Origin of the sequence: Parolsenella sp. LCP21S3_E11, from assembly GCF_052118165.1 — a bacterium.
Classification (GTDB): Bacteria; Actinomycetota; Coriobacteriia; order Coriobacteriales; family Atopobiaceae; genus Parolsenella.
In genome coordinates this window covers 743,160-785,634 of sequence record NZ_JBQKHS010000001.1, presented here as the reverse complement: position 1 = coordinate 785,634, position 42,475 = coordinate 743,160, and the positions used below count along the sequence as shown (strand labels likewise).

The window sequence follows — 42,475 nt, the reverse complement described above, 5'->3', positions numbered from 1 at the left end:
GATGCTCGTCTCGTGGGCTCGGAGATGTGTATAAGAGACAGCGAGGCTGCTGCTGGCCCCGCTCGCGCTGGCCGCCGAGACGGGCGTGCCGGCCCGCACCTGCGCCAGGATCGTGGCCCGCAGGGGCCTGCCGCGCCTGGACGACGTCGACCGCGTCACCGGCGAGCTGCGTTCCCGCGGCCCCGTCACGCGCGTGCGCTACGAGCGCGAGCGCCCCGGGGAGCTGCTCCACGTCGACGTAAAGAAGGTGCCGCGCATACCCGAGGGAGGCGGGCACAGGGCCCTCGGGCGCGGCTGCGGGTCGAGGAGGGGCGCCGGGACGTCGTGCCTGCACGTGGCCGTCGACGACAACAGCCGGGTCGCCTACGCCGAGCAGCTGCCCGACGAGAGGAAGGAGACGGCCTGCGCCTTCATGGGGCGGGCGATCGCGTTCTACGAGGGCCTCGGGGTCGCCGTGGAGCGCGTGATGACCGACAACGGGTCGGCCTACCGGTCGGGCGAGTTCAACGCGCTGCTCGAGGCCCGCGGCATAGGGCACAAGTACACGAGGCCCTTCAGCCCCTGGCAGAACGGCAAGGTCGAGCGCATGAACAGGACGCTCGCGCGAGAGTGGCAGTACGCCCGCGCCTGGGAGAGCGAGGAGGCCAGGGCATCCGCCCTGGCCTCCTTCATCGAGCGCTACAATTGGGACCGTCCGCACAGCGCGTGCGGGGGCCTGCCTCCGATGTCACGCATAGTCGGTGTAAACAATGTCTTGGCACATAACATCTAGGGCAAAATGTCAGACACTGATGTTCCGGCTACGCCCGGGTAAGGAGAGACATGAGCGAGTTTGAAACGGTAACGGTTGTTGGTGCTGGCCTTGCGGGCTGTGAGTGTGCTTTGCAGCTTGCCAAAAGGGGCGTGAGAGTTCGCCTTTGCGAGCAGAGGCCCCTATCTACGACGGCCGCTCATCATACCGATGGTATGGCTGAGCTCGTTTGCTCAAACTCGCTCAAGGCGACTCGCGTGGACTCGGCTGCCGGGCTCCTCAAGGCGGAGCTTGGTGAGATGGGCTGCGAGCTTCTTGATTGCGCTCATCAGGCTGCCGTCCCTGCCGGTGGTGCTCTGGCTGTCGACAGGGATTTGTTTTCGAGGCTCGTGGGCGAACGCATAGGGTCCTCAGACTTTATTGAGGTGGTTCGTGGCGAGGTGACTTCGATTCCGGAGGGTCCCTGCGTTATTGCTGCCGGTCCGCTCTGCTCAGATGCGCTCGCAAGTAGCGTATCTGAGCTGGTGGGCGGCGGCTCACTTTCCTTCTTCGATGCCGCCGCTCCCATCGTTGACGCTGAGACTATTGATCGATCTATCGCCTTCTCTCAGTCGCGATACGAGGAGGCAGGCGAGGGAGATTACCTTAACTGCCCCATGGACAAGGCCGAGTACGAGGCGTTCATTGACGCCCTGCTTGCTGCCGAGAGGGTGGTTGCGAGGGACTTCGAACAGCGTGACCTGTTCTGCGCTTGCCAGCCCGTGGAAGAAGTTGCTCGCACGGGCGTTGATGCCGCTCGTTATGGCGCGATGAAGCCGGTCGGTCTTACTGACCCTCGGACCGGCCGCCGCCCGTGGGCCGTTGTGCAACTTCGTCCGGAAAACGCCGACCATACAGCCTATAACCTCGTCGGCTTCCAGACGAACCTCACCTGGCCCGAGCAGAAGCGCGTGTTCCGCATGATCCCGGGTCTCGAATCTGCGGAGTTCTTCCGCTACGGAGTCATGCACAGGAATTCGTTCATCGACTCCCCGCGCGCCCTCGATAACACGTTTGCCGCTCCTGGCACACGAGTCAGGTTTGCCGGTCAGATTTGCGGGACCGAGGGATATACGGAGGCAATCGCCTCGGGGCTTCTTGCCGCGCTTAACACCTATGCGGATCTCAAAGGAGCCGAAAGGGTTGAGCTTCCGCGTACCGGTGCCTTCGGATCTCTGGTGGCATATGCCACCGATCCCTCAACTTCTCCCTACCAGCCCATGCACGTCAATTTTGGAATCGTGCCGCCCATCGAAGGCCCGCGCATGAAGAAGCGGGAGCGTTACGCTCGATATTCTGAGCGCGCCCTTTCCGATCTTCGTGCGTATCTCCTTGAAAGGCCTGATCTATTTGCCTGAGTACGCTACGGCAACGGATAGGGAGCAATCTCAAAATGAGTTCGAGTCTCGAGCGAGGGAGTTCTGCTCATACCTGCGTGAGGTAAGGAACCTTTCGCCAAACACAGTTCGGGCTTACGAGATTGACCTTGGGGCCTATTTGGACTGGGCGCGTCGTGAAGGCATAGACCCCATGCATGTCACTCACCGCGAGGTTCGTGCCTGGATAGCCGAGCTATCTGCCGCGGGCTATGCAACCACCACGCAGAACCGTCATCTCTCTTCGGTGCGCACGTTATATCGGTGGCTTGTAAGCCGTGGATACACGGACGAAGATGCGCCTGCAACGGTTTCGAGTCCCAAGATTGCAAAGCGGCTCCCGAAGACGATGAGGGACGGTGATGTCCTCAGGCTGCTTGAAGCCTGCGGCTCGGATGCGGTGGGGATTCGAGACAGGGCACTGATCGAGCTCCTCTATGCCACAGGAGCTCGAATCTCCGAGGCTAGTGGGCTTGACGTACACGATATCGACTTAGCTCAACGGCAAGTGCGCCTATTTGGTAAGGGGTCAAAAGAAAGGGTCGTTCCCATCTATGCGAAGAGCGCCGAGGCAATCGAACGGTATCTTCTGACGTCTCGCGCGAAACTTGCCGCGTCGGGTAAGGTCAGGACCAACGCCTTGTTTCTTACCAAACAAGGCAAACGAATGAGCGCCGCCGCCCTTAGGAAACGCTTCGAGAACCTAGTCGAGATAGCCGGTCTCGATCCGAGTCTCACGCCCCATGCGATGCGCCATACATTCGCCACTGAGCTTCTCGACGGTGGGGCCGATCTTAGAAGTGTCCAGGAGCTGCTTGGTCACGAGAGCCTGTCAACGACCCAGATCTATACCCACCTGTCAATTGAGCGGCTGAAGGAAGCGGCGCTCCAGGCCCACCCAAGGTCGGAATCTAATTAGGCCTTGCGTTAATGCTTGTTCACTGGTACACTGTCCAATCGCTGTGCAGAAGCCAGCGTCAAATCACACGCGTCGCGACCAAAAGGCCACGGTGCCCGTGAAACACGGGTGGCTAGACGGGATGACCGGCGCGGAGGCGAAACCAAAGAAAGGTAGTACCATGGCAGTCAAGATTAATCTTAACACCCTGCTCGAGGCCGGTTGCCACTACGGTCACCAGACCCGTCGTTGGAACCCCAAGATGAAGCCGTACATCTTCGGTGAGCGCAACGGCATTTACATCCTTGACCTCAAGCAGACCATCATGGATGCCGATAAGGCCTACACGTTCCTTAAGGAGACCGCTGCCAAGGGCGGCAAGGTCCTCTTCGTCGGCACCAAGAAGCAGGCTCAGGAGCCCGTCGCCACGCAGGCTGCTCGCTGCGACATGCCCTACATCAACCAGCGTTGGCTCGGCGGCGTGCTGACCAACTTCGTGACCATGCGCTCCCGCATCGATCGTATGGAGGAGCTCGAGGCCATGGTCGAGGACGGCCGCATGGCTGCTCGTGGCAAGAAGGAGCAGAGCGTTCTCACCAAGGAGCTCGAGAAGCTTCAGCGCAACCTCGGTGGCGTCCGTGATATGAAGCAGCTTCCTGCCGCTCTCTTCGTCATCGATTCCAAGCGCGAGGAGCTCGCTATCCGCGAGGCCAACCGTCTTCACATCCCGGTCGTTGCTCTCCTCGACACCAACTCTGACCCGGACGTCGTCGACTTCGGCATCCCCGCGAACGACGATGCCATTCGTTCTGTCGCCCTCATGACCGAGCTCGTCGCTGACGCCATCCTTGCTGGCACCGGCAAGGAGCAGATCACCGCTGAGGAGATGGCCGCTGGTGCCACCACCCCGGCCGTCGAGGCGCCCGCTGCCGAGTAGGGATATCCCTTTCGCGTAGCACAATAGGATTTGGGGGCGCCGTCCACTTGTTGGGCGGCGCCCGTACGTAAAGTCAGACATCCTGCATGTGCAGGTAGATAGAGAGAGGCTAAACATGGCTCAGATCACCGCCGCGCTCGTCAAGCAGCTCCGCGAGATGACCGATTCCCCGATGATGGAGTGCAAGAAGGCCCTCGTCGAGGCCGATGGCGACATCGAGAAGGCTGTCGACGTCCTCCGCAAGATGGGTATGGCCAAGGCCGTCAAGAAGGCCGGTCGTGAGACCAACGAGGGTACCGTCGCTGCCTATGTCTCCGAGGACGGCAAGGTTGCCGCTCTCGTCGAGGTCACCTGCGAGACTGACTTCGTCGGTGGCAACCCCAAGTTCACCGGCTTCGCCAAGAACGTCGCCGCTGTTGTCGCCAAGGTCAACCCGGCTGACGACGAGGCTCTGAAGGCCGCCGAGTTCTCCACTAACGAGACCGTCGACGCTGCTCTCACCGAGATGATTCACACCATGGGCGAGAACATGAAGATTGCTCGCTTCACCCGTCGCGAGGTTGAGGCCGGCACCTTCGGCTCTTATGTCCACGCCAACGGCAAGCTTGCCACCATCGTCGAGTTCTCCTTCTCTAAGCCGGAGACCGCCGAGGCCGCTTCCTTCAAGACCTTCGCTCACGACGTCGCGATGCAGGCCGCCGCTGCCGGTGCCATCTCTGCTCGCCGCGAGGACGTTCCCGCCGAGATCGTCGAGCACGAGATGAGCATCTATAAGGCTCAGGCTGCCGAGTCCGGCAAGCCCGAGGCCATTCAGGTCAAGATCGCCGAGGGCCGTCTCAACAAGTTCTACGGTGAGTCCGTCCTCTCCGAGCAGGCCTTCATCAAGGATGGCGACATCACCATCCGTCAGTACGCTGAGAAGGTTGGCAAGGAGCTCGGCGACTCCATCGAGGTCGTTGCCTTCGATCGCTTCACCTTCGGCGAGTAGCTTTTAGCTTAGCTTTGATTTTCGGGCCCGGCACCAAATGGTGTCGGGCCCGTTTGCATGTCTAGTGCTCCTGTAATTGGTGGGGAGCGCGCATTTTCCCTCTGCTAGAATCAATAAGAGTGCAAGCAATCCTAAAACCGCAGGTAAAACGCCTGCATAATTTGAAAATGTCCCAATTTGTCCCAAATGGCTATGGTTTTGCAGCACGGAAGTCGTTCCAGGCGCGGCTCACGACGTCCGCGAAATACTCCGACTTCGGCCTGTCATAGTGGATTTCGCCAACGCCTTTGCCCGCGTGGCCCATCATCTTCTCGAGTAGGTCTTCGGGGATTCCGAGTTCCCATCGGCCAATCGTGCGCCACGAGTTGCGCAGGTTACGCAGTGGGATGGACGGGACCCCGGCAGCCTTGAGGGCGCGTCGCCAAATCGTGTTGAACGTGAACTGCGAGAGCGGCCCGCCCACGCCGTCCGGCGTGAGCCAACCGCCAAGCTGGTTCGCGCGCGCCGCCTTCAGAACGTCGAGCGACCATGGCTCTGGTATCGCGACCACGCGGGCGCTTCCGGACGTCTTGAGCGTGCCGCTCACGTCGCCCGCCCTATCGACCTGACGCGAGATGGGCACGACGGCCACGATCGTCCCGTTGGCCTCCACCTCTTCGACCTCGTCGCAGCGCACGCCGAGCGCCTCGCCGACGCGGCACGAGCCAAGGCCGCAGAGTATGGCCGGGATGTATGCGGCGGTCCCCTTTACGGAAGATAGCGCCTCCTCCATCTCTTCGGCGGTGTAGGTGGTCTTGTCGCGCTCCGTGGCCTTAGGCCTCGTGGCCGTGGGTATCACGCCGCGCGCCGGGTTCGACTCGATGCACTCGTAGAGGACGCACAAGTCGAGGATTTGGCGCAGCATCACGACGGCCTGGTTTGACACCCCGGCGCTCATGCCTTGCAGCCATTCGCGCAGCACGAGCGGGCGAACGTCGCTAACGGGCAAGTCGCCGAGCGCGGGGCATACGTGCGCGTTCCAGCGGCTCTGGTAGTTGGTCAGCGTCTGTCGCGAGATTCGCCCTGACTCCACCTTGGCGAGCGCATCTGGCAACCACCACGTCTCATAGGCCTGCTTGACCGTGGGGACGGGCCTGTCCTGCGAGTGGGCGACGCGCAGACGCGCGAGCTCCTCGTCGCCCTGGCGGCGCGTGCCCTTTATCGTCTTGCTGTGGCGGACGTAACCGCGCCCGTCGTGCTCGTCGGCCCAGTAGCGCAGGCGGCGGTAGCCCCCGCCCGCGTCCGTGTTGCTGCCCCACGTCGAGCGCCTGCGTGGCATGGTTGCCTCCTCATCTCGATGCTAGGGGTCTTGATCGACTTGTGACTTTGTCGTCCACTTCTGGCCCACAAGTTAGTTTGTGGGCCAGAATTACCGATTTTTGGCCCACAAATCTATTTGTCGTCCAGAAGTGGACCACTATGGTTGGCAAAACCATCGGTTATCCCCAGTAATTCGGGAAACGCGAGAATTGCCGGGCTAGACCCTTTGTGTGACGCTACCTCAACGATAACGCCGTCAGACTTCAACGACGAAATAAGCCTCTTCGATGACGTGAGGCTCATCTCCGCTTCCCTGACAAAGACGTTCGCCGGGAATATCGCAGATCTGAATAGACATGAGACTGCATCCTGAGCCTTCTCAGACTTCGTCCTTCTTGAGACGTCGAGAAGAGTCCTTTCGTATAGCGCGTAAATTCGTCTCGCCTTTGATAGATTTTCAGCCGCCTGGGTCTCGATGGCCCTGAGAAAGAAGACACACCACTCCGTCCATGCTTCGTCCGATGAGACCGCAAGGAGACGGTCCTGGTACTCGCTGTTCCTATGTTCGAAGAACTCGCTGAGGTAGAGGCAGGGGCTTGATATGACTCCGTCCGAGTAGAGCATTAGGGGGACAAGCATCCTGCCGATTCTGCCGTTGCCATCGCAGAACGGGTGAATGGACTCGAACTCGGCGTGTGCCACCGCCACCTTGACGAGGGACGGCACGTCGGTTGAGTTCACATAGGTCTCCCACCTTGCGATGGCATCCGGGAGCTTCGCCGCAGAGATGGGGACGTACCTCGCCTCCCTGATGTCGTTGGATGAGCCTATCCAGTTTTGGTCAGTCCTGAACCTGCCAGGCGACTTAAGACTTCCCCTAACGTTCTCCAGGAGGACGGAGTGGGCGGCTCGAAGGACCCTTCCGCTCAGGGGAATGTCCTTGAGCATTTCCTCCGCAAGGATTAGCGCCCTGCGGTAGTTCGCGACCTCGAGTACGTCATCGCTGTCCCTCTCGTCGACGGGGCCGCCCGCTTCGAACACGAGGACGTCGCTAACCGTGGCGTGAGTACCTTCGATTCTCGATGACGTGACAGCCTCCTGGACGAGCATGGGGGACAGCATTATCGATGCGTCTGGAATTATCTCAAGGAAGCTGTCGTATTTTGCGAGGGCGAGTGTTGCCCTCTCTATGTGTTGGACGAGGCGTTCCCAATCGAGGTTCTTTGGTGGGAACTTACCCTCGTGATATCTGACGGGCATGGCGCACCCTTTCTTTACTTGCTGCCATCTCTTTTACCTACGCGCCCTGGGCGGCATCAGCAGCACGTTCGGAATACTCCTGCGAGAGCAGCGCCTTCTCGCGGGCGTCCATGAGGATGCGCTCCCGCCGCTCCGGGGTGCACCGGTCGTAGTTGGCGAGAAGCGCCTCGCGCTCCGGGTCCAGGCGCGCCTGACGCGGTCTCTCGCGCTGGTGCGTGGCGTACCAGTCGCACAGGTCGTTCGGGGTGCAGCCGAAAACAACAGATATCTCGTAGGCGTCTTCAAGCGTGAGAGCTACCTCTTCTCGTTCGAGAGAGGCATAACGGCGCTCTTTCATTCCCAGGGCCTTAGCGGCTTCAGATTGGGTCTTGTAGCCGGCCTTTTTACGCCAAATCTTCAATGAGAGTTTGAACATGCTTCCTCCTTCTCTTGTGGATGAGTCTACGTGATTCACGTACAAGTAGCAAAGAAATACGTAAATCTCTCTTGACACAACGTGAATCATGTTGATACTTGGAATCGCAACGTGAATCGCGTTGATTACACCGAAGGGAGGTAGCCAATGCCAGAGTTCCGCACGGCAGTCCGACGTGGCCTGAAGGTCGCGATGGCCGAGGCCGACATGACGCCACGCGAGCTGGCGGAGAAGTCCGGTGTGTCCTACGACGCAATCACGAAGTACCTGCGATGCGAGACCACGCCGCTGCTCGAGACGGCCTGCAAGCTCGCCGAGGCGCTGGGCTGCTCGCCTAACGACCTCTGCGGCATCGAGTAGGCCGCGAGCCAGATTTTCCGAATCCCGCGAGAGGGATTTTCCGAACCTTGAAAACCGAATGGCAAAACTACCGCTCCTGGCCGAAAAGGAGCGGAAAACGGATGCAGGCAGGCGCGGCGGCCGGAAGGGAGCCGTGCCATGGATAAGGACCCGCGCATTGGTAAGTGCGAACCAAACGCGCCCGTGACGAAGGACGACTTCGTCCAGGCGATGGCGAGACTGGGCATGGGCATTTGCGAGAAGGTCGAGAGCGGCCGCGCGAGCTGCGACGAGATGCAACTCCTCGTCGCGCTCGCGGAGACCACCCTCGACCTCCTCTGAGACGCCTGGCCTACTTGCTCTGGAGCTTGACGAGCTTGTCGTACATGCCCTCGAGGAACTTCGTGGCGTTGTCGACCTGGACGACCTTGTCATGGCCGCCCGTCGGGCTCGAGAGGGCCGCGACCGTCAGCTCGACGGCCTTCTCGAGCGCCCATTTCTTCTCATCAGTCATTTGATCACCTCCCCTCAAGGGGAGATTCTAGGCCGTCGCGCCCGCCTGCATCCGAAGCAAGAAGCCTTTCAGAACCAATCGAGCACTCGCCGCGACGGCGGCCACAGCGCCGGAAGGCGTCAGGGAAGGCGCGGGACACCACCGCGCGATACCCCATTCATAGCGAATTCCTCTCAATCTGGCGTCTTGCTTTTCTCCTTCATTGCGACACGTGCCCCTGGGTGGCCGACGTCGCGGTGGGTGCTCGAAGACGCGAACGCGCCACGAGGCGCACGGTCGCCGCCATGCCTTGATAACGACTTTGACGAGCGTATCTACGGGCGGCATGACTGGCTTCCGCGCTCCTCGCGGCGCGCTCGCGGAACGGCCCCGGTGCGCCGGGGTTTCCGGGCTATATGCCTAGCCACTCCTTGCGATGGGCGGCTATCTCGGCCGCGACCGACGGCTGGAGCGAGAACGGTATATCTCCTGTGTAAGACGCGTAAGGCGGCGTGCCGAAGATTCCCATCGCGCACAGCGCCGTGGCGTCCTCATCGAGCGACCACGCGCGGACCTCGCCCTTGTCGAGGGCGGTGGCGACCATCTTCTTCCTCCTGGCGGACATCGCGGTGAAGCACCTACTTAGCCGTTCGACCTTCGCACGCCTTCTGGCGCGCCTGCTGGTAACCATCGCGCTGCGCGCTACCGAAGCGCCTGCCAGGAAGGAGAGCGCCGAAAGCAGCGCCACGGAGCCGGGGTGCTCCGACACCGCCGCCTTTGCGTCGTCGAGAAAGGCGATGGCAGAGACGAATCCGCAGAGGGAGAGAACGGACACGGCAAGTCCAGCGTAGTTGACGGCAAGCTCGGAAAACTTCTTCATTGGCCCTCGATTCCCTAGGAGGTTCGCATGGGTATGGCATTGCTTCTCATCTTCGCGTTCCTGGCCGGCTTGGGCCTGGGCATGCGTGGGTGAGGCACCTAACAAAAATGGCCCCACGTCCGGCAAGACATGCAGGGGCCACTGACCTAAAGGAGGTCGAATCACATGATAGACGAGTTCTCGAACGTATCGCCGCAAGTGGTTGACGTGCTCAGCGTCATCGTCGCCGTCATCGTCGCCGCGCTCTGGGCGTGGGCGATTCGCACGCTGGGCCGCGCGGAGAGGATTGCGCGATGAAGGCACGAGAGATGGCCGAACGAGCGGGACTCAAGCCCCGCCTCATGTACACGATCGCGGAGACGGCGCAGTACACCGGCATCAACTACCACATCCTGCTGGACGAGGCGGGCGCGGGACGGCTGCGCTGCTGCCTTCCCGTGGGCAAGAAGCGCGGGCGCTACGTCAGTCCCGAGGACGTTGACGCCTGGATTGCCGCCAACACCAAATGAGGGGCCTCGCGATAGCCGACCGCGTCGACGGAGGCGTCATGTACGCGAGGGAGGACGGCACCTACCTCGGCGTGCGCGTCATCGAGGACGACGCGCCTAACAAGGTGCACGGCACGGGCGCGGTGCGCGAGCGCATCGAGCTCGGCAAGTTTGACAACAGAATCGCGGCGATGGCCGCGTTTAGGAGATGGATTGCAGATGGTAGGTCTTGAGGACGTCCAGGCGCTGACCAAGGCGCTTGGCGAGTGTCAGAACGAGCGCGACCTTTGGCACCGCGCCTACACCTCGATGATGGACGAGAACAAGGAGCTGCGCGACGAGGTCAGGCAGCTGACCGACGAGCTGGACGAGCTAAAGCCGAGCGCGAAGCTCGCGTGCGGTGATTCCGATGAGTAGGGAGGCACTGACCCGGCTCGCGATCGCCCAGGCCGTGTACAAGGCGATGGGCGACCAACTCGCCACGAACGGCGGGGAGCACGGCAACAACATCCGCACGGAGGCCGACGACATGCTCAGGGCGTCGTTCGACGCGCTCGGCACCGACCGAATCGCGCTCGAGGTGAACGGCGAGAGGGTGGGCACGCTCAGCGCACGCATCTCCAAGCCGACGAACGAAATCGGCTACTCGCTCACGAACCTGAACGAGCTGGTCGAATGGCTCAGGGGCGGCGAGGGCTACGCCGTCCTGACCGAGGTCGTCAAGAAGCAGTGGAAGGCAATCGCCAAGGCGAGCGTCGACATGGATGGGGAGGTCCCACCCGGAATCGACGCGAGCACGTACAGCGTCCCGGCGCGATGGGACGGCACGACGCTCCGTGTGGACGTGGCCAAGGTCCGCGACGCGCTCGGCACGGGGCTCCCCGCCGCCGTAGCTGGCGTGATTGCCGGGGAGGTGGAGTAGATAGATGAAGATCGTAACCGAGAGATCTCGCAGTAACCTCAAGACCGCCGTGGCCATGACCATGGGCGCGGCGCTGAACCTGTCCGGGGCCGAGTCGCCCGAACTGAACGACGTCTCCGAGGCGTTCGCGAGCCTGGCGCTCGAAGTGTGGCCAGACATCACGCCACGCGACCTCGTGACGCTCGGCATTGGCGCCAAGTACGCCTACGCCGTCCTCACGGAGGACATGGATGCTGACGACGGCGTGGAGGCGTTCGCGGACATGGTCAACTCGCTTCGCGCGACGGTCGAGCACGTCGAGGACGAGTTCGGCATCGACCTATCCGGACGAACCGTTTTGCGGCTCTGCGCGGGCGGTGGAGAGTGATGGGCGAGTCCTACGATGAGTTTCTCCGCAGCAAGGCAGACCGTTCGGAGCCGGTTGGCTTCGAGCCGGGCGAGATAAACGGGCTGCTGTTCGAATGGCAGCGCGACATCGTCAGGTGGGCTTGCCGACGCGGCAGGGCGAGCATCTTCGCCGACTGCGGACTTGGCAAGACGGCAATGCAGCTCGAATGGGCGCGTCAGTCCGTCGACTCGATGCTTCCGTCAAACGCGGCCGCCCTGGTCGTGGCCCCGCTCGCAGTGGCGGAGCAGACCGTCGCGGAGGGGCGCAAGTTCGGCATAGGCGTGACGCGAGTCCGCGAGATGCCCGCGAACCCATCAGGCATCTACGTCACGAACTACGAGATGCTCCAACACTTCGACCTCAGGGCCTTCGTCGCCGTGGTCCTGGACGAGTCGAGCATCCTCAAGTCCCACGACTCCAAGACGAGGAGGGCACTGACGGACGGCCTCCGCGACGTCCCATACGTGCTCTGCTGCACCGCGACGCCTGCGCCGAACGACCAGATGGAGTTGGGGACGCACGCCGAGATATGCGGGGCGATGACGCGAACCGAGATGCTCGCGACGTTCTTCACGCACGACGGCGGCGACACGTCGAAGTGGCGGCTCAAGGGTCACGCGAAGTCCGACTTCTACCGATGGATGGCGACGTGGGCGGTCATGCTGTCCAGGCCCCAGGACATCGGATACGAGGCCAGCGGATATGACCTTCCCGAGCTGAGGGTCAAGACCGTCAACGTGCCCATGCCGACGCCACTGTCGCCGGAAGACGGGAGGCTGTTCGAGGTTCCCGCCGAGGGCATCCAGGACGTGCGCCGCGCGAGGCGCGAGTCGTTGCCCGCGAAGGTCGAGGCAATCGCCGAGAAGGTCAACGGCACGCCGGGCCAATGGTGCGTGTGGTGCGAGCTGAACGACGAGTCAAGCGCCCTCGCGGCGGCGATTCCTGACGCGGTCGAGGTGCGCGGCAGCGACTCGCCGGAGCACAAGGCCGACGCCATGCTCGGGTTCTCCAGCGGCAAATACCGCGTCATCGTCTCCAAGCCGTCCATCTGCGGCTTCGGCATGAACTGGCAGGGATGCCACCAGATGGCATTCTGCGGGCTCTCGTACAGCTACGAGCAGTTCTACCAGGCCGTCAGGCGCTGCTGGAGATTCGGCCAGCCGAACCCCGTCGACGTGCTCGTGTTCTCAACCGAGCGCGAGAGCGGCGTCGTGGCGGCAATCGAGGAGAAGGAGAGGATGGTGGAGGACACCAAGAGGGGCATGGTCGAGGCCATGGCCGAGGAGACCCAGGCGCAGCTCGCTGGGGAGCGAGATGACAACGTCCCTGATTGCGCCTATGCCGACGCCGAAGGCGACGGGTGGCAGATGCTGCTCGGGGACTGCGTCGAGCGCGTGGCCGAGATACCGGACGAGAGCGTGGGCCTCACGGTCTTCTCGCCCCCGTTCGCGAGCCTGTACACCTACAGCGACAGCCCGCGCGACATGGGCAACAGCAAGACGGATGAGGAGTTCTGGCACCACTTCGAGTACCTCATCCCAGAGCTTTACCGCGTGCTCATGCCCGGGCGCAGCGCGTGCATCCACTGCATGAACCTGCCGATGACGAAGGAGCGAGACGGTGTCATCGGCATCCGCGACTTCAGGGGCGACATCATCCGCGCGTTCGAGAGGGTTGGGTTCGTCTACCACTCCGAGGTGTGCATCTGGAAGAACCCCGTCACCGCCATGCAGCGCACGAAGGCGCTCGGGCTGCTCCACAAGACCATCCGCAAGGACAGCTCAATGAGCAGGCAGGGCATCCCGGACTACGTCGTGGTAATGCGCAAGCCGGGCGACAACCCGGAGCCGATATCCCACACGTCAGACGAGTTCCCAGTCGACCTGTGGCAGAAGTGGGCGTCGCCGATATGGATGGACATCAACCAGTCGAGGACGCTCAACGCCCGCGCCGGTCGCGAGGACGGCGACGAGAGGCACATATGCCCGCTCCAGCTCGACGTCATCCACCGTTGCGTCGGCCTGTGGAGCAATCCCGGCGACCTCGTGCTCTCGCCGTTCGGCGGCATCGGATCCGAGGGGTACGAGTCCCTGCTCATGGGCCGCGAGTACGTGGGCATCGAGCTCAAGCCCAGCTACTTCAGGGAGGCGTGCCGCAACCTCGCGGACGCCGAGCGACAGAGGCACCAGACGACGCTCTTCTAGGGAGGAAAACATGACGAACGAACCGGGACGCGCAATCGCGCGGCACCTTGGGGGTGAGTGAGGTGGGCGAATGACCAACAGGCCGAAGGACGTCGGCACCGCGTTCGAGACGGCGTGCGCCCGGTGGCTGACAAAGCGGCTGGGCCAGCGCGTCGAGCGCAGGGCGCTGCACGGCACCATGGACGAGGGCGACCTCGGGTGGCTCCGCAGCTCGACGGGCCTCGACGGCATCGTCGAGTGCAAGGCGGGGAGGCAGGCCGAGGCGGCCGCGCCCGCCGACGTCGCCGAGTGGCGGAGGCAGACCGACGCCGAGCGCGAGAACGCCGGCGCCGGGTTCGCGCTGCTCGTGCTCAAGACCAGGAACGTGGGCGAGGCGAGGTTCGGCCGCACGCGCTGCGACCTCACCGTGGCGGACCTCTGCCGGCTCGTCGGCAGGGAGCCGGCGGACGCGAGCTCCGAGATGTGGGTGAGCGTCGACCTCGACACGGCCTGCCGCCTGGTGGGGCGCGGGAATGGGGAATAGGGACCCCGCCCGCGTCACGCCGGAGCAGCTCGCCGCGGAGCACGACTACCTCTGCGAGCTGTGGCGGGTGCGCCTGGACCCGCCCATACGCGGCCTGTTCGCCGCCGAGGGCGAGGAGATGACCAACGTGCTCGCGACGCTGCTCATATGCGAGCGGGACGGCATCCTGCCTGGCGGCTGGTCGATCGCGCCGACCCAGGACCCGGCCCAGCGGTGGGTCGACGTGGGCTGGTGCGAGTGGCTGGTCGCGCACGAGGGCATGATGCCGTCGCTCGTGGGATGCCTGAGACGCAACGGCTGCCACGGGCGCTACCGCAAGGCGGGCACGGAGAGGAGCTACGGATTCTGATGACAACGACGAAGGGAGAACGATGGGCGAGATCGTGAGGTACGAGACCGTCGACGGCGGCTCGATGGAGCTCACGCCGAGGAAGGTGGTCGAGTACCTGGTGGCGCCAAAGGACCGCGCCGCCATGAACGACCGCAACGTCGCGATGGTGATGGCGACCTGCGCCGCGCTCAGGCTCAACCCGCTCGCGGGCGACTGCCACATCGGCGTGTTCAAGGGCAAGCCGACCATCATGCCGTCAATCGACTACTACCAGAGGGTCGCGGCGGCGCAGGAGACGTTCGACGGGATGGACAGCGGCGTCCTCTACTCAGACGGGGACGGACTGCACCGCAGGAGCGGGTGCGTCGTGCCTCCGGGCTGCGAGCTCGTCGGCGGGTGGGCCACGGCCTACGACAGGTCGAGGTCGCATCCCGTGGACGTCGAGGTCGCGCTCTCCGAGTACGACCAGTACAACGCCATGTGGGATGCCAAGCCCGCGACCATGATCAGGAAGGTCGCCAAGGCCCAGGCGCTGCGCGAGCTGTACCCGGGCTGCTTCAAGAACACGTACGTGTCCGAGGAGCTGCCAGACGAGGGCGGCCCGCGCGCCGTCGAGTGCGTGGTGGAGCCGATGCCGAACGTGCCGGACTTCGGCGACGCGCCCGAGGGCGAGCCGGTACCGGACGAGGCGTACGAGGACGTCGCGCCGGACTTTGTCGGCGACGGCGCGGAGAGCAACGAGAACGAGGAGGACTAATGCAGGGATACCAGGGATACGGCGACGTGGTCGCCAGGCAGGGCGGCGCGCCGCAGGTCGAGCCGGGCGGCTACGCCTGCCTTATCGCCGCCGTCGAGGACGGCAGCGCGGAGCCGAACCCGTACATCGGGCTCACGCTCAACCCCATCGACCCGAAGACCAACAAGTACATGGTCACGGACAGGGATGAGCTGAGCGACCCGGAGCGCAGCTGGCGCCACACGTACCGCTTCTTCATCGGCGAGTACGGCGGGGGCGGCATCGACTGGGGCCGCATGAAGGCGCTCACCGAGGCCGTCGAGCAGACCACCCAGAACAAGGGCTTCACCTACGACGGCTCCAAGGACGGCGCGGAGCAGACGCTCGTCGGCAAGTTCGTCGGCTGCGTCTTCAAGCGCGTGGGCTACGTCCGCAAGTCCGGCAAGCACGCCGGCGAGTACGCCGAGGCCATCCAGATCGGCGGCGTGACCACCGCCGACAAGGCCCGCTCTGGCGACTACCCGCCCAAGTGGGCGGAGCCCAGGGGCGTGAGGACGGAGGAGGAGAAGGCCGCCGCCGCCCCGCGCGCACCGCAGGTGACCCCGCCGCCCGTTGCGCCGCCCGCGACCGACCTAGCTGACGAGGACATCCCTTTTAACTAGGCCCACACCATGGAGACAAAGAAGTGCAGCAGGTGTGGGCGAGAGCTGCCAACAACTGAGTTCAACTGGGCGAACAGGGCGGCCGGGAAGCTGCAGAGTATGTGCCGGTCGTGCTGCAGCCGCTACAACAAGGCCCGCTACTCCTCCGACCGCGAGAGGTTCAAGGCCGACGTCAGGCGGTACGAGTCCGAGAACCCCGAGAAGGTCCTCGAGACGCGACTGAAGACGAACGCCAAGTGCCCGACGAAGCTGAATGCCCAGAAGTGCGTGGAGGCCGCGCTCAAGTGCGGCGCGATCGTGCGCCCGGACGTGTGCTGGGGCTGCGGCTGCGGCTCCGACGAGCACCGCATTGAGGCGCACCACCACGACTACGCCAGGCCGCTCGACGTCATCTGGCTTTGCACCCCGTGCCACAGGCGGATGGACGCAAGAAGGCGGGGGCGCGAGGGCCTGACACCTTACGGAACGAGAAAGAAATAGCGGAAACATCGGGGCGGTGGCGCGAGCCGCCGCCCCTGCCATGAGGGGAGGTGAGACGGTGGCGACGGACAGCTTCAAGTTCTGGGACAGCTACTACGACGCGCTCAGGATGCTCGGCGACGACGAGAGGCGAGGCCGCTTCGTGATGGCGCTGTGCTCCTACGTCTTCGACGGCGAGGAGCCGGACTTCGGCACAGACGAGGTGATGGCCTTCGGCTTCCAGCTCGTGGCTACCCAGGCGAGGCAGTCGATGGAGATCAGCCGCGCCGCCCGTGAGGCTGGCATGCGTGGAGGCAGGCCTCGCAATGATGGCTCGAAAAGGGGTGCTAAAAGCACCCCTAAAAGGGTGGCTAAAAGGGGTGCTGAAAGCGAAAAGAAAAGAGAAGAAGCGAAAATAAATGAAGCTTCTTCTCTCCTTGATGGAGACGACCACGCGGGGGCAGGCGCTGACGCGCCGCCCCCGCTGCCGTGAGCGGCGAGTGGGCCGACCCCTGGGACGAGCTGAGGGCAAGGGACGCGCCGGCGCGCGGCTGGGTCGAGGAGTGCCTCCTGGGCGGCCGCGACCCGCTGCGCACGGGCACCCCGCTCGACCGAGCCCTGGGCGGCGGCCTGATGCCCGGCGTCACGGTGCTGGGCGGCCAGGCGAGCGTCGGCAAGTCGGCGCTCGCGTGCCAGGCGGCGGCCAGCGTCGCGGCGAGGGGGCTGAGGGTGCTCTACCTCACGCTCGACGACTCGTGGGAGAACGTCTGGGCGAGGTGCGCCTCGGCCTGGTCCTGCTCCGGCGCGGAGGGCGCGACGCCCTTCAGGTGGAGCGACGTGCCTTCCGAGCGCATGCGGCTGAGGGCGGGGCAGCACCCGTCCGACCTCGGCAGGTGGGCGTTCGACGTCTGCCAGGGCGAGGGCATGGCCAGGACGGCGCAGCTCTTCGCCGAGCGCGTCGGGCCGAACCTCGCGCTGGTGGACTCCATGTGCACGGTGGGCGAGGTCGAGGGTGCGCTCTCGCTGCTTGGCGAGCCGCCAGCGCTCGTGGTCGTGGACTACCTGCAGCAGTACCGCACGGGCGACCAGCAGGCCGACGGGAGCGAGTACTCGCGCGTGAGCGCGGCGGCGTCGGCGTTCCAGCGCCTGGCAATCGGGCTCAAGGTCCCGGTGCTCGAGCTCTCGAGCCTGCGCAAGCTCGGCAGGCAGGACACGGACCCGTCGCTCGACTGGTTTCGCGGCAGCGGCGTGGTGGGCTACGCGGCCCAGGCGGCCGTCGTCGTGACGAGGCGCGAGGGCGGGGAGTCGGACGGCGCAAGGCCGGTCGCCCTGAACGTGGTGAAGAACAAGGCCGGGCGGGCGGGCTTCGCGACCGACGCCTGGTGCTACGGCGCGTGGAGCGTCATGAGGGAGGCGCGCGATGGCTAGGTGGTGCCCGCTGTCGGGCGAGCTGTGTATGGGCGCGGCCTGCGCCTGGGCGGTTCCCGACGGGTGCGCGGTGGCGGTGCTCGCGGGCGGCGGCCCGCCGCCCGACGGCGACGCGAGGCGGCGCGTCAGCCCGGACTGGACTGACGGCTCGCCCCTCGCCGGGAGGTACGTGGAAGTGCCCAACGTGGCCAAGCCGAGGGAGGAATGACACATGGCGGACGGGATCAGCCCCGACATCAAGCGCGCCTACGCGGAGGTGCGGCGCGAGTACCACAGGAAGTACTACCAGGCCCACCGCGAGGAGAAGCGCGAGTACTACCAGGCCCACCGTGACGAACGGCTCGCGTACAAGCGCGAGTACGACGCGAGGCGGAGGGCGCAGAGGGCGCGGTTGGCGGCGAGCGCCGATGGCCGCGAGTAGGCCCGCGTACGGGCCGACTCGGCTGCCGGAGTTCGTGCCCGACCGCGACGCGATCCTCTACGGGCTGCGACAGCACGGCATCGACGCGCCGCAGAGCGTCGGAATCAAGCAAGAGACGATACGAAAGCTCCTGGACGGCAGCACGAGGAGGCCGACCGCGTCGCTGATGATGCAGCTCGCGCGGCTCTTCGACTGCGACGTCGAGGACCTGATGATGGAGGCATAGATGAACGAAGATGGCGAGCCGTGCCCCAAGCTGTGCGGCAACTGCGTGCACTTCAGGGTGCTGGATGACTATCCGCGCAACCCGTGCAGGTGGTTCGGCGTATGCGACATGGAGGCCTCGCGAGACCTCGGCTGCGAGTGCGGAACGGCCAAGGCGCTAGATTGGGCGTTCGATTACGGGCGACACGGCGACGATGACTGCGAGAAGCCGGACGAGTGGTTCGAGGAGGGGTAGCGATGGAAGAGAAGAACTGGTATGACGGCGTACTCGCTCCATTCGACGCGGACGGGAGCGTGGTACCGCTAACGACGAGGAAGCTCTATCGCGGAGATGGTCGCGAGGTCGAGATCGGTGAGGTCAGCCTCGTCAGCCCCGAACTCAACGGAGACTGGGTGTGGTGCGTCAGGACGCCTGACGGCGCGGCGCTGGTCCTCAACATCCTCCACGTCGAGCGCCCTGACAGCCTTGAGAGGCTGGCCGACGACCTCGCTCGATATGACGAGCACAAGGTCACGTGCGAGTACTTCGGCATGACGGTTGCGGGCGGAACGTGCGACGGTTGCTGGGCTCACGATTGCCGGGCTCACGGTCGCAGGTGCAGTTGCATCGCATTAGTCCTAGACGACGTCGCCCGCCGAGTCGCGGCGCTAAGGGAGGCGGAGTGAGATGGCGACTAGCGACGAGAGGCGCCGAGAGGTGGCAGCAAGGCTGAGAGGGCTTGACATGTCGGACATCGAGGTTGACGGGTGCATCATCGACTCGCCTAAGTACGTCGGGCTTCTGCTTATGCGCATGCTCGACTCCGCGTGCGACTACCGGGACGGGCTGCACTACTTCCCGGGTTTCTTCTCCGCACGGGCGGTGGTCGAGCTGTTCGCAGACCTCATCGACCGCCCGACGTGCGAGATGGCAGAATGCTCAATCGACCATGGCTCGCGCTCGTGGGGGATGCGCTGCTCGCGTTGCGGCACGGAGTTCGAGCACATGAAGCCAGTCTTCGGGTGGCGCTACTGCCCCAACTGCGGCGCAAAGGTGGTGATGGGCGATGAGTGACGACCGCGCGGCCGCGAGGGCGGCACACGCCGCGCTTTGCGCGCTTTGCGCGACACGCAGCGTGAGGGACCTCTACAAGGGCGACTGCCGCGGGTGCGGCGAGTGCTGCTCGAGGTTCCTGCCGGTCAGCGTCTTCGACCTGCGGCGCCTCGAGCCATACGTGCGCGGGAGAGGCATCACGCCGCACGAGCCGAGAGGCGAGGTCGACCTCACGTGCCCATGGCTCACCGACGGCAAGGAGTGCGCCGTCTACGCGGCAAGGCCCGAGGTGTGCCGCGCCTATCGCTGTGATTTGCACAAGCGTGGCGAGATTCGACCCTTCTTCGGGGTGTCGAGCGCCAAGGTCGTCGACATGAGGGAGCTCGCCGAGGTGTGGTGCGGCGATGGCGCATGACCGTGCGGGATACCGCGACCACTGCGCCGAACGTGACGCGCTGTGGGACGAGATTGAGTCTTTGACGCGCTGTGATGCGTTCTAAGACCTCGCACGCGCCGGACGGCACACTTACTAGACAAGACCGATTACCGGCCCCCTGCGTGTCCCATGTGGCCTCAGGGGGCCATTTGCTAAGGAGTTGCAACCATGCGAATGAGACAAGACCCGGTATTCAACCTCGAGCGCCCGGTGATGGACGGCCCCGCGCGACGGAGGCTCGTGAGGGCAATCGACCACGGCACGCCGCTCGCCACGCTCGAGAGGAGGTTCGGCCGGTCCTCGCACGAGCTTAAGCGCGTCTACCGCGAGGAGACCAGCGCCATTGCCTAACCTTAAACCAAAGCTTGAGGGTTATACTGATAACCTGAGCTAAAGGCCCGAATTCGCGGAGGCGGCGCATGTCGGTAATCGAGTCATTCTGGACGTTCCTGGTACTCATCTTCCTGACGCTGGTGGCGCTTTGCTCGCTCTAGCGCCCGCGCGCGTCCGCGCCGCGTCGCCTTCCGACTACGCGGACGCCCGCGAGTTCTTCGCCGCCGTGCGAGACGCGTCACGAGAGGCCGGGCGAATCCAATCGACAGCTCATAGGATGCAGGACTCCGAGGGCCTTCGCGGCTCCGGCGGGTTCGAGCCGCGCGTGCGCTCGACAAGCTCAGACCCTTCCGGCATGGCCCGCGTTGACGCCCGAATCGACTTCGAGTCCGCGAACGAGCGCCGCCTGGAGGAGGACTACGCGCTCATCGACGCGGCCTGCGCCGTCATCTACGGGCGCGACGGTCGCGGCGACGGCCTCGAGCGCCTGATGGGCTCCGCCGTCTCCGACTGCATGTGGTGGCGCTTCTGCGCAGCCGAGTCGTGGGCCGTCGTCGCCGACGCGTGCGGATACTCCAAGAGCCAGGCCCGCCGCCTGTGCGCCCAGGGACTGGACGCGTGCGACTTCTTCGGGTGGCCGAACGTGGTTGACGGCACCGGCAGCGCGGAAGGGTAGCATCTCCGTAGCACCCTTCTCGATTGGAGTAATTAATGTCGTGGGTAAACACGTCAGGCATAGGGTCGCGCGACTGGACGTGCGGCTACTTCGGAAAGATCGTCGGTGGCAAGATGGGCTACCACAGGGAACAGCTGACGGGCTCGACTTGCTTCGACCGCAGCAAGATATACATCTGCCCTAGGTGTGAGAGGCCGACCGCATTCATCGTCTCTGACGATGGTGGCGTGGAACAGGTACCGGGCCCCATGGAGGGCGCGGCCATCCAAGGGCTACCCGAGACGGTTTCCGTGCTCTACGACGAGATACGAAAGTGTGTCCAGGCCGGGGCATACACATCCGCCGTCCTCTCCTCGCGGAAGATGCTCATGCACATCGCCGTGGACAACGGCGCCGAGGAGGGATTGACGTTCGCACGTTACGTTGGCTGGCTTAACGACGCCCATTACATCCCGCCGAACGGCACCGAGTGGGTGGACGAGGTCAGGAAGCGCAGTAACGAGCAGAACCACGAGATCGTTCTTGCGTCCAGGGAGGACGCCATGCAGCTGCTCGACTTCATCGAGATGCTACTTCGCTTCTGCTACGAGTTCCCGTCGAGGGTTCGCAGAAAGTAGCCAACGGCCCCGCTCGCTTCGGCGCGCGGGGCTAAGTCAACGTCGCCGCCATCCGTGAGTGCTAGACTTCTCGTCATCAGTTGAGGGGAGTTTGCCATGCTTCTGAGCGACAAGGGAATTAACGATCTCGTCGATTCTGGCGCCATCGAGGGTGGCCGTGCCTCGTCCGTGGGGCCGGTTTCGTACGACCTGGCGACGCTATGCTTCTACACGAGGGGCGGCAAGGCCGACCGCGCCGAGCTGATGCCCGGGGAGTCAGTCTTCGTTGGCTCCGAGGAGGTACTGCACGTCCCGTCCGGACTCGCCGCGCGAGTGCTTCTCAAGAATTCGCGCATCAGGCAGGGCCTCGCGCTTGACGCGCCCCTGTACTTCCCCGGGCATTCCACGAGGGTCTTCTTCCGCGTTACGAACGTCAGCGCCGACGCCGTCGCGCTCGATTGCTCGCGCACAATCGCGCAGGTCGCGTTTGAGACCGTGCAGGAAGGTACGACGTACGACGGCGCTTTTGCCGGTGAGTTCGACTTCAGGGGCCTCGCGTCCTATTCTGACGTCCTTGGGCCGCAGGTGCGCGAGCTGGACGCCAAGCGCGACGAGGTTGCCGGCATCGAGCGGCGCATGTACGGCAACGTGCTCGCGCTGTTCGCCGTGTTCGCGGCCATCTTCACGCTCGTCAACGTGAGCGCGTCGTCCCTTTCGACGGAATGCTCTCCAGCGTGGCTCGTGACGGTTGATCTCATGGTAATCGGCGGCTTCTCGCTCCTCGCATCGGCCATAGAGCGCATCGTCGTGAGGGACGGACGGGCGACCAAGGCGCTCGTCGTCATCGGCGGTGCATGCGTGGCCGCGTCCGTGGCCCTCGCGCTCATCGTCCGCTAGGCACTCATAGGCCCCGTGCGTTTCGGCGTGCGGGGCCAAATTTATCTCGAGAAATATAGCGATTGCCCTTGCATGGATATACGGATTGCCCTATAATGGTAGACGTCGAAGGGAGGGAGCCAAGTTGAATGACTTCATCAAGGACCTGCTAGTCACGACCTACGGCGCGGTCCTCGCCGTCGCTCTCCAAGAGCTGGTCGACTGGCTAAAGAAAAAGACCCGGAGGTAGCGTCTCCGGGTCCCAGCTCAAAGGTGGCCCGCTCGCGAGGGCGGGTCACCACATCGAATCCTAGGAGGTAACACGCATGGATGCAAGGAGATGGGTTCTGTTCGGCGTCTCGTTCGTCGTCGCCTACGCCGTTCTCAGGCTCTGGAAGAACAGGAGGAAGTAATGGCACTCAACGACGCGCAGCGCCGCGCCCAGGAGGCGTACCGCAAGAGGAGCGTCAAGCAGGTCGCGGTGAGGTTCTACCCCGCCGAGGAAGACCTGTGGGCGTGGCTATCGGCCCGGGAGAACAAGGCTGGGTACGTCAAGGCCCTCATCCGCGCGGACATGGAGGCGCACAGCGGCGCGGGCGAAGGCGGGCCAACTAGCAAGCTATCTAATTAGCCGCAGCTAGACCACCAAAAATCATGGCACGCCATGAGCACCCATGAGCAGCCTCGGCACGATTCCGGCGCGATATAACTAGACTGCGCAATAGCGCGAGACAATCAATCACGAGGGCGGTTCCCGGCATCACGGGGCCGCCCTTCTTCATGCCGAGGTGGCCCATGGTAACCCGCGACGAGATGCTGCGCATCGCCCGACGCTACGACACCCTGCCCGCCCACGCCATGCTTGCCGCCCTGGGCTTCCCGCGCGAGGTGCCCACCCACAGGCGACGCCACAGGGGCAACGCCCACGCCGCCGCCGACCGCGCACGGTACCGCGCCATGCGCTGGTGCTTCCGCAACTTCGGCAGCCCATGCCGATGAGCGGCAACGCCCGCAGGGGCAACGGGCACCGCCGGGACTCCGTGCTCAGGTGGCTCCGATCGCAGGGCGGGTGCTGCTGGATGTGCGGCCTGCCCATAGCCTACGGGGCGCAGGCCGGGGACCCGCTCGCCTTCGAGTGCGACGAGCTCGTGCCCGTGTCTCGCGGCGGCTCTCCGTACGACCGCGAGAACGTCGCGCCCGCGCACCGCATCTGCAACAACTGGCGCGGGGACAAGCCCGTCGGCCGGGTGCTGAGCGTGAGGTCGCGCGTCCTCGCCAGGTTCGGCCAGTGGTCGACCCCGCAGCAGTTCGTGACCTTCGCCAAGGCGCTCGATGGCGGGCGCGCGCCGTCAGCGGCATCCGCGCCCAGGGTCACGACCGACTGGTAGGTGCGTTGGCGGCGCGAAGGCCCACGGGGGTCTTTTGCCGGGGCGGCCGAGGCCACCCCGCGGCACCAGGGCCGAAATACCCCCGAAGGCGACTTTTTATCGCAGCCGACATATACCCGCAGCTAGTTAGGTGTGCTGCATTTAAGTTGTCCTTCGGGGCGGCTTTTTAATTGCAGAGAAGAGGTGCGCGATGCCGCTCGAGAAGCCGCCCGGCGTCGAGTCGGACGAGTACAAGAGCGCCAAGTGGGACGAGCTGACGCGCGGCCGCGAGTTCGCGCAGTCCGACGCGCCCGCCCTGGCGCTGCTGTGCCAGTGGTACAAGATCGCGGCGACGGCCCAGGACGAGCTGGACTCGTTCGGCGGGCAGACCGCGTACAAGAATGAGATGGGCGACCTCAAGGCCTTCCCGCAAATCGGCACGCTCAAGACGGCAAGCGCCGAAATCAGGCAGCTCAACAAGCAGCTCGGCATCTGCGACACCCACGAGGAGGCGGCGAGTGGCAAGCGACAGGCGACCATCCTCAGCCTCTCCTCGGAGCGCCACGAGAAGAGGCGGGCAGTCTCCCAGGGCTAGGGCCGCGAACGGCGACGTGAGGTACACCGAGGGCGAGGACTGCTGCGCCCTCTCGTCGGACCTGGGCATGGTCCCCCTGCCGTGGCAGTGCGGCGTCATCGACGACCTGTGCGCCCGCGACGGCCTGAACAACCCGAGCTACATCACGTACGGCCTGGACGTGCCGCGACAGAACGGCAAGAACGCCGTGCTCGAGGCCTACGAGGTCTACGTGCTCGCGGTGTGCGGCTGGCACGTCCTGCACACCGCCCACCGCGTAAAGACGGCCAAGAAGGCCTTCATGCGCCTCGTGCGCTACTTCACCGACAAGGCACACCCCGAGATGTGCGAGCTGGTCGAGCGCATCCGCCGGACGAACGGCGAGGAGGCCATCCACCTCACGAACGGCGGCTCAATCGAGTTCAGCGCCCGAACCAACGGCAGCGCGCGAGGATTCGACGACATCCAGCTGGTCGTGTTCGACGAGGCCCAGGAGCTCACCGACTCGCAGTACGACGCGATCATGTACACGCTCGCCGCCTCGTCAACTGGCGAGCGCCAGATCGTGTACACCGGCACCCCGCCCAACGAGGACAGCCCGGGAACCGTGTTCGCCCGCGTCCGCAGGGCCGTCCTGTCGGACGCGCCGCGCGGCTCCGCGTGGTCGAGCTGGGCCACGCCGGAGCTGCCGCCCAAGGGGGCCACGTTCGATGACGTCCTGCCTGACGTTTACGCGTCCAACCCGTCGATGGGATAAATCCTCTCCGAGGGCTTCACCGAGACGGAGTTCGCGGGCGGCTCGCTCACGGGATTCGCGCACGAGCGACTCGGCTGGTTCAGCCCCGTCGTCCTCTCGCGCGCGGCCCTCGACGCCAGGCTGTGGCGCGAATCCGAGATTGACGCCATCGGAGGGGCCTACCCGGGCCGCGTGGCGTTCGGCGTCAAGTTCAGCCCCGACGGCTCGAGCTACGCGCTCGTCGGGTGCAAGCTCAGGGGCGGACACGGGACGGATCGCATGCATGCCGCCGTCGAGCTCATCGAGTGCGGCACCACTGCGGCCGGCACGTCCGCGCTCGCTCGCTGGCTCATGGAGCGCCGCTCGACCGCGTCCGTCGTGGTGATAGACGGCGTCAACGGCGCCGAGCCGCTGTGCTCGCAGCTCGCCGACATGGGCGCGCCGCGCGGGTACGTCGTGCGCCCGAGGACGTCCGACGTCGTGGCCGCGTCCAGCTCGCTCGTTGACTCCCTGCGGGGCGGGACCGTGGCCCACACGCCGTCCGAAACCCTGGACGAGAGCGCCACGCGCTGCGTGCGCAGGCAGATAGGATCGCGCGGCGGGTGGGGGTTCGCCGCGCCGGAGGACGGCAGCGCCGACCCGTGGCCCGTCGAGGCCGCGATGCTCGCCGTGTGGGGCGCTCGCATGACCAGACGCAACCCGAGGAGGAGGCAGAGGCTCCTTTGATAGTCAGGAACGAGAGCGGTAAGAACCCCGCCATGCCAACGCTGGACGCCGTGCCGGAGAGGTGGCGCGCCCGCGTGGGCGACCTGTTCGACACGTGGACGGACGTCATGGGGCGCAACCGCGTCCTGCGCGACTACTACGAGATGCACAACAGGCTGCGCGACCTTGGCATCTCCGTGCCGCCGACGCTCACGGGCATCAACTGCGTCACGGGCTGGTGCTCCAAGGCCATCCACGCCCACTCATCGCGCTCCGTGTTCGACGGCTACGTGTTCGACGGCCAGGCGGACGGCACGCTCGACTCGCTCGTGAGGGCCAACCGCATGCGCTCCGCCTACCGCATGGCGTGCGCGAGCGCGCTCACCTACGGCGTGTCAGCGATGACCGTGATGCGCGGGGGCGCGGGCATGCCCGCCGCCGTCGTGCGCACGTACAGCGCCAACCAGTTCTGCGCGCTGTGGGACAAGGACGCCGGGCGCATCGCATGCGGCGTCGTGCTCGCCGACGTCGACCGTGGCGGGAACGCGACGCGCTACGTCTGCCACTTCCCGGACGCGGTGCTCACGCTCACTCGCTCGGACGCCGACGCCACGCCGGCGCGCTGGTCCTGCGAGGTCGAGCCGAACCCGATGGGACGCCCCCTCATGGAGGTGTTCTGCAACGACCCAGACCCCGACCGGCCACTGGGCCACTCCATGCTCACGCCTGAGCTACTCGGCATCGTCGACAAGGCCATGCGCGACGTTCTGCGCATGGAGATCGGCGCGGAGTTCTTCACGTTCCCGCAGAGGTACATCCTCGGATGCGACGACGGCATCTTCTCCGCGCCCCCAGAGGACGAGGCGGGCGCCACGGGCGTCAGGGAGCCGGACGTCGACGTCACGGACACCGCGACCGAGTGGGACCCCGCCGACGAGTCGACCAAGCCCGCGAGGAAGTCGACCCCGCTCGAGCGCTTCAACGCGTACATCGGCTCGTTCATCGCCATCAACCGCGACGAGAACGGCGACCTGCCTCAGGTGGGGCAGTTCCCCGCGCCGACCGCCGACAACTTCACGCGCGTCTTCGAGAACGACGCCCAGCGCTTCAGCGGCGCGACCAACGTGCCGCTCGCGCAGCTAGGCGTGCTCTCCAACACCTACACATCGTCGGATGCCCTGGGCGCGGCCAACGACCCGCTCATCCTCGAGGTCGAGCGCATCAACGCTGACAACAAGGAGACGCTCGAGGAGGTCGCTCGCATGATGATGGCCGTGGCGGGCGGGGTTCCGCTCGACGGCCTCACCGAGCAGCAGCGCGGCGTGCAGGCGTACTTCCAGGACCCGTCCATGCCGACCATCGCCGCCCGCGCGGACGCGTGGACGAAGCTCGCGGGCGCGGACAACGGCATCGTTGGTACGGACGTCTACTACGAGGGCGTGGGGCTCTCGCGCCCGACCATCCAGCGGCTCCGCGCCGAGACCAGGCAGCAGGGGGCCATCGCGAGCCTCGCCCGCATGGCCGACGCCATGGAGGCGGCTGGAGCCGGCGACGCCGGGAACGGCGGCGGACAGTGATAGACCGCGACGCGTTCGACCGCTACGACCGGGCGCTCTCCACGAACGCGGACCTCGTCGCGGCGGCCGTCGCGTCACTCGAGAGAGAGATGGACGGGCTGGACTTCGACGAGATGGTCGCCGCCCTCGAGTCGCGATACCGCGCCCTGGTCACCGAGTACGGCACCTACGCCGCCGCCGTGGCCGTGGAGTTCTACGCGCAGCAGCGCGAGGCCTCCCGGCCGGATACGGACTACGAGGCCGTCCAGTGCTACCCCAAGGACTGGGCGCTGCTCGCGGACGACGTCAAGACCGAGGCCGTCAGGGGGCGCGAGGTCGCCGAGGTGCTGCGCTCGCTCGCGGGCCGCTCGCAGCAGCGCGTCATGGCCTACGCGGACGAGACGATCGACCGCAACGCCACGCTCGACCCGGCGCACCCGAAGTGGGCGATCGTCCCGCACGTCGGCGCGTGCGCGTGGTGCGTCACGCTCGGCTCCTTCGGGTTCGCCTACGGCTCCAAGAGCACGGCAATCAACGCGCGACACCCGTGGTGCAAGTGCACGCCCGCGCCCGACTTCGACCGCGACAAGCCATACCTGAGCGGATACAACCCGGAGGAGATGTACGACGCCTACCGCATGTGCCAGGACACGGTGCGGGACGACGCCGAACGCAGGTGGGCGGCCATGTCCGAGGAGGAGCGCTCGCGGTACGCCAGCGCGGGCCACGTCCGCAAGGACGGGACGCGCGGCAAGCGCCGAGTCGACTACCAGGCCTACCTCAAGCGCCGCACCGTCGAGGAGATGGGAAGGCGCGACAGGGGCTGGCTGCAAGGGCTCGAATACGACGATGAGTTCAAAATCTTGGACGGGGCAAGGCCGTCAAAGCTGGAGAAAGATACGGCGGCGCGCCTTATCGAAGATGGCATCATGCCGACATTCAGGCCGACGCGAGACCTCGAAATGCTAAAGACGTCAGACGTGTTCATTCCTGGCGCATCTGGCGTAATGGAGGAATGGGACTTCAAACGCCCGACCGGCAACGGGACCCAAACCATCTATCACCAGTTCGAGGAAGCCGCCGGACAGGCGCACAAGGTCGTAATCGACTTGAGGGACACGGCGCGCGGCGGAAGATATTCGGACGACTCATACGCACTCGGTATGACGGCTAAGTTCATCGCCTACGGATACAAGATCGAGAGTGGCGTAGAAAAAGGGGCAGGATGGCGCTTCGACGAGGCCATCGTCATAACGCAGTCAGGCTCGATAAAAAGAGTGACGAGGTGAACTAGCCCCCCCTGGTTAGGTCAGCGGGAGATTTCACCTCGTCGATTCAATTCTACCCCAAACCGCCCCGTGGGTGGGTGGAGTCGACGCGCCCGAAACAGTCAAGCCGCGAAGACACGCAACGCGCGGCGAACCAGCCGAATCAAGCCCCGAACGGGGCTTTTTTCATACACGCCCGCCACGGGCGGCAACCGTGGCACCAACCGCGCAGGCCGGGAAAGCCTGCTCGCACACTCCCGAGCGGGAGGGAAACGACAGAAGGGACCTGCACATGCCAAACGAGTTCGAGCCGATCACGAGCCAGGAGCAGTTCGACCAGGCCATCAAGGCCCGCATCGAGCGCGCCCAGGCCAAGGCCGTTGAGCGCTTCGCCGACTACGACGACCTCAAGGCCAAGGCCGACAGGCTGGACGACCTCGAGAGGACGTCAAAGGCGGACATCGACGCCGCCAACGAGCGCATCCGCGAGCTTGAGGACGCCGCCGCCAAGCGCGACGAGGCCGACGCCGTGAGGGAGGCGCGAGACCGCGTGTCCCGCGAGACCGGCGTGCCGGCTTCGCTGCTCCAGGGCGAGACCGAGGAGGACATGGCCGCCTCGGCCAAGGCGATCAACGACTTCGCGCTGAGCAAGGCCCCCGGCTACCCGCTCGACAAGGGCGGCGCGGCCAAGGCCGACCCGGCGCAGGCGCGCAGGTCCATCGAGGAAATCAGAAACCCGGCCCAGCGCGTCATGGCGCGCGCGGCCAACATCAGCCTCTACCAGTAGGGAGAAACAACATGGCAACCATCGCCAACACGTCCGACTCCGCCGCCCTCAACGCCGCCCTCGACCAGGAGTTCGTCAAGAACTTCCAGGGCGACGCCACGCGACTCATGGAAATCCTCGGCATCTTCGGCGTAGAGACGGTCGCCGCCGGCACCGCGCTCAAGATGCTCAAGGTCACCGGCGCGCTCAACAACTCCAAGACCGACGCGTCCAAGTCCTCCGACACCGGCGCGACCGCCGTCACCCTCGGCTCCAGCTCCGGCACCGCCTACGTCGAGGGCGACGAGGTCGCTCTCTCCAAGTTCAGCGCCGTCTATGAGCCCGTGGGCGAGGTCACGGCGCGCCCGTACCGCAAGATGACGACCGCCGCCGCCATCCAGAAGTCCGGCTACGTCAACGCCGTCCTCAAGACCGACCAGAAGATGGAGTCCCTGCTCTACGCGGACGTCGTGTCCCAGTTCTTCACGTTCCTCGCCACCGGCACCGGCACCGCCACCGGCAAGGGCCTCCAGGCCTGCGCCGCCAACGTGGACGCCACGCTCGGCGACACCCTCGAGACGAACGGCGACTCCACGTCCCGCATCATCCACTTCGTGAGCCGCCAGGACGCTGCCGAGTACATCGGCGGCGCCACCATCACCGACCAGAGCGCCTTCGGCCTCACCTACCTCGAGAACTTCCTTGGCCTGACCAACGTGTTCCTGACCAACAAGGTCGCCAAGGGCACCATGTACGCCACGCCCGCCGAGAACCTCCACCTGTTCGGCACGGACTACTCCGCGCTCGCCCAGGCCGGCCTGCCGTACGCCACCGACGCCGACGGCCTCATCGGCATCGCCCACACGCCCGCCTACGACCGCGTCTCCGTCGAGACGAACGTCCTCACCGGCTGCACCATCTTCCCGGAGGTCAAGGACTACATCGTCAAGGGCACCATCTCCGCCAAGTAAGGGGGCGCAATGGCGTCTTACGCAACGGTCGAGCAGTACCGCGTCGACACGCTAGACGAGTCGAGCGACGAGGCGAGGGTCACGGCCGTGCTGGAGCAGCAGAGCGCCAAGCTCCGCGCCACGCTCGGCATCGGCGAGTCCCGCGCCCTGTCGGGCGACGCGGCCACGCTCGCTCGCCTCCTCGTGACCGACGCCGCCCGCAAGCAGCTCGTCCCGCCCTCCTTCGAGGGCGTGGGCGAGGTCGCGGGCGCGACCCAGACGAGCTTCACGGCAAACGGGTTCCAGGGGAGCTACACGCTCGCCAACCCGTCCGGCTCAGCCTACTTCGACCGCTCGAACCTCGCGGCGCTCAGGAAGCTGCTCGGTCGCGGGCAGCGCATCGGCGTCGTGTGCCCGTCCTACGGGGGCGGGCGATGCTAGGCGAGGAAGTGTCCGTGCTCAGGCGAAGCCAGACGGGCACGGACTCCATGGGCGAACCCACTTACGAATGGGCGGCAGAGCTTGTTGGCGGGTGCCTCGTGCGCCCGCTCGACGGCTCGGACGCCACCGCCGCCGACGCGCCCGACGGGAGGCGCTGCGAGTACCGCGTCGCCTTCCCGAAGTCATGGACGGCCACCGCCGCGCCCCTCGCGGGGTGCCGCGTGGCGCTCGTGGCGCGAGGCATGGACGCCGACGACCCGGACGGGGCGCTCCGCGTCTCCGGCTCGCCAGACCGCACCGCGCCGTGCCCCACGCGATGGGACATGGCCGCCGACGTTTGGAGGGCCGATGGCTGACACGCTCAGGTTCGGGAACTTCACGCTCGACCGCGCGGGCGTCATCGAGATATCCAAGTCAGCCGCCGTCCAGTCCGCCCTCGGCTCGATTGCGTCCTCCATGGCCAACAGGGCCAACGCCGAGGCCTCCACGCGCATCAGCGACGAGGACGCGACCTTCACCAGGAACGGGCACGAGATCGCGCGAAAGCGGCCGTACGAGGCCGAGGTCAAGGCCATCCGACGGACTGCGATCGGCATCGTGTCGACCACTGGCGAGCAGGGGATGCGCGACCAGTCGCTCAACCACACGCTCGACGGCCTAAACCACTAGGGGGCGGCATGAGAAGGATTGACGTCCAGGGGCGGCTGCGGGCCGTCCTGGCAAGCGCCCTCCCAGGCGTGGAGGTGCGCGTCAGCGTGCCCGACCCGAGGCCCGCCACGCTTGTCGTGGTAAGGCGCGAGGGCGGCGCTGCGGCCAACGCGCTCGTCGACCGCGCGGGAATCGGCATCCAATGCTGGGCGGCGACCGAGGCGGAGGCCTACGACCTCGCCGAGAGGTGCTCGCGCGCCATGCGCCGGCTGCGCATGGCCGACGGGTTCGGCCCCGTGACGGAGGAGTCGCTCCGCAGCGACTACGACGAGGTTCGCGGGTCCCCAAGGTGGTACGGGAGCTACACCGTGACCGCATACGCAGAACAAGAGGAATAGATAGGAGCCACACATGGCAGACAATCAGGAAGCCACGCAGACCAACGTGCCACTCAGCGACATCGACCCGACGCTCTCCACCGTCGGGAAGCCGGTGGACGGCGGCTGCGTCTGGTTCAACTTCGACCCGGACAAGGCGAAGCTGCCCACCGACGCCACCACCAAGATGTCGACGCTCACCGGATTCGAGAGCGTCGGCGAGATCTCCGACGACGGGCTGTCGTTCACCAAGTCCGTCACCGCCGACAAGAAGAAGGGCTGGCACAACGAGACCATCCTCTCCGCCGTCTCCGACGAGGAGCGCACGGTCAAGATGACGCTCGTCGAGCCGAACCGCCCGACCGCCGCCAAGGCCTACTACGGCTCGGCGAACGTCGAGGCAGACACCGACGGCTCGGTCAAGCACATCAAGGACGTCGCGGGCACATCCATCGCCGTCGCGGCGGTCGTGGACGAGCTGGAGACCAACGGCAAGCTCCGCCGCACGGTCATCCCGAAGATGACCATCGACAGCTTCGACGACGTGTCCCACAAGGCGGGCGACCTGCTCGGCTACGGCATCACGGGCACGCTCCTCAAGAAGGCCGGCGAGACCGCGCTCAAGCACATCTACCGCGCCAAGCCCGCGGAGTAGGGGGGAGACATGAGGACAGAGGCGCTCAACGCCATGACCGACGAGGAGCTGGAGCAGTACGCCCGCACGCTCGGGTTCACCACGAAGGCCGCGAAGTCACACGACGCCAAGGTCCGGCTCATCGCCAAGCGCCGCGAGCGCGGCGTGGACGTGAGCGCCCTGGGCGTCGACCTCCGCGTGCCGGTCCGGGCGGCGCACGACCTGCGCTTCACGCAGCTCATCAGCAAGCCCGACCGCACGGACGACGACATCGAGGCGGCGATGGCCATGCTGCTCGGAGAGGAGCAGATGGACGCGCTGCGCGAGGCCGCGACCGAGGACGACGGCACCGTCGACCAGGACGCGCTCGCGTTCGCTTACGCGCGAATCCTCTCGAGCGACGAACTAAAAAACTTCTAGCGCTCGCCACGATAGAGGGCACGCGCCTCCGCGACCTCAGGCACGACTTCAGGGCCTACTACCACGTGGCCTACGAGGACGTGCCGGTCGCGGAGGCCGTCGACCTCATATCCACCCTGCCGGACGGCTCGCGCACCGCGTCGGCGCTCTCACCATCGCGGGCGTGGTCCCCGGAGAAGCAGCGGGCCGCCGACGTCATCGACGCGATGTGGGCCGTCGCTACGTGGCAGGCGGGAGGCGTGACGCAACGCCAGGCCATGGAGAGGGCTCCGCACGCCGTGCGCCCGTGGGAGCGCGAGCAGGGCATGCGCGAGGCCGACGAGGCCCGACGCCGCGCCGCCGCCGTGCGCGAGCGGATAGAGAACACGAAGTGGGAGGAGGACGATGGCTAACGTAGGCAAGGCGTCGCTTCTCATCGTCCCCAAGTTCGACAACCTGACCGGGAGCGTCAACAGGGCGCTCGGCGCGGCGGGGGCGACCGCGTCGGCGTCTGGCTCCGCGCTCGGCGAGAAGACCGGTTCCGGGTTCGGCAGGGGACTGGGCGCGTCAGGTGCCGTCATCGGCGCGTTCTCGACCATCACGAGCAAGGCGATGGACTCCATCTCGAGCCACGTCGGCTCTGCCGTGAGTCGCTTCGACACGCTCAACAACTACCCCAAGGTCATGCAGTCGCTGGGCTACAGCTCGAGCGACGCGGAGGCTTCCATCGCCAAGATGAGCGACCGCCTCTCGACGCTGCCGACCAAGCTCGACAGCATGGTGAGCCTCGTCCAGGGCCTCGTCACCACGACGGGCGACCTCGACAAGGCCACGGACGTCGGGCTCGCGCTCAACGACATGCTCATCGCGTCCGGCAGCTCGACCGAACTGGCGGGCGCCGCCATGGAGCAGTTCCGCCAGATCCTCTCCAAGGGCAAGCCAGAGATGCAGGACTGGCGCAGCCTCACCACGGCCATGCCCGGACAGATGGACCAGCTCGCCAAGTCGCTGCTGGGGCCGACCGCCAACGCCAACGACCTGTACAAGGCCATCGGAGGCGGCGGCGAGGAGGCCACGATCTCGCTCGACCAGCTCATGGACAAGATGGTCGAGCTGGACACCCAGGGCGGCGGCAGCTTCGCGAGCTTCAAGGACCAGGCCGAGACCGCCGCCGGCGGCGTGCGGACGTCCATCGACAACATGGGCAACGCCGTCACCAAGGGCATCGCCGCCACGATGGACGCCATCGGCAAGGAGAACATCTCCGGCGTCATCAACGACATCAAGACCGGCATCCAGGCGGCTTTCGCCGCCTTCAACTCAGTGGTTCCGGCCGCCGTGCCCGTGCTCAAGGGCCTGTGGGGCGCGCTCAAGGACGTGGCGCCGACCGCCATCACGGCGGGGGCCGCGTTCGCGACCATGAGCAAGGGAGCCGGCGCGTTCGGGGCCATCAAGTCCGGGCTCGGCGTGTTCCCCAAGCTCGTCGACGCGTTCCAGCTTGCGGCGGGAGGCGCGGGCACGCTCACCGAGGCGTTCGGGGCCGTCGGACTCGCGATCAACCCTATGACGCTCGGACTCGGGGCGCTCGCCGTCGCCGTTGGCGTTGGCGTGACGGCCTACACGACGTGGAAGACCAAGACCGACAACCTCGCCAAGTCGACCCAGGGCCTGAGCGACGCCGTGGCCCGCGCGACCTCGCTGTCCGACTACCGAGGCCGCATCGACGGCGTGGGCCAGAGCGCGGGGTTCTCCGCGAAGTCCGTCGACCAGCTCGCAGAGAGCATGGCCAAGTCCGTCGACAGGATGAACGAGAACACCGAGGCGGCCGAGACGACCATCTCGCAGCTCAACACGGCCCGGCAGATAGTGGACGACTCCATCGGCAAGACCGACCTCTCGACCGAGGCGCAGGGACGGCTCCAGTGGGCTCTCTCGACGCTCAACGACCAGCTCGGGCTCAACATCTCGAGCCAGGACGTCCTTAACGGCAAGTACACCGACGGAGAGGGCAACGTCCAGGACCTCAGGCAGTCGATTGACGACCTCGTTGAGGCCAAGAAGCGCGACGCGCAGATGAGCGCCATCACGGCGAACCTCACCGAGGCGTACAGCGACCAGGCCGACGCGGCGGACGCGCTCGCAAAGGCGCAGAACGATTACAACGACCAGGTCGACCACCTGATGGGCGTCCACCCGTCATGGACGCGCCAGCAGGCCGAGGACCTTGCGAGCCGCCAGGAGCAGGGCCGCACGCTCCAGAGCGTGCAGCAGCAGTACGACAGCGCCACTGACGCGGTGAACAAGTACACCACGCAGCTCGGCGACGCAGCCGCCGCGACCGACGGCGTGAACGACGCGATGCAGCAGTGGGCCAACGGTACGGGGCCGCTCTTCGAAAGCCAGCTCTCCAGCCACGGGCAGTCGCTGACTGCGCTCACCGAGGACCTGCGCACGCTCGGCGCGAGCACGGAGGACCTGGGCAAGCTCTCGGCCGACCAGCTCGAGCGGCTGGCGCGCGACTACGACGGCACCACGACCTCCATCGTGTCCGACCTCGGCGAGTGGGGCGTTGGCATGGACGAGAGCGCCGCCAAGGCCGCGCAGGCCGCGGGCGACATCAAGTCCGCGCTCGACGGCATGGACGGCCTCGCCGACAGGCTCGACGGGGTTGGCGTCAACGTGTCCGACCTCTCGCAGGCCCTCGCCGACGCGGGGGTGTCGACCGAGACGCTGAACCAGATCGGCTCGGACAACCTTGGCGCGCTCGCGGAGGCTTGCAACGGCGACGTCTCGCAGATGGTCGCCATGCTGCAGATGTACAACGGCACCCCGCTCGTCAACAAGGACGGCTCCATCAACGTCGACGACGTCAAGCTCGTCGACGCCCAGGGCAACCTGTACACGTGGAACGGCTCGCAGCTGCTCGACAAGGCGGGCAACGCCGTCGTGGACGACGTGAGCGTCACCGACGCCCAGGGCCACAAGGTGGAGTGGAACGGTTCGAACCTGCTTTACAAGAGCGCCGACGGCACCGTCCACGACCTCATGAGCAGCTCAATCCGGCAGCGCGACGAGTGGAACCGTAGGGGACTCAACAACTACAGCGCGACGGGCAAGATCGACATCTTCGCCAACATCAGACAGACCATCTCCAAGGTCTTCGGCAACGCCCGCGGCGGCATCCGCCCGCACGCGGACGGAGGAATCATCCCGCGCTTCCACGCCCAGGGAGGCGCCATCGCCACCCGCGCCGTGCCGCTCGACATCGTTGGCGAGGCGGGGGCGGAGGCGATCGTGCCGCTGACGAACAGCAAGTACTCGGAGCCGTTCGCGCGCCAGATAGCCCAGCAGATGCGCGACGACCAACCGTGCGACGCCGCCATAGTCGTCGCGTGGTTGGAACAGCACCTGCCGCGAATCATCAGCACGTGCACGCCTGTGCTCGGGGAACGCGAGGCCGCGAGGCTCGGTAGAAAGTTGGTAGGTGCCAGTGTCTAACGAGTGCATGCTCACGTACGAGCCGGGAACGGGCGGCGGCCCCATCTGCCTCGACGACGCCAAGTCGGCGCTCGTCGGGACCGGGGCGTCGCTGCGTGGGTTCGAGTGGGCATACGAACTGTCGGCGGACTCGCTCACAGCCGCGCATCGCGGCGCGCGCGAGGAGGCCGTCTCCTGCTGGATGACGGCGGAGACCGCAGAGGCCGCGCAGGTCGCTTTCGAGGCCGACATGGAGCTGGGCAAGCCCGGCACGCTCTCGAGCGGCGGATGGTCGCAGCGCGCCTACGTCACCAAGGCCAAGCTGTCTGGCGTCTACCGTGGCGGCTCATGCGCCGCCACGCTAACCATCGTGCTGCTCGACGGGGTCTGGCGGCGCGAGACCACGTACCAGCTGCTGCCGGACTCGGGCCGCGAGATGGACAACGAGACGCTAGACTACCCGCACGACTACGGCCACGACTACGGCACGTCGTCAGTCGCGGGCGTCAACATCGACGTGCCCGGCGTGACGCCGTGCGACCTGCGCCTGCGCGTCTACGGGTACGCCGTATCGCCCTACGTGCGCATCGGAAACAACACCTACCAGGTCAACGTCATGGTCCCCGAGGGCGCCATCCTCACCGTAGACACGACACGCAAGGGCTCGATGCTTGGGGACTCCGTCACCCTGCGCGGGCGCTACGGAGACGTCACTGACGTGTTCTCGAAGCGCACGCGCGGCTCCGTGGGGTCCGGTAGCTACATCTACGAGCTCGTGCAGCCGGGGCCGCAGAACGTCTCGTGGCCGCAGTCGTTCGGCGTCGACGTCACGCTCATCGAGCGCAGGGGAGGCCTGCCGTGGACCTAGTGCTCAAGACAAGCGACGGGACCGACCTCATGGTCCTCTCCCCGGAGTCGGCGGACTTCGCCTGGGGCGAGGACGAGAACGACTTCGAGCTCGTCTTCCCCGACGCGCCAAACCAGCCAAAGTTCGAGCGCTGGGGGTACGTCTACGCGGAGGGCACCGAGTACGGCGGCATGCTCACCGAGGTCAAGAGCGAGGACGGGCTCGTGAGGTGGCGCGGCCCCACCTGGACGGGGATGCTCGCCCGCAAGGTGCTCGTGCCGGACTCCGGCCAGGACCACCTGACCGTGTCCGGCGAGGCGAACGCGGTGCTGCGCCAGCTCGTCGCCCGGATGGGCCTCGGGGACGCGCTCGCCGCCTCCACCGAGGACAGCCGCATCCAGGTCAAGGGCTACCGGTTCGAGTTGTACTGCGACGGCTACTCGGGCGTCCGCGCGATGCTCGCCTCGGCCGGCGCGAAGCTGCGCGTGCGCCACGACGGCGAGCGCGCCGTGCTCTCAGCCCTCCCCGTCAGGGACTGGAGCCGCGACGAGGAGTTCGACAGCGACCTCGTCGACGTGCTCGTGGATGACGACGCCCAGTTCGTGAACCACCTCGTGGCCCGAGGGCAGGACGAGAAGCAGAACCGCGTGAGCGCCGAGCTCTACCTGGACGAGAGGGGCAACGTCAGCGAGACGCAGACGTACAGGGGAGTCAGGGAGCGCTCCGAGTACTACGACTACACGAGCGCCGACCGGGCGAAGCTCGTGGAGGACGGAACCAAGCGCCTCAAGGACTACTACGCGAAAGCGCAGTCGGTGAGCGTGACGCTCGGCGCGTCGGACGACCGGTTCGACATCGGCGACGTCGTCGGCGGCACGGACCAGCGCACGGGGATATCGGCCACGGCGACCGTGGCGAAGAAGGTGCTCAAGGTGGACAGGTACGGCACGGCCACGGTGAGCTACGAGACCGAGTGAGGAGGAGCCCATGTACGAGGAGGGCTACTGCAACATGGAGTGCGACGTCAAGGGCTGCGGACTGAAGCTTTCCGTGCCCGTCGACGAGCGGGACAACTACGGCTGGGAGGTCCAGCGCGAGGTGGAGGGGTCCGACGGCACCACCCGCAAGGTGTGCCTGTGCCCCGTGCACTCGATCGCCTACCACGCCGCGCGCAAGGCGTACGCCGAGTCAATCGACAGGCTACTTGAGGGTGATGCCAAGTGACGACAGAGCTCGTGACGGCCCACGCGGGGAAGAACCACATCGGCAGCGAGGACGTGGGCGCGCTCTACGCCGGCGCGCTCGGCAGCGGACGCTTCGCCTTCGACGTCGGCGAGGGCCTGGCCGTGACCATGACGGACGCCAACACCGTCCGCATCGGCACCGGCGTCTTCCTCATGGACGGGCGCCAGGTCCGCGTCAAGGAGGCCGAGAGCGTCAAGGTCGCCAACGGCTCGCAGGGCGCATTCCGCCGTGACCTCGTGACGTACACCTACAAGCGCGACCCGTCCAACGGAAACGTCGAGGAGGGCGCGTGGTCCGTGCTCCAGGGCACCGCCGCCGCGAGCGAGGCGGAGGCCAAGGCGCCGGACTACGTCGCAGGGAACATCCTCGACGGCGACCTCACCGCCACCGTGGCCGTCGCGGAGGTCTCCCTCTCCGGCCTGACACCCACGGCAAGGCTCCTGCTGCCCTCCGTCGTTAGTCTGAGGACCCTCGGGGATTCCGTATCCCACGGCGGCGAGCAGCCGTTCGCGGGAGGCTACCTGTACCGCTTCGGGCCGCTGCGCGTGCTCCAGATCCAGAACATGACGCTTCAGGCAAACGTGCCGCGAACGGTGGGCAAGCTGCCGGTGAAGCCGACGCGCGAAGTGGTCGGCGCAATCTCCTACGGCACCTCGGCGGGATACGTTTCCGTCCACACCGACGGGACCGTGATCTGCATGGCCAAGGCCGGAGGCGACTTCTCCGGACAGGTCTGCTTCCTGGCCGGCTAGACGGCGAACGTGACACTCACGTCAACCGTGGCCCACACGATCTCGTCCTGTCTGTACAGCTGCGTCAGGTAGACGCTTCCGTCGGTATCGACGCGGGCCATGCCCCAGGCATGGTCGTTGACGCCGAACAGTGTCATGACCCGCACGCGCGGGGCGCAACCGTCGGCGAGTTACGCGACCTTGATTGGGTTCACCGCACGCGTAAGCGAATTGCTTCCGCTGATGTGGACAGTCACGCACCCGCCGCGCTTGAAGTCCTCGACGATGAGGTCGTTAAAGACCTGCTTTTTGACGGGGGATACGGAATCACATGCCGATGGGGTACGACAGCGAGGCGAAGTGGTTCTGATTGTCCGTTTTGCCGCCCATGCTCTGCGCCCTGATGGTTCCGTCCGGCATGACGAACAGGCGGTAAGAGTTATCCGCGCCGCCGTACTCGGTGACCATCGCGGCCGACCAGGCGTGAGAGGGCCTTAGCTCCTCCGGGATGGTGTAGCCGCACGTGATTCCGGAGGAGGGCTCCGCGATGATCTGCGCCGCTCTGACGTACACGGTCATGCCCACGCGGACGACGCTCCAGTTCGTCGTCTCGTAAAGGGATACGGAATCCTCTACGACCCCAGCAGCGCCCTCGAGTAGCAGTCGCCCGCCCTGGACACCACCTGCCGGAAGCTCTGCAGGTAGTGCTGTATGCAGGTGTTGACCGTCGAATGGCCGAGCGCCACGCTCACGTCCTCGATGGCGGCCCCCGCCTCCAGCGCGATCGTGGCCCACGAGTGCCGCAGGCACGTCACCGGCACCCACGGCAGGCCACGCGCGGCGCAGAAGCGCCTGAACCTTGCCGACACGGCGTTGGGGGAGAGGCCGCACGTCCTCCCGCGCCTCCTGTCCCCGCGGATCGCGCGGAGCCGCTCGAGTGCCCACCGCGGCAGCCTGAGCCACCTGTCTGACAGCCTCGTATTGCAGGGGGTGACGTCCTCGCCGCCGCGGACCGAGTGCCTGCCGCGCTGCACGTGGACCCATCCGCCGCGCCAGTCTATGTCCGGCCACTCGACACCGCAGGCCTCGCAGCGCCTCAGCCCGAGCGCGGCCGCGAGCAGGACGACGGGCTCGAACTCCTGGCCCGCTATCTCGCGGAGCATTTGCCGCTCTTCTACGGCTCGCAGGGTCGGTCTCCTCACGACCGGCTTGCGCGGCAGCTCGATTCCCTGCGTCACGTCCCACACGCGCAGCTGGTGGCGCCGCAGCGCCCACCGGTAGACCTGCCGGAAGGTCTTGAACGCCTTCTCGGCGGCGCCGGGCCTCTCGAACCCGTCGACCCACGCCTGGAGCTCCTCGAAGCCTATCCCCTCCAGCTCGCGGCCCGCCCATCGCGGCGCGAGGTGGCACCTGACGGCGCTCTCGTAGCCCTCGAGCGTGGTCCTGCGGAGACGCCTCGCGCGGTCCTCCATGTACTCGGCGACGGCAACCTCGAACCTCATATCGTCCTCCAAATCCCAGTGCGCCCGCGCCCCATGCGCGGGGTTCCGTACTGGGATTTTCGGCATGCAAGCAAGCAATCGGAAGGAAGGGGACATCATGTCCGACATCGGTCTCATCCAGTTCGACGACGCGCAGGTCTGGGCCATCGGCCTCGCGTGCGTCCTTATGCTCATGGACTTCGTCACGGGGTTCGTCGGCGCCGTCGTGCGCGGCGACGTGTCGAGCTCCAAGATGCGCGAGGGCCTCGGCCACAAGGCGCTGCTGCTCTGCGTGATCGTGCTCGCGGTCATCGTCGAGGCCGGCGCGCAGCACGTCGCGGGACTCGGCTTCGGCGGCGTGACCGTCACGGTCGTCTGCGCATACATCGCGGTGATGGAGGTGGCGAGCTGCATGGAGAACGTCTGCGCCGCCTACCCGGAGCTCCGCGACACCCCGCTCATGCGGGTCTTCAAGCACGACGAGGGCGGCGAGGAGTAGCATGGCCAAGCTCTTCGTCATCTGCGGACACGGCGCGGGCGACCCCGGCGCGGACGGCGGCGGCTACACCGAGGCCGAGCGCGTGCGCGCCCTGGGCGCGCGCATCAAGGCGCTCGGCGGCTCCGAGGTCGAGCTTGGCGACACGTCGCGCAACTGGTACCGCGACGGCGGTATCAGCCGCCTCGAGACATCGGCGCCCGTGGTCGAGCTGCACATGGACGCCTCCGGCGTGCCGGGTGCGCACGGCGCCCACGTCATCATCAAGTCAGGCTTCGCGGCTGACGAGTACGACAAGGCGCTTGCCGACAAGCTCTCGGCCATGATGCCGGGCCGCGCCGAGAAGATCGTGCACCATTCCGAGCTGGCCAACGTCAACCGCGCCGCGCGACGCGGCATCAACTACCGGCTCGTAGAAAACGGCTTCATCGACAGCGACGTCGACCTCGCCTACTTCAACTCGCACGTGGACGACATCGCGAGGGTCTACCTCGAGGTCTTCGGCATCGAGCCCGGGAGCGCCCCGTCCGAGCCAGAGGGTGGCGCGTCCGGCTCAGGCTCCACTGGCTTCGAGGGCGGCACCTACCGCTGCACCGTGGGCACGCTCAACGTCCGCGACACGCCGGGCCTCTCCGGCTCCGTCGTCGCCCGGTACCACAAGGGCCAGACCGTCGTGCTCGATGACTGGTACAAGTCGTCCGACGGATACATCTGGGGCCGCTACACCGGCTCCACGAGCGGCAAGCTCCGCTACGTCGCCGTCGGCAGGGCCACGGGCAAGCCCGAGTCGGATGACTACCTCGTGAGGGTGGGCTAGTGGTGCGGCGCGTCGTGGGCGTGCTGCTCGCATTCCTGGCGCTCGAGCTCGCGCTGTGGGCCGTCATGTTTGCCGAGACCTTGTCCGCCTGCGCGTCCGGCCCCGACTCCGACCTCAGGCCAGTCGTGACGGACAATCCAGCGACCGAGGCTACCACCCACATCGTTATCGAGGGCGCCTTGCCCTAGGTGCGACACCTGCGCCCCGAAGGATTAGCTCGAACCTTACTCGAACCAACTGCGACTGACCCCTCTCCGCCTTCGGGCGGGGAGGGGCTTTTTGTTCCAAAATGGGACCCGAATGCGGCCAAAATGGCGCGAAAAATCGTAAATTGCACGAAGTTAGAATGAATAACCGCAGCTAGAACGTATTACAGTTATAAGAATGAACTACCGTATATAATCAATAAGAATCGACACCTTGAGGAAGGGAAGTCTCCTTGACGGACTATAAGTACAAGCGCGTGTTGCTCAAGCTCTCTGGTGAGGCCCTTATGGGTGGCGGCGTCTATGGCGTAGACCCCAAGGTCGTCGACCACCTTGCTGAGG

Annotated in this window: 65 protein-coding genes (1 of these 65 running past the window's edge); 57 read left to right on the top strand and 8 right to left on the bottom strand. The window is 65.9% G+C overall.

The features are described from left to right. Positions 1-112: 112 nt before the first annotated feature. The 5 genes from ACTQ1Z_RS03615 (at position 113) to tsf (ending at position 4,989) form a co-directional block, all read left to right on the top strand. Positions 113-772: an integrase core domain-containing protein gene (locus ACTQ1Z_RS03615; RefSeq protein ID WP_441858775.1), complete on the top strand. Its 660-nt coding sequence runs from the start codon at positions 113-115 to the stop codon at positions 770-772. A 50-nt stretch (positions 773-822) separates the two neighbouring features. Continuing rightward, complete coding sequence (trmFO, locus tag ACTQ1Z_RS03610; protein ID WP_441858773.1) at positions 823-2,148, top strand: methylenetetrahydrofolate--tRNA-(uracil(54)-C(5))-methyltransferase (FADH(2)-oxidizing) TrmFO; 1,326 nt, start codon at positions 823-825, stop codon at positions 2,146-2,148. Beyond that, on the top strand, positions 2,111-3,085 hold the full coding sequence (locus ACTQ1Z_RS03605) for a tyrosine recombinase XerC (protein ID WP_414153548.1): 975 nt from the start codon (positions 2,111-2,113) through the stop codon (positions 3,083-3,085). The genes trmFO and ACTQ1Z_RS03605 overlap by 38 nt, the downstream gene beginning before the upstream one ends. A gap of 160 nt (positions 3,086-3,245) precedes the next feature. Next, entirely contained in the window at positions 3,246-4,001 is a 756-nt protein-coding gene (rpsB, locus tag ACTQ1Z_RS03600; protein WP_293814588.1) for a 30S ribosomal protein S2, read from the top strand. Positions 4,002-4,116: 115 nt separating this feature from the next. Then, a complete protein-coding gene (gene tsf, locus ACTQ1Z_RS03595; RefSeq protein ID WP_441858772.1) occupies positions 4,117-4,989 on the top strand; it encodes a translation elongation factor Ts in 873 nt (290 codons plus the stop codon). Between the two features lie 190 nt (positions 4,990-5,179). On the opposite strand, the gene ACTQ1Z_RS03590 is transcribed toward tsf, so the two are convergent. The 3 genes from ACTQ1Z_RS03590 to ACTQ1Z_RS03580 all read right to left on the bottom strand — a co-directional run bounded on the left by ACTQ1Z_RS03590 (position 5,180) and on the right by ACTQ1Z_RS03580 (position 7,963). Beyond that, positions 5,180-6,307, bottom strand: a complete 1,128-nt coding sequence (locus ACTQ1Z_RS03590) for a tyrosine-type recombinase/integrase (protein ID WP_441858769.1) — start codon at positions 6,305-6,307, stop codon at positions 5,180-5,182. A 113-nt stretch (positions 6,308-6,420) separates the two neighbouring features. After that, positions 6,421-7,548, bottom strand: a complete 1,128-nt coding sequence (locus tag ACTQ1Z_RS03585) for a Fic family protein (protein ID WP_441858767.1) — start codon at positions 7,546-7,548, stop codon at positions 6,421-6,423. Positions 7,549-7,585: 37 nt separating this feature from the next. After that, positions 7,586-7,963 carry a helix-turn-helix transcriptional regulator gene (locus tag ACTQ1Z_RS03580; RefSeq protein WP_441858765.1) on the bottom strand — a complete coding sequence of 126 codons (378 nt, stop codon included), beginning with the start codon at positions 7,961-7,963 and terminating at the stop codon, positions 7,586-7,588. Between the two features lie 147 nt (positions 7,964-8,110). Between ACTQ1Z_RS03580 and ACTQ1Z_RS03575 the strand changes: the two genes are divergently transcribed. Further along, positions 8,111-8,323: a helix-turn-helix domain-containing protein gene (locus tag ACTQ1Z_RS03575; protein ID WP_441858763.1), complete on the top strand. Its 213-nt coding sequence runs from the start codon at positions 8,111-8,113 to the stop codon at positions 8,321-8,323. Between the two features lie 138 nt (positions 8,324-8,461). Continuing rightward, complete coding sequence (locus ACTQ1Z_RS03570) at positions 8,462-8,644, top strand: hypothetical protein (RefSeq protein WP_441858762.1); 183 nt, start codon at positions 8,462-8,464, stop codon at positions 8,642-8,644. 10 nt (positions 8,645-8,654) lie between these two features. On the opposite strand, the gene ACTQ1Z_RS03565 is transcribed toward ACTQ1Z_RS03570, so the two are convergent. Together ACTQ1Z_RS03565 and ACTQ1Z_RS03560 are read right to left on the bottom strand one after the other, a co-directional pair. After that, positions 8,655-8,816 carry a hypothetical protein gene (locus tag ACTQ1Z_RS03565; protein WP_441858760.1) on the bottom strand — a complete coding sequence of 54 codons (162 nt, stop codon included), beginning with the start codon at positions 8,814-8,816 and terminating at the stop codon, positions 8,655-8,657. A gap of 391 nt (positions 8,817-9,207) precedes the next feature. Then, positions 9,208-9,675, bottom strand: a complete 468-nt coding sequence (locus ACTQ1Z_RS03560) for a hypothetical protein (RefSeq protein WP_441858758.1) — start codon at positions 9,673-9,675, stop codon at positions 9,208-9,210. Positions 9,676-9,840: 165 nt separating this feature from the next. On the opposite strand from ACTQ1Z_RS03560, the gene ACTQ1Z_RS03555 reads away from it, so the two are divergent. The 46 genes from ACTQ1Z_RS03555 to ACTQ1Z_RS03330 all read left to right on the top strand — a co-directional run bounded on the left by ACTQ1Z_RS03555 (position 9,841) and on the right by ACTQ1Z_RS03330 (position 39,154). Next, positions 9,841-9,972, top strand: a complete 132-nt coding sequence (locus ACTQ1Z_RS03555; protein WP_441858757.1) for a hypothetical protein — start codon at positions 9,841-9,843, stop codon at positions 9,970-9,972. Then, positions 9,969-10,184, top strand: a complete 216-nt coding sequence (locus tag ACTQ1Z_RS03550) for a helix-turn-helix domain-containing protein (protein ID WP_441858755.1) — start codon at positions 9,969-9,971, stop codon at positions 10,182-10,184. The genes ACTQ1Z_RS03555 and ACTQ1Z_RS03550 overlap by 4 nt, the downstream gene beginning before the upstream one ends. A gap of 38 nt (positions 10,185-10,222) precedes the next feature. Next, the gene (locus ACTQ1Z_RS03545; protein WP_441858753.1) at positions 10,223-10,396 is read left to right on the top strand and encodes a hypothetical protein; all 174 of its coding nucleotides are present in this window, start codon (positions 10,223-10,225) and stop codon (positions 10,394-10,396) included. Continuing rightward, on the top strand, positions 10,383-10,580 hold the full coding sequence (locus ACTQ1Z_RS03540) for a hypothetical protein (protein ID WP_441858752.1): 198 nt from the start codon (positions 10,383-10,385) through the stop codon (positions 10,578-10,580). Before ACTQ1Z_RS03545 ends, ACTQ1Z_RS03540 begins: the two co-directional genes overlap by 14 nt. Further along, a complete protein-coding gene (locus ACTQ1Z_RS03535; RefSeq protein WP_441858751.1) occupies positions 10,573-11,085 on the top strand; it encodes a hypothetical protein in 513 nt (170 codons plus the stop codon). The genes ACTQ1Z_RS03540 and ACTQ1Z_RS03535 overlap by 8 nt, the downstream gene beginning before the upstream one ends. Before the next feature lie 4 nt (positions 11,086-11,089). Continuing rightward, complete coding sequence (locus ACTQ1Z_RS03530) at positions 11,090-11,452, top strand: hypothetical protein (protein WP_441858749.1); 363 nt, start codon at positions 11,090-11,092, stop codon at positions 11,450-11,452. Further along, positions 11,452-13,677 carry a DNA methyltransferase gene (locus tag ACTQ1Z_RS03525; RefSeq protein ID WP_441858747.1) on the top strand — a complete coding sequence of 742 codons (2,226 nt, stop codon included), beginning with the start codon at positions 11,452-11,454 and terminating at the stop codon, positions 13,675-13,677. Before ACTQ1Z_RS03530 ends, ACTQ1Z_RS03525 begins: the two co-directional genes overlap by 1 nt. 70 nt (positions 13,678-13,747) lie before the next feature. Beyond that, positions 13,748-14,200 (top strand): hypothetical protein, encoded by a 453-nt coding sequence (locus tag ACTQ1Z_RS03520; RefSeq protein WP_441858746.1) that lies wholly within the window; start codon positions 13,748-13,750, stop codon positions 14,198-14,200. After that, entirely contained in the window at positions 14,190-14,549 is a 360-nt protein-coding gene (locus ACTQ1Z_RS03515; protein WP_441858744.1) for a hypothetical protein, read from the top strand. Before ACTQ1Z_RS03520 ends, ACTQ1Z_RS03515 begins: the two co-directional genes overlap by 11 nt. 22 nt (positions 14,550-14,571) lie before the next feature. After that, positions 14,572-15,288, top strand: coding sequence for a RecT family recombinase (locus tag ACTQ1Z_RS03510; protein ID WP_441858742.1), 717 nt, complete (start codon positions 14,572-14,574; stop codon positions 15,286-15,288). After that, positions 15,288-15,929 carry a hypothetical protein gene (locus ACTQ1Z_RS03505; protein ID WP_441858741.1) on the top strand — a complete coding sequence of 214 codons (642 nt, stop codon included), beginning with the start codon at positions 15,288-15,290 and terminating at the stop codon, positions 15,927-15,929. The genes ACTQ1Z_RS03510 and ACTQ1Z_RS03505 overlap by 1 nt, the downstream gene beginning before the upstream one ends. 9 nt (positions 15,930-15,938) lie before the next feature. Further along, complete coding sequence (locus tag ACTQ1Z_RS03500) at positions 15,939-16,409, top strand: hypothetical protein (protein WP_441858740.1); 471 nt, start codon at positions 15,939-15,941, stop codon at positions 16,407-16,409. Positions 16,410-16,467: 58 nt separating this feature from the next. Beyond that, positions 16,468-16,881, top strand: coding sequence for a DUF6291 domain-containing protein (locus ACTQ1Z_RS03495; protein ID WP_441858739.1), 414 nt, complete (start codon positions 16,468-16,470; stop codon positions 16,879-16,881). After that, positions 16,878-17,816, top strand: a complete 939-nt coding sequence (locus ACTQ1Z_RS03490) for a DnaB-like helicase C-terminal domain-containing protein (RefSeq protein ID WP_441858738.1) — start codon at positions 16,878-16,880, stop codon at positions 17,814-17,816. The genes ACTQ1Z_RS03495 and ACTQ1Z_RS03490 overlap by 4 nt, the downstream gene beginning before the upstream one ends. Before the next feature lie 211 nt (positions 17,817-18,027). Next, entirely contained in the window at positions 18,028-18,237 is a 210-nt protein-coding gene (locus tag ACTQ1Z_RS03485) for a hypothetical protein (protein ID WP_441858737.1), read from the top strand. Continuing rightward, the gene (locus ACTQ1Z_RS03480) at positions 18,224-18,463 is read left to right on the top strand and encodes a helix-turn-helix domain-containing protein (RefSeq protein WP_441858735.1); all 240 of its coding nucleotides are present in this window, start codon (positions 18,224-18,226) and stop codon (positions 18,461-18,463) included. The genes ACTQ1Z_RS03485 and ACTQ1Z_RS03480 overlap by 14 nt, the downstream gene beginning before the upstream one ends. Next, complete coding sequence (locus tag ACTQ1Z_RS03475; protein ID WP_441858733.1) at positions 18,464-18,697, top strand: hypothetical protein; 234 nt, start codon at positions 18,464-18,466, stop codon at positions 18,695-18,697. It abuts the gene before it with no gap. Positions 18,698-18,699: 2 nt separating this feature from the next. After that, positions 18,700-19,128 carry a hypothetical protein gene (locus ACTQ1Z_RS03470; RefSeq protein WP_441858732.1) on the top strand — a complete coding sequence of 143 codons (429 nt, stop codon included), beginning with the start codon at positions 18,700-18,702 and terminating at the stop codon, positions 19,126-19,128. A gap of 1 nt (position 19,129) precedes the next feature. After that, the gene (locus ACTQ1Z_RS03465; RefSeq protein ID WP_441858730.1) at positions 19,130-19,516 is read left to right on the top strand and encodes a hypothetical protein; all 387 of its coding nucleotides are present in this window, start codon (positions 19,130-19,132) and stop codon (positions 19,514-19,516) included. Next, positions 19,509-19,910: a YkgJ family cysteine cluster protein gene (locus tag ACTQ1Z_RS03460; protein WP_441858729.1), complete on the top strand. Its 402-nt coding sequence runs from the start codon at positions 19,509-19,511 to the stop codon at positions 19,908-19,910. The genes ACTQ1Z_RS03465 and ACTQ1Z_RS03460 overlap by 8 nt, the downstream gene beginning before the upstream one ends. Positions 19,911-20,099: 189 nt before the next feature. Next, positions 20,100-20,282: a hypothetical protein gene (locus ACTQ1Z_RS03455; RefSeq protein ID WP_441858728.1), complete on the top strand. Its 183-nt coding sequence runs from the start codon at positions 20,100-20,102 to the stop codon at positions 20,280-20,282. 130 nt (positions 20,283-20,412) lie between these two features. Further along, positions 20,413-20,940, top strand: a complete 528-nt coding sequence (locus tag ACTQ1Z_RS03450) for a hypothetical protein (protein ID WP_441858726.1) — start codon at positions 20,413-20,415, stop codon at positions 20,938-20,940. A gap of 35 nt (positions 20,941-20,975) precedes the next feature. Next, positions 20,976-21,557, top strand: a complete 582-nt coding sequence (locus ACTQ1Z_RS03445; RefSeq protein ID WP_441858724.1) for a DUF4145 domain-containing protein — start codon at positions 20,976-20,978, stop codon at positions 21,555-21,557. Between the two features lie 96 nt (positions 21,558-21,653). Further along, the gene (locus ACTQ1Z_RS03440; protein ID WP_441858722.1) at positions 21,654-22,433 is read left to right on the top strand and encodes a dCTP deaminase domain-containing protein; all 780 of its coding nucleotides are present in this window, start codon (positions 21,654-21,656) and stop codon (positions 22,431-22,433) included. A gap of 391 nt (positions 22,434-22,824) precedes the next feature. Then, positions 22,825-23,043, top strand: coding sequence for a hypothetical protein (locus ACTQ1Z_RS03435; protein ID WP_441858720.1), 219 nt, complete (start codon positions 22,825-22,827; stop codon positions 23,041-23,043). 164 nt (positions 23,044-23,207) lie between these two features. Further along, positions 23,208-23,411, top strand: a complete 204-nt coding sequence (locus ACTQ1Z_RS03430) for a hypothetical protein (protein ID WP_441858718.1) — start codon at positions 23,208-23,210, stop codon at positions 23,409-23,411. A 41-nt stretch (positions 23,412-23,452) separates the two neighbouring features. Beyond that, entirely contained in the window at positions 23,453-23,800 is a 348-nt protein-coding gene (locus tag ACTQ1Z_RS03425) for an HNH endonuclease (protein WP_441858717.1), read from the top strand. Positions 23,801-23,990: 190 nt separating this feature from the next. Beyond that, entirely contained in the window at positions 23,991-24,374 is a 384-nt protein-coding gene (locus tag ACTQ1Z_RS03420; protein WP_441858716.1) for a P27 family phage terminase small subunit, read from the top strand. A gap of 16 nt (positions 24,375-24,390) precedes the next feature. Further along, complete coding sequence (locus tag ACTQ1Z_RS03415) at positions 24,391-25,110, top strand: DEAD/DEAH box helicase family protein (RefSeq protein ID WP_441858715.1); 720 nt, start codon at positions 24,391-24,393, stop codon at positions 25,108-25,110. A 171-nt stretch (positions 25,111-25,281) separates the two neighbouring features. Continuing rightward, entirely contained in the window at positions 25,282-25,815 is a 534-nt protein-coding gene (locus tag ACTQ1Z_RS03410) for a hypothetical protein (protein WP_441858713.1), read from the top strand. Between the two features lie 32 nt (positions 25,816-25,847). After that, entirely contained in the window at positions 25,848-27,371 is a 1,524-nt protein-coding gene (locus ACTQ1Z_RS03405; protein WP_441858711.1) for a phage portal protein, read from the top strand. Further along, a complete protein-coding gene (locus ACTQ1Z_RS03400; protein WP_441858709.1) occupies positions 27,368-28,639 on the top strand; it encodes a VG15 protein in 1,272 nt (423 codons plus the stop codon). Before ACTQ1Z_RS03405 ends, ACTQ1Z_RS03400 begins: the two co-directional genes overlap by 4 nt. Positions 28,640-28,910: 271 nt before the next feature. Further along, positions 28,911-29,405 carry a hypothetical protein gene (locus ACTQ1Z_RS03395; protein WP_441858707.1) on the top strand — a complete coding sequence of 165 codons (495 nt, stop codon included), beginning with the start codon at positions 28,911-28,913 and terminating at the stop codon, positions 29,403-29,405. 11 nt (positions 29,406-29,416) lie between these two features. Continuing rightward, positions 29,417-30,355, top strand: coding sequence for a hypothetical protein (locus ACTQ1Z_RS03390; protein ID WP_441858705.1), 939 nt, complete (start codon positions 29,417-29,419; stop codon positions 30,353-30,355). A 9-nt stretch (positions 30,356-30,364) separates the two neighbouring features. After that, positions 30,365-30,775: a hypothetical protein gene (locus ACTQ1Z_RS03385; protein WP_417571021.1), complete on the top strand. Its 411-nt coding sequence runs from the start codon at positions 30,365-30,367 to the stop codon at positions 30,773-30,775. Between the two features lie 14 nt (positions 30,776-30,789). After that, positions 30,790-31,131, top strand: a complete 342-nt coding sequence (locus ACTQ1Z_RS03380) for a hypothetical protein (protein WP_441858703.1) — start codon at positions 30,790-30,792, stop codon at positions 31,129-31,131. Beyond that, positions 31,124-31,444, top strand: a complete 321-nt coding sequence (locus ACTQ1Z_RS03375; protein WP_441858701.1) for a hypothetical protein — start codon at positions 31,124-31,126, stop codon at positions 31,442-31,444. The genes ACTQ1Z_RS03380 and ACTQ1Z_RS03375 overlap by 8 nt, the downstream gene beginning before the upstream one ends. An 8-nt stretch (positions 31,445-31,452) precedes the next feature. Then, a complete protein-coding gene (locus ACTQ1Z_RS03370) occupies positions 31,453-31,821 on the top strand; it encodes a hypothetical protein (protein WP_441858699.1) in 369 nt (122 codons plus the stop codon). Between the two features lie 13 nt (positions 31,822-31,834). Further along, on the top strand, positions 31,835-32,455 hold the full coding sequence (locus ACTQ1Z_RS03365) for a phage tail tube protein (RefSeq protein WP_441858697.1): 621 nt from the start codon (positions 31,835-31,837) through the stop codon (positions 32,453-32,455). 9 nt (positions 32,456-32,464) lie between these two features. After that, positions 32,465-32,854, top strand: coding sequence for a hypothetical protein (locus ACTQ1Z_RS03360; protein ID WP_441858695.1), 390 nt, complete (start codon positions 32,465-32,467; stop codon positions 32,852-32,854). Between the two features lie 65 nt (positions 32,855-32,919). Continuing rightward, on the top strand, positions 32,920-33,246 hold the full coding sequence (locus ACTQ1Z_RS03355; protein ID WP_441858693.1) for a hypothetical protein: 327 nt from the start codon (positions 32,920-32,922) through the stop codon (positions 33,244-33,246). Then, complete coding sequence (locus tag ACTQ1Z_RS03350; RefSeq protein ID WP_441858691.1) at positions 33,239-36,331, top strand: tape measure protein; 3,093 nt, start codon at positions 33,239-33,241, stop codon at positions 36,329-36,331. Before ACTQ1Z_RS03355 ends, ACTQ1Z_RS03350 begins: the two co-directional genes overlap by 8 nt. After that, on the top strand, positions 36,318-37,178 hold the full coding sequence (locus tag ACTQ1Z_RS03345; protein WP_441858689.1) for a hypothetical protein: 861 nt from the start codon (positions 36,318-36,320) through the stop codon (positions 37,176-37,178). Before ACTQ1Z_RS03350 ends, ACTQ1Z_RS03345 begins: the two co-directional genes overlap by 14 nt. Then, complete coding sequence (locus tag ACTQ1Z_RS03340; protein WP_441858687.1) at positions 37,169-38,134, top strand: hypothetical protein; 966 nt, start codon at positions 37,169-37,171, stop codon at positions 38,132-38,134. Before ACTQ1Z_RS03345 ends, ACTQ1Z_RS03340 begins: the two co-directional genes overlap by 10 nt. 10 nt (positions 38,135-38,144) lie before the next feature. Continuing rightward, the gene (locus tag ACTQ1Z_RS03335; RefSeq protein WP_441858685.1) at positions 38,145-38,381 is read left to right on the top strand and encodes a hypothetical protein; all 237 of its coding nucleotides are present in this window, start codon (positions 38,145-38,147) and stop codon (positions 38,379-38,381) included. Then, positions 38,378-39,154 carry a hypothetical protein gene (locus ACTQ1Z_RS03330; protein WP_441858683.1) on the top strand — a complete coding sequence of 259 codons (777 nt, stop codon included), beginning with the start codon at positions 38,378-38,380 and terminating at the stop codon, positions 39,152-39,154. Before ACTQ1Z_RS03335 ends, ACTQ1Z_RS03330 begins: the two co-directional genes overlap by 4 nt. On the opposite strand, the gene ACTQ1Z_RS03325 is transcribed toward ACTQ1Z_RS03330, so the two are convergent. From ACTQ1Z_RS03325 to ACTQ1Z_RS03315, 3 genes are all read right to left on the bottom strand, one after another. Further along, complete coding sequence (locus ACTQ1Z_RS03325; protein ID WP_441858681.1) at positions 39,151-39,291, bottom strand: hypothetical protein; 141 nt, start codon at positions 39,289-39,291, stop codon at positions 39,151-39,153. The two genes, ACTQ1Z_RS03330 and ACTQ1Z_RS03325, sit on opposite strands and share 4 nt — an antisense overlap. A gap of 169 nt (positions 39,292-39,460) precedes the next feature. Further along, positions 39,461-39,706 carry a hypothetical protein gene (locus ACTQ1Z_RS03320; RefSeq protein WP_441858679.1) on the bottom strand — a complete coding sequence of 82 codons (246 nt, stop codon included), beginning with the start codon at positions 39,704-39,706 and terminating at the stop codon, positions 39,461-39,463. Between the two features lie 59 nt (positions 39,707-39,765). Beyond that, on the bottom strand, positions 39,766-40,635 hold the full coding sequence (locus tag ACTQ1Z_RS03315; RefSeq protein WP_441858677.1) for a tyrosine-type recombinase/integrase: 870 nt from the start codon (positions 40,633-40,635) through the stop codon (positions 39,766-39,768). Positions 40,636-40,732: 97 nt separating this feature from the next. On the opposite strand from ACTQ1Z_RS03315, the gene ACTQ1Z_RS03310 reads away from it, so the two are divergent. From ACTQ1Z_RS03310 to pyrH, 4 genes are all read left to right on the top strand, one after another. Beyond that, positions 40,733-41,113: a phage holin family protein gene (locus ACTQ1Z_RS03310; protein WP_441858675.1), complete on the top strand. Its 381-nt coding sequence runs from the start codon at positions 40,733-40,735 to the stop codon at positions 41,111-41,113. A 1-nt stretch (position 41,114) separates the two neighbouring features. Beyond that, positions 41,115-41,927: an N-acetylmuramoyl-L-alanine amidase gene (locus ACTQ1Z_RS03305; protein ID WP_441858673.1), complete on the top strand. Its 813-nt coding sequence runs from the start codon at positions 41,115-41,117 to the stop codon at positions 41,925-41,927. After that, positions 41,927-42,115 carry a hypothetical protein gene (locus ACTQ1Z_RS03300; protein ID WP_441858671.1) on the top strand — a complete coding sequence of 63 codons (189 nt, stop codon included), beginning with the start codon at positions 41,927-41,929 and terminating at the stop codon, positions 42,113-42,115. Before ACTQ1Z_RS03305 ends, ACTQ1Z_RS03300 begins: the two co-directional genes overlap by 1 nt. 251 nt (positions 42,116-42,366) lie before the next feature. Further along, a protein-coding gene (gene pyrH, locus ACTQ1Z_RS03295; RefSeq protein ID WP_441858669.1) for a UMP kinase crosses the window boundary here: on the top strand, positions 42,367-42,475 show its beginning. It continues 620 nt past the right edge of the window; 109 of the gene's 729 nt are visible here — the first part of the coding sequence; the start codon lies at positions 42,367-42,369; its stop codon lies beyond the right edge, outside the window.

What these genes read in the sequence shown, in the direction of transcription:
- trmFO (WP_441858773.1), top strand. Translation starts at nt 823, where the DNA reads ATGAGCGAGTTTGAAACGGTAACGGTTGTTGGTGCTGGCCTTGCGGGC.
- rpsB (WP_293814588.1), top strand. Translation starts at nt 3,246, where the DNA reads ATGGCAGTCAAGATTAATCTTAACACCCTGCTCGAGGCCGGTTGCCAC.
- tsf (WP_441858772.1), top strand. Translation starts at nt 4,117, where the DNA reads ATGGCTCAGATCACCGCCGCGCTCGTCAAGCAGCTCCGCGAGATGACC.
- ACTQ1Z_RS03590 (WP_441858769.1), bottom strand. Translation starts at nt 6,307, where the DNA reads ATGCCACGCAGGCGCTCGACGTGGGGCAGCAACACGGACGCGGGCGGG.
- ACTQ1Z_RS03585 (WP_441858767.1), bottom strand. Translation starts at nt 7,548, where the DNA reads ATGCCCGTCAGATATCACGAGGGTAAGTTCCCACCAAAGAACCTCGAT.
- ACTQ1Z_RS03580 (WP_441858765.1), bottom strand. Translation starts at nt 7,963, where the DNA reads ATGTTCAAACTCTCATTGAAGATTTGGCGTAAAAAGGCCGGCTACAAG.
- ACTQ1Z_RS03575 (WP_441858763.1), top strand. Translation starts at nt 8,111, where the DNA reads ATGCCAGAGTTCCGCACGGCAGTCCGACGTGGCCTGAAGGTCGCGATG.
- ACTQ1Z_RS03570 (WP_441858762.1), top strand. Translation starts at nt 8,462, where the DNA reads ATGGATAAGGACCCGCGCATTGGTAAGTGCGAACCAAACGCGCCCGTG.
- ACTQ1Z_RS03565 (WP_441858760.1), bottom strand. Translation starts at nt 8,816, where the DNA reads ATGACTGATGAGAAGAAATGGGCGCTCGAGAAGGCCGTCGAGCTGACG.
- ACTQ1Z_RS03560 (WP_441858758.1), bottom strand. Translation starts at nt 9,675, where the DNA reads ATGAAGAAGTTTTCCGAGCTTGCCGTCAACTACGCTGGACTTGCCGTG.
- ACTQ1Z_RS03555 (WP_441858757.1), top strand. Translation starts at nt 9,841, where the DNA reads ATGATAGACGAGTTCTCGAACGTATCGCCGCAAGTGGTTGACGTGCTC.
- ACTQ1Z_RS03550 (WP_441858755.1), top strand. Translation starts at nt 9,969, where the DNA reads ATGAAGGCACGAGAGATGGCCGAACGAGCGGGACTCAAGCCCCGCCTC.
- ACTQ1Z_RS03545 (WP_441858753.1), top strand. Translation starts at nt 10,223, where the DNA reads ATGTACGCGAGGGAGGACGGCACCTACCTCGGCGTGCGCGTCATCGAG.
- ACTQ1Z_RS03540 (WP_441858752.1), top strand. Translation starts at nt 10,383, where the DNA reads ATGGTAGGTCTTGAGGACGTCCAGGCGCTGACCAAGGCGCTTGGCGAG.
- ACTQ1Z_RS03535 (WP_441858751.1), top strand. Translation starts at nt 10,573, where the DNA reads ATGAGTAGGGAGGCACTGACCCGGCTCGCGATCGCCCAGGCCGTGTAC.
- ACTQ1Z_RS03530 (WP_441858749.1), top strand. Translation starts at nt 11,090, where the DNA reads ATGAAGATCGTAACCGAGAGATCTCGCAGTAACCTCAAGACCGCCGTG.
- ACTQ1Z_RS03525 (WP_441858747.1), top strand. Translation starts at nt 11,452, where the DNA reads ATGGGCGAGTCCTACGATGAGTTTCTCCGCAGCAAGGCAGACCGTTCG.
- ACTQ1Z_RS03520 (WP_441858746.1), top strand. Translation starts at nt 13,748, where the DNA reads ATGACCAACAGGCCGAAGGACGTCGGCACCGCGTTCGAGACGGCGTGC.
- ACTQ1Z_RS03515 (WP_441858744.1), top strand. Translation starts at nt 14,190, where the DNA reads ATGGGGAATAGGGACCCCGCCCGCGTCACGCCGGAGCAGCTCGCCGCG.
- ACTQ1Z_RS03510 (WP_441858742.1), top strand. Translation starts at nt 14,572, where the DNA reads ATGGGCGAGATCGTGAGGTACGAGACCGTCGACGGCGGCTCGATGGAG.
- ACTQ1Z_RS03505 (WP_441858741.1), top strand. Translation starts at nt 15,288, where the DNA reads ATGCAGGGATACCAGGGATACGGCGACGTGGTCGCCAGGCAGGGCGGC.
- ACTQ1Z_RS03500 (WP_441858740.1), top strand. Translation starts at nt 15,939, where the DNA reads ATGGAGACAAAGAAGTGCAGCAGGTGTGGGCGAGAGCTGCCAACAACT.
- ACTQ1Z_RS03485 (WP_441858737.1), top strand. Translation starts at nt 18,028, where the DNA reads ATGGCGGACGGGATCAGCCCCGACATCAAGCGCGCCTACGCGGAGGTG.
- ACTQ1Z_RS03480 (WP_441858735.1), top strand. Translation starts at nt 18,224, where the DNA reads ATGGCCGCGAGTAGGCCCGCGTACGGGCCGACTCGGCTGCCGGAGTTC.
- ACTQ1Z_RS03475 (WP_441858733.1), top strand. Translation starts at nt 18,464, where the DNA reads ATGAACGAAGATGGCGAGCCGTGCCCCAAGCTGTGCGGCAACTGCGTG.
- ACTQ1Z_RS03470 (WP_441858732.1), top strand. Translation starts at nt 18,700, where the DNA reads ATGGAAGAGAAGAACTGGTATGACGGCGTACTCGCTCCATTCGACGCG.
- ACTQ1Z_RS03465 (WP_441858730.1), top strand. Translation starts at nt 19,130, where the DNA reads ATGGCGACTAGCGACGAGAGGCGCCGAGAGGTGGCAGCAAGGCTGAGA.
- ACTQ1Z_RS03460 (WP_441858729.1), top strand. Translation starts at nt 19,509, where the DNA reads ATGAGTGACGACCGCGCGGCCGCGAGGGCGGCACACGCCGCGCTTTGC.
- ACTQ1Z_RS03455 (WP_441858728.1), top strand. Translation starts at nt 20,100, where the DNA reads ATGCGAATGAGACAAGACCCGGTATTCAACCTCGAGCGCCCGGTGATG.
- ACTQ1Z_RS03445 (WP_441858724.1), top strand. Translation starts at nt 20,976, where the DNA reads ATGTCGTGGGTAAACACGTCAGGCATAGGGTCGCGCGACTGGACGTGC.
- ACTQ1Z_RS03440 (WP_441858722.1), top strand. Translation starts at nt 21,654, where the DNA reads ATGCTTCTGAGCGACAAGGGAATTAACGATCTCGTCGATTCTGGCGCC.
- ACTQ1Z_RS03435 (WP_441858720.1), top strand. Translation starts at nt 22,825, where the DNA reads ATGGCACTCAACGACGCGCAGCGCCGCGCCCAGGAGGCGTACCGCAAG.
- ACTQ1Z_RS03430 (WP_441858718.1), top strand. Translation starts at nt 23,208, where the DNA reads ATGGTAACCCGCGACGAGATGCTGCGCATCGCCCGACGCTACGACACC.
- ACTQ1Z_RS03420 (WP_441858716.1), top strand. Translation starts at nt 23,991, where the DNA reads ATGCCGCTCGAGAAGCCGCCCGGCGTCGAGTCGGACGAGTACAAGAGC.
- ACTQ1Z_RS03405 (WP_441858711.1), top strand. Translation starts at nt 25,848, where the DNA reads ATGCCAACGCTGGACGCCGTGCCGGAGAGGTGGCGCGCCCGCGTGGGC.
- ACTQ1Z_RS03395 (WP_441858707.1), top strand. Translation starts at nt 28,911, where the DNA reads ATGCCAAACGAGTTCGAGCCGATCACGAGCCAGGAGCAGTTCGACCAG.
- ACTQ1Z_RS03390 (WP_441858705.1), top strand. Translation starts at nt 29,417, where the DNA reads ATGGCAACCATCGCCAACACGTCCGACTCCGCCGCCCTCAACGCCGCC.
- ACTQ1Z_RS03385 (WP_417571021.1), top strand. Translation starts at nt 30,365, where the DNA reads ATGGCGTCTTACGCAACGGTCGAGCAGTACCGCGTCGACACGCTAGAC.
- ACTQ1Z_RS03375 (WP_441858701.1), top strand. Translation starts at nt 31,124, where the DNA reads ATGGCTGACACGCTCAGGTTCGGGAACTTCACGCTCGACCGCGCGGGC.
- ACTQ1Z_RS03370 (WP_441858699.1), top strand. Translation starts at nt 31,453, where the DNA reads ATGAGAAGGATTGACGTCCAGGGGCGGCTGCGGGCCGTCCTGGCAAGC.
- ACTQ1Z_RS03365 (WP_441858697.1), top strand. Translation starts at nt 31,835, where the DNA reads ATGGCAGACAATCAGGAAGCCACGCAGACCAACGTGCCACTCAGCGAC.
- ACTQ1Z_RS03360 (WP_441858695.1), top strand. Translation starts at nt 32,465, where the DNA reads ATGAGGACAGAGGCGCTCAACGCCATGACCGACGAGGAGCTGGAGCAG.
- ACTQ1Z_RS03350 (WP_441858691.1), top strand. Translation starts at nt 33,239, where the DNA reads ATGGCTAACGTAGGCAAGGCGTCGCTTCTCATCGTCCCCAAGTTCGAC.
- ACTQ1Z_RS03335 (WP_441858685.1), top strand. Translation starts at nt 38,145, where the DNA reads ATGTACGAGGAGGGCTACTGCAACATGGAGTGCGACGTCAAGGGCTGC.
- ACTQ1Z_RS03325 (WP_441858681.1), bottom strand. Translation starts at nt 39,291, where the DNA reads ATGACACTGTTCGGCGTCAACGACCATGCCTGGGGCATGGCCCGCGTC.
- ACTQ1Z_RS03315 (WP_441858677.1), bottom strand. Translation starts at nt 40,635, where the DNA reads ATGAGGTTCGAGGTTGCCGTCGCCGAGTACATGGAGGACCGCGCGAGG.
- ACTQ1Z_RS03310 (WP_441858675.1), top strand. Translation starts at nt 40,733, where the DNA reads ATGTCCGACATCGGTCTCATCCAGTTCGACGACGCGCAGGTCTGGGCC.
- ACTQ1Z_RS03305 (WP_441858673.1), top strand. Translation starts at nt 41,115, where the DNA reads ATGGCCAAGCTCTTCGTCATCTGCGGACACGGCGCGGGCGACCCCGGC.